The organism is Metabacillus sp. RB-C-LZQ-3-1, from assembly GCF_058315175.1.
On the sequence record NZ_JBZFLI010000005.1, the window covers coordinates 288358 to 344344 of the forward strand.

Below are 55987 nucleotides of genomic sequence, written 5' to 3' on the forward strand. Positions count from 1 at the left end.
GCAGCCCGGCACGAATCGCTACGGGTAATAATACCGCTCCAATTAATGCAACAGCCGGTGAAGGCCAAAAGAAAAATGAAATGATCATCATTAACAACCCAATTGTCCAATAAGCAGTAGCAGGGTTTTTAATAATCTTTGAAAATGGTGCAATCATCACTTCGTTTATACCTGATATCATTAAGATTTTACTCATTGCGACGATAATAGAAATGACTAGTATGGTTGGCAATAATTCTGTAATGGCGAAAATAAAACTATTAAATAGACTTGAAATGGAATCACTAACAGATAAGGTTGAGAAAGCTGCAACGGCAAGAATTCCAACTATACAAACAATCGTTGTATCACGGCGAAATAGCATAAAGCCAATGATACCGATGATGAATAATAAATAAACCCAATGAATGAGTGTAAGTTCTACCCCCATTATCATCACTCCTCAGCAAATGCCTAAATGGTTCTTCTTACACTTTATGAGCAGGATAAAGAAGGTGTGATGGAGTGTTATAGGATAATTTTTCATTTTTGTGCTCATAGTTTGTCAAAATGATAGGATTTTTGTGTTACTTAAGGATTTTGAGGGTAATGTTATGTAGAAAGAAGCTGTCATTTCCAAGGAAATATTGTCAAAAATCCACAATGTGAATGAAGCCAAAAAAAAGAGACAGTGCTGGTAGACTGTCCCTACACCCTTGAGAAATTAATCTTCAATAGAAACCTTCGTATATGTTGTTATATATGAAGGCTTTGGAAAGACGGATTTTTGATCAATTCCTTCTTCAGTACTTTTCTTTTTATGAGCATGTTCATATGCTTTTGAATCCTTCCAGGCTTTGAAGTGTTGTTCGTTTTCCCATAGTGTTAGAATTATATAGGTATTGCCTCTAATTGGACGTAACACACGGAGACATGAGAATCCGGGGGCTTTTTCAATTAATCTAGCTCTTTCGCTAAATCTCTTTTCGAAGAGTGGTCTGCCTTCATCTGTAACAGGGATATTATTTAAAACAGCAAAAGAACCATTCGTAATGTCACCAATTGAATCCAGGACATCGTATTTCTTTGGTGCATTAAAAATAGATGATCCTTCAGATTCATGAAAAAGGGCAGCTGTATCTTGATTTGCCATCAATAATAACGTCTCATTACTATGCTTTTTAACCAATTTTTCTAAATAGTCGACTGTTCCATATGTAATGTAAAGCATCTTATGAATCACCTCAGGGTTTATAGTGTAGATACTTATTCTATTCCATTATATCAATGACTATTGTCATTTTTCTAAATAAGAATGTTTTTAACACATATACATTCCTAATTTTAACAATACTAAGAATAAAAGGGGTGATGATATGAAAAGGAAATTCATCTTATCAGCTATTGCGTTAGTCTCTATTGTCATCTTCGCTCTTCTCGGTTATCTCTTTATTATTTTTATGGGTAATTATGTCATAGATGATGAAAAACTTGTCATGAATACAGCTTCAAAACTTGTCGATGAACAGGGAAATGAAATTACGAAGCTATATATAGAAAATCGAGAATTAGTCGACATTGCGGAAATCCCTGAATATGTTCAACAGGCATTTATTTCTGTCGAGGATCAACGTTTTTATGAGCATCACGGAATTGATGTAAGATCCATTGGACGTGCTCTTTATAAAGACATTCTTGCTGGAGGGAAGGTAGAAGGAGGTAGTACGATTACTCAACAGCTAGCCAAAAATGTCTTTCTGACAAATGATAAAACCTGGCTTAGAAAAACAAAGGAAGCAATTATTGCTGTCAACTTAGAAAAAAGGTATAGCAAATCAAAACTGCTTGAAATGTATTTGAATCAGGTTTACTTTGGACATGGTGCTTACGGAATAAAGGCAGCTGCAGAACTTTATTTTAATAAAGATGTTTCAGAGTTAACGTTAGAGGAAGGAGCATTACTTGCAGGTATACCAAAGGCTCCTTCAACTTATTCGCCAATTTCAAATATAGAAAAGAGTAAGGAACGAAGAAATACGATACTCAGTTTAATGGGGGATCAGCACTATATTTCTTATGATGAAGTTGTTAGAACGCAAGGAAAAACGGTGAAGCTGCAGGTAAATAAGAAACAGGAAAACCCTTGGTTAACAACGTATGTTGATATGGTTTTTGACGAAGCAAAAGAAAAATATGCTTTATCAAATGAAGAACTGCTAAGAGGTGGGTATACAATTAAGGTACCACTGAAAGTAAATCTCCAAAAATCCGCATATGAGTTATTCCAAAAGAGTGATTATTTTCCGGGTACAGATGGAAATGCCCAAGGGGCTTTTGTGTTAATGGATAATAAATCTGGTGGGATTATTGCAGCAATCGGTGGTAGGGAATATGTACCAAAGGGATTAAATCGCCTCAATATAACAAGACAGCCAGGATCTACGTTTAAACCAATTGCTGTTTATGCGCCAACTTTAGAAACAAAGCGTTTTCAGCCATATTCTTTATTAAAGGATGAAAAATTATCATACGGTGAATATTCACCACAAAATGTAGATCATCAATATGCAGGGGAAATTTCGATGTTTGATGCAATTGTTTCGTCAAAAAATGCTGCTGCGGTATGGGCGTTATCAGAATTAGGAATCAAAAAGAGTAAGGACTATTTGCATAAGGTAGGAATTGATATTAAAGATAATGGATTAGCAATTGCGTTAGGAGGATTATCCGAAGGGGTTACACCACTACAAATGGCAAATGCTTATCGAACCTTCACCACGAATGGAAACTATAGTGATCATTTTCTTATCGAAGAGATAAAAGATCGGGAAGGAAAAGTCATTGCTAAGCACCAATCTCAACCAGATCCAGTATATTCTCCGCAAACTGCTTGGGATATGACAAGAATGCTTCAGCATGTTGTAAGTGAAGGAACTGCGCAAAATGGCATGTTTAATGGAGAACTGGCTGGTAAAACCGGTACAACCTCTTTTCCAGGTGTAGAAGGTGCTGCAAAGGATGCATGGTTCGTCGGTTACACGGAGAATGTTGTTGGTGCTATTTGGATGGGCTATGATAAAACAGATAAAGAACATTATTTAAAGCATGGCAGTTCCTACCCAACCAAATTATTTAAGGATATTTTAACAGAGGCGGAATGGGATCAAAATGTAGCTTTTACTGTTCCAAAAGGTGTGGAAGATTTAGAGAGCCCAATTCGTCTTAAAGCGATTGAACAAGTTCATGCGAAATATACGTTTAAACCATTAGGGCTGATTACCTTAACGCTCGAATGGGAACCTTTAGCTGATGAACGTGTAGAATATCGAATCTATGAATCTTCACATCATGATGAGAAAAAACTTGTCGGAACCGTAACGGGTAAAGGATACTATGAAATTCCATTTGCGAATGTCTTTTCAGATGCAACCTACTCTGTAGCTCCATATAATGCTCAAACAAATGAAGAGGGTGCACAAACACCATCCAAAAAACCGACACTGTTTAGTTCAACAAACTAGTGTTTTCGTCTTTTTTTTGACATTTGCCTTTCTAAGCTATACAACCGGAAATGAAACCGTTATAGTTGAAAGTGCAGAGGTAATAATATAGAATAAGTATTACATTATAATTAATATAATTTAATAACGGGGGTTGCCCCTTTTACATGGTTAGAAAAAATTTTTAAATGTGAATAAGCGCTTTGACAACCAGCTCCGAAGCGCAGGATGTGCAAGTGCGGTCTTTGTGACAGGACGTCACGTATTAAGACTGCCAGCGCCCAGCCGCTTGAGGTTATAAGCAAATTAAGAATTGAAGGCAAAGAACCCTTCTATTCTTAATCTTCTTATTTGCCCGAGGCTGATCAAGGCGCTTGCGCTTTTGACATAGAAAGGTGGACTTTTTTGAATGGCTGAAAAGAGAATTAATGATACGTTTCTAAAAGCGTGTCGTGGAGAAAAAACGGATTATGTTCCAGTTTGGTATATGAGACAAGCAGGTAGATCACAACCTGAATATCGTGCGATTAAAGAAAAATACAGCTTATTTGAAATTACACATCAGCCTGAGCTTTGTGCTTATGTGACCAGGTTGCCTGTTGAACAGTATGATGTGGATGCTGCCATTCTTTATAAAGACATTATGACGCCACTACCTGCGATTGGTGTAAATGTTGAAATTAAAACGGGTATTGGCCCGGTTATCGATGATCCGATTCGTTCAATTCGAGATGTGGAAAAATTGGGGGAAATTGATCCAGAGCAGGATATTCCATATGTATTAGATACAATCAAGTTACTAACAAAAGAGCAGCTTGAAGTTCCTCTCATCGGTTTTACTGGAGCTCCTTTTACCCTTGCTAGCTATATGATCGAAGGCGGCCCTTCAAGAAACTATAACAAGACGAAAGCATTTATGTATTCTGAACCACATGCATGGTTTGCTTTAATGGATAAACTAGCTGAAATGAGCATCACCTATGTTAAAGCACAAATTCGTGCTGGTGCAAAAGCTATTCAAGTATTTGATTCATGGGTAGGTGCATTAAATGTTGCGGATTATCGTGTGTATATAAAACCAACGATGGAGCGAATCTTTAGTGAACTAAAAGAGGAAAATGTACCTCTAATTATGTTCGGAGTAGGGGCGAGTCATCTAGCGAATGAATGGCATGACCTACCTCTTGATGTAGTCGGATTGGATTGGAGACTGCCTATCGAAGAGGCTCGTACAATGGGACTAACTAAAACATTACAAGGAAATCTTGATCCGGCTATTTTACTTTCTCCTTGGGAAGTGATTGAAGAGAGAGCAAAGGAAATATTAGATCAAGGCATGAAGCAAGGCGGTTACATTTTTAACCTTGGACATGGTGTTTTCCCGCAAGTAAACCCTGAATCACTGAAAAAATTAACAGCCTTTGTCCATGATTATTCTAAGAAAGCAAAAGTTAGTCTATAAACCAACGGAAGGAATTTGAGGTGAAGATTGTGAGCAAGAAAAAAATGGGGTTACTAGTAATGGCATACGGAACCCCTTATAAAGAGGAAGATATTGAACGTTATTATACTCATATTAGACATGGCCGTAAGCCGGCACCTGAAATGCTTCAGGATCTTAAGGATCGCTATGAAGCAATTGGTGGTATCTCACCACTTGCTAAAATCACGCTCGAACAAGCTGAGAAACTTGAACAGCATTTAAATGAAATTCAAGATGAAATTGAATTTAAGATGTATCTTGGGTTAAAACATATAGAGCCATTTGTTGAGGATGCTGTAAAACAAATGCATGAAGATGGGATTACAGAAGCTGTAAGTATTGTACTAGCTCCGCATTTTTCAACATTCAGTGTTAAATCTTATAATGGACGAGCAAAGGAAGAGGCTGAAAAGCTTGGGGGCTTAACAATCACATCTGTTGAAAGCTGGTACACAGAGCCTAAGTTTATTTCCTATTGGGCAGATCAATTGAAAAAAACATACGGCAGTATGTCTCAAGAAGAAAAAAATTCTTCAGTATTGGTTGTCTCTGCGCATAGCTTGCCTGAAAAAATTACTGCTAACGGAGATCCATATCCGCAGCAATTACAAGAAACAGCTGATTTAATAGCAGAAGCTGCAGGAGTTAAAAAGTATGTTACAGGATGGCAGAGTGCCGGGAATACGCCTGAACCATGGTTAGGACCAGATGTTCAGGATTTAACAAGAGATCTATATGATGAAGGTTATAGAACATTTGTTTATACTCCAGTCGGATTTGTAGCTGACCATTTAGAAGTTCTTTATGACAATGATTATGAATGTAAGGTCATTACAGATGAACTTGGGGCTAGTTATTACCGTCCTGAAATGCCTAATGCGAAACCTGAATTCATTGATTGTTTGGCAACAGTTGTATTAAAACATTTAAATAAAAATTAAGGAAAAGAAGCAGTGAAACAATAGGATTTTACTGCTTTTTTTGTATGCTTAACAAATTCGGCTCTGCTAGTTAACGTCATAGATGACTAAATATTAAATGTTAAGATATGAATGTAAAATTCCGATAAATTCCGTATATAAATTATCAAGTGAATAATGAAAATTACCGATAATATGTACTTGTAAAGGAGGGAAATGAATGTTACAAGAATTCAATCATTTAATGGACTACATTGAAACACATTTGACGGAAGAAATTTCTGGAAAAGATATATCAAAAATCGTAGGACTATCTGATTATCATTTTAAAAGAATGTTTTCGTATATGGCTGGAATGTCATTGAATGAGTATATCAAAAATAGGAGATTATCAGTTGCAAATGTTGAATTAATTAACGGAGCAAAGGTGACAGATATTGCCTATAAATATGGATATCAATCAATAGAAGGATTTTCAAGAGCTTTTCGTGAATGGAGCGGTTTTTTACCTTCAGAAGTCATTAAAAACAAAATTCAAAAATCATTTCCCAAATTTTCATTCTTTATAGATATAAGGGGAGGAATATCAATGGAATTCAAAATTGAAAAGAAAGAGAAATTTAATATAGTAGGTGTTTCGAAAAGAGTGCCGATTCAATTCGAAGGTGAAAATAATGCGATCTTAGAACTAGCCCAGTCAATTACCGAAAAACAAAGAAATGAAATGCATCAATTAGCTGATTTATATCCTCATCAAGTCTTGAACATATCTTATGATTTTGATGATGGTTTCTTGGAAGAAAAAGGATGCTTAACTCATATGATTGGTTTTGCAACTACAAAAGAAAATCAATTTGATGATTTAGAACAACTTTCTATTGAAGAAAGCTTATGGGCAATTTTCCCTGTTCAAGGACCGTTTCCAGCTGCCTTTCAAGAAACTCACGCTAAAATTTATTCTGAATGGTTGCCTTCTTCAAGTTATGAAGTAGCAGATTTACCTGGGATTTCTTTTACAAAGTACAATGATTCATCGGAAAATGTATATAGCGAAATTTGGATGCCAGTAAAAGAAAAAAGTTAGGGATAAACAAATTGGATGATGATAAAATTTACAGAAGTGTTCTTCGTTAAATCTTCATTTACAATACTAAACCAGTTAGAAAAATCTAACTGGTCTTTTTCTAGTTGATAAAAATAAGACACTTATCGCTAATAAGCTAAAAGTTTAAAAAATGTAAAAGATTACATAATCTATGAAACTTATTTTTAACTGGATTCGTATTATATAGAAAGAAGACAAGTTGAAAGAGCAACTATAGATTCACATGTAAGAGGGGGAAGAGATTCGAATGATTGATATTCTATTTATTCTTATTTTTATTATGGGGATTACATATTTAATTCAATATCGATTGAATATAAAAAAAGCCGCCGAAATGGCAAATGAAGCTGTTTATCCAAAAGCTAAAAGGGATTATCAACATATTTTGATCCCGAATGAGTGGAAAGAGATGGAACCGTTATCAAAGCATACAAAAACATACAAGTATGTAAAGTGGGGAACTTTCATAGCTTTACTATTGCTTTTTATTCTTCTGATTATGGTCCTCGCAACAGACTGGTTGAAATCATCCTTCTTTAGTTCTGCATATTTATTTTTTATCCTTATTAGTTCTGTAAAGCATAAGAGTTGTTTTTATATTTTATCTGACGGAATTATTTTGGATGGCAGGTATTATTCCACACAACACATTCATTCCTATCAAACGGAAAAAATTATTCGTTGGCATGAACTTTATGGCTATAGCACAAGAGTTGACAACAGCTACAAACTTTCGATAAAAGTAAAAGGAACACTATTTTGGACAACAAATTTTGTCGTGATTGAGAATCAGGAACAGCTGGAGCAAATCGAGAGTTTATTAGGAGAACTAGCGATCAAAAAAGCTGAATAGCATTCAACTTGTAAAAAAGGCAAGGGCATGATATATTATATGAATAACGGATGACCAAATTGTTCAATTGGTCAGTTTTTTTCGAAGGTAAGAAGGCGTAAAATTTTGTACTTAGTTTTAGTGTCTAGCTACAGCGCCTAGCCTTAGATCGCACAGGGCGTGCAAGTGCAGTTACAGCGGCAGGATGTCGCATAAGTAACTGCCTCTAGGGTTTAGCCAATTTGGAATAAAGAACACCTTCTATTCCAAAACGTTGACTTAGGTTGATCAGGACGCTGGTGCTTTTCTTAAGGAGTGAAGGTTATGAGCATAGACCGTAAGCAACAAATATTGGAAGCTGCAACGAAGTCGTTTTCACAATTTGGATATAAAGGGACAACGATGGATCTAGTGTCAAAACTAGCGAATGTTGGAAAAGGAACAATCTATACGTTTTATAAAAATAAAGAAGAATTATTTTCCGAGATCATTGATCGCCTGTTACTTGATATGAAAGTAGCTGCAGATGAAGCATTTAATTCACAACGTCCGTTTGTTGACAGTGTTCATCAAGCTTTATATAGCATATTAGAATTCCGTAAAACACACCAATTAACCATTAAACTATTTCAGGAAAGTCAAGAACTAGGAACACCAACTGTTAATGAGGGTGTCCGAAAAGTGGAAGAAATGGTGTTACATTATATTAAACAAAAAATCATTGAAGCGATTGACCGAAAAGAACTTAAACAATGTGATCCAGAATTAACTGCTTTTATTATTTTAAAGCTGTATGTATCACTTATTTTTGATTGGGAAAAACATCATCAGCCACTCGGAAAAGAAAAAATTGCCGAGATTTTTGAAGAGTACCTATTAAAAGGATTGTCAATGTGATAATCCTCTTCTTTTCGTAGAAAATGACCAAATGGATAAAATGGTCATTAGGTTTTATTCTGTCGCTATGACATGTCTATCATTAATAAGTTCGAGTTATAAAGGAGGAGGTATACCATGTCATTATTGAAAGAAGAATGGAAGTCACTATTTAAAAATAAGAAAGTGCTTATTGCTGTCATTGGAGTTTTGTTTATACCGTTAATGTATAGTGGAGGATATCTTAGTGCTTTTTGGGATCCGTACGGAAAGCTGGATCAGCTTCCGGTTGCAGTTGTAAATCAAGATACAGGTACAACGTTTGAAGAGGAGGAGCTTGATGTTGGTGGCGAGCTCGTCGACAATTTAAAAGAAAACAAAAGCTTTGATTGGCATTTTGTTAACAAAGAAGTAGCGGAAAAAGGGCTTCAGGACCACAAGTTTTATATGGTGATCGAAATACCTGAAGACTTTTCTGAAAATGCCACGACTTTATTAGATGATGAACCTAAGCAACTTGGACTTACGTTTACAACAAATAAAGGCTATAACTTTATCTCTGGTCAAATTGGAGAAAGTGCAGTAGCAAAAATAAAAGAAGAGGTCGCCAATTCTTTAACGAAAACATACGCGGAAAGCTTGTTTGAAAATATCGAATTGATGGCTGACGGAATAAGTGATGCTAGTGAAGGGGCTGGAAAAATAAATGATGGAGTGTCTGACCTTCAAGAAGGATCTAAGTCTTTAGATGAAAATCTTCATGAGCTTGTTTCGAAGGCGGTTATGTTTAAGGATGGACTTAATGAAGCGTCAAATGGTTCCACCCAACTGTCAAATGGACTATCTGCAGTCAATAGTGGACTATCGGCTATGCAACAAGGACAAAGTGAGCTTTATGATGGAGCTGTGCAAACAGAAAATGGTACAGGAAACTTGGTAAAGGGACTAGAACAGTCTCTAAGAGGAATGGAAGAACTTAAAGAAGCTTTACCCCAACTAACTGTGGGGACAAATCAATTAAATGAGAGTGCGCCACGATTAGTTGCAGGTACAAAACAGCTTGCAGAAGGAAATGTATCAGCAAGTCAAGGAGCTGATTCCCTTTCACAAAACATTTCTGCATTAACTGATACGGTAAATCAATTAGCAACAACCCTTGAACAGGCTCCTTTAAATGACGAACAACAAAAGCAACTACTTGGTCTTGTTGAAGCATTAAATAGTATAGATGCTGGAGGGAAGCAATTAGCGACGAACTTACATCAGTTAGCTGATGGAGCAAATGATCTATATGCAAATGTAGAACAATTACCGGAAAATACAAGTAAGCTTCATGAAGGAACAACATCTGTAGAAAACGCTGTTCAACAGTTAACAGCAGGACAGAAAGAACTTTATGATGGAGCGGTTAAAATAAATGATGCCCAATCTCAAATGAGCCAAGGATTAAAGACTTTTGGAGAAAAAATTGGTGAAGCAAAAGCTGGGGTAGAACAACTAGAAAATGGCGGAAAAGAACTAGATCATGGGATACATGAATTGGCTAGCGGCTCTGCGGCGTTAGAGGATGGAACGGTTAAACTGGCAGATGGTGCAAGTACATTAAATAGTGGTGTAACAGATCTTTCTGATGGGACAAATGAGCTTTCGAGCAAGTTGAGTGACGCAACGAATGATACGAAGGATGTGAAAGGCTCTGATGATCAATATGAAATGATCGCAGATCCCGTTCACCTTGAAACAAAAGAAATCAATAAAGTTTCAAATTATGGAACAGGTCTTGCTCCATACTTTTTATCATTAGCTTTATTTGTAGGTTCATTACTTGTTACTGTTGTATTTCCATTACGCAATACGGCAGGGAAACCGAAATCAGGAATTTCTTTATTTGCTAGTAAATTTAGTGTGTTGAGTATTGTCGCAATCACCCAAGCATTATTAGCAGACCTTGTCCTGTTATATGGATTAGGGTTAGAAGTAAAAAGTGTTGGATATTTTATTCTGTTTAGTATGTTAACAAGCTTAACGTTTATGGCGATCGTACAATTCTTAGTGACAACGATGGATAATCCAGGAAGATTTATTGCGATTATTGTGTTAATTCTTCAATTAACAACAAGTGCTGGTACTTTCCCAGTTGAATTGCTTCCTGAGATTTTTCAAAAAATCAATCATTGGCTACCAATGACTTATTCTGTAGCTGGGTTTAGATCGATTATATCGATTGGAGATTTTGGAGCTTTGTGGGAGCAAGTGTATAAATTAGCTGGAGTCATGATCTTGATGATGATCGGAACGATTCTATATTTTTCTCGAAAGGTCAAAAAAGATCGTGCTCATGATGAATTAACTGAAAGCGTCTAAGGTAAAAGCTGATCCGTAATGGTAAAGGGTTCCGTTTTGAGGTGCTTTTCTGAAATTTAAAGCCGAAATGACAAAAGTTTAGACAGAACAATTGGGATATTAAAATGTAAAAACTCACCGCATATGGTGAGTTTTCTTTATATGGCCTATAAAGGCTAAATCGCTTTTGGAAAACGAAGAAAGTGGTCCTCATTAAATAAACTTTAAAACACATAGGATAATAAACACTTTTTGTAAAAAAGGATTGAATTATAGATGATATTTTCATATAATCATATTTGAAAACGTTTCCAAGGTCAAGCAAGGTGGGCAACATAGAGCCTATGGGGAGGGAGTAATTTGTCTACCATTGAAGATGTCGCGAAGCTAGCGGGATTATCTAGAACAACTGTTTCCAGAGTGTTAAATGATCACCCATATGTTTCAGATGAGAAAAAAGAACTTGTGCAGAAGGCAATGGAGCAATTGGGGTATGTTCCAAATTCTGCTGCACGGAGCTTAAGAAATCAAAAGACGGGAATTATTGCTGTATTAATACCGAAAATATCCACGCCTTTCTTTAGTCAGTTAATTGAGTTACTAGAGATGAAAGCTTCATCAAAAGGGTATCAATTAATTATTTGTCAAACTCAATTCTCAAAACAAAAAGAATGTCGGTACTTAAATCTATTAAAAACCAAACAAGTCGATGGGATCATTATGACAGCTGTTGAAAATGACTGGTCTGTGATTGATTCTTATTTACATTATGGTCCGATTGTTCTTTGTAATGAGAAACTTGAGAATGCTGACATTCCGATGGTGTATGTAAATCAAGCGCAAAGCGGCTATGTTATTGCAAAGCACTTGATTGAAAGGGGACATACCCATATCGCTTATTGTTCAAATGGTACAAAAAGCGAAGGAATGAGGGCGAGGATTAAGGGGTTTCAAGCTGCTTTACGGGAAGCAAATATGCAATCTTATGATAAATATTATTTTGATAGAGTCTCAACGGTTGAAGACGGTAAGCAGGTGTTTCGAAAATTAGCTTGTATGAAGGTATCACCAACAGCTGTTTTCGCTGGAGGAGATGCTGTTGCAGCAGGCATTATATCAGAGGCGAAAAAATTAGGTTGGAGAGTACCGGAGGATTTAGCTGTCGTGGGCTTTGATAATATGGAGATTACAAAACTAGTAGATCCGATGATTACAACGGTAATTCAACCTGTAGAGGATATGGCTGAAAAATCAATTGACGTTATATGTGAAAAAATACATAAAAAGCAATTCCGTTCTTTTGAAAAGCATGAATTTTTTTCTAAGCTGGCATATCGGGGTTCATCTACCGGTAAAGATCATTTAGTCGCGACATCATAAAATAAGGAGGTTGGCCTTTAGGCCAACCTCCTTATTTTATACTTTCAAAAATGATTCACTCTGTATCATATCAATCAGATAATTATTAATCTGTTGTTTAACAGCGTGTGCAAAAAAATAGATTAAAGATCTGTTACATGTAAGCATTCGTTGCATGTATTCCCATAACACTCATGCTGTTCCTCGATTTCACAGCCACACTCTTTACAATGTTTTTTTGGTAAATTTCTAAAAAATTCAGTTAATTTCACTAACATCTGGATCCCCTCCGTTTGATTTGTTACCCATATTGTATTATAACAGTATTGGTTATGTCAACGACTGTTTTGTAACAATAATCGAGGGGATATGTGCTAATCACTGATTTCTTAAGGGGGATTTCTGGAAAAATGGGTATTAGCCCATTTTTTTGCAATAAAATTCCTCAGATCATAGTGAATTCTAAAACAATTTGACTAAGGGTATAATGATCATGGTGAGAAAAGTAGAAGGGGTTGAATGATTCATGAAAGTAACGGTCATAGGGTATTGGGGTGGTTTCCCAAAGGCTGGAGAGGCAACTTCCGGGTATTTGTTCGAATCAAGCGGGTTTCGGTTATTGGTAGATTGCGGTAGTGCCGTTTTGTCGAAGTTACAGGAAATAATCTCAATTGATCAATTAGATGCTGTGATAGTATCACATTATCATCATGATCATGTAGCGGATATAGGTCCTTTACAATATGGCTGCTATGTCACGTCATTGATTCAGAATAAGAAAAAAACATTGCCGGTTTACGGACATGATTTGGATCAAGCAGGATTTCAAAAATTAACGTATAAGGATGCAACAATGGGCATCGCGTATAAGGAAAAAGACACGATATCAATCGGCCCTTTTTCGATTACTTTTTTGCGAACAATACACCCGGCACCCTGTTTTGCTATGAAAATCACGGATCAGGAATCAACTGTTATATATACAGCTGATACTAGTTACCAGGAAAATTTTATTCCATTTTCAGCCGATGCTGATTTGTTAATTGCAGAGTGTAGTTTATATTCTCATCAAGACGGGAAAAGTGCAGGTCATCTGAATAGCAGTGAGGTTGGAAGTATTGCCCAAACGGCTAAGGTAAAGCATCTATTGTTAACACATCTTCCTCATTTTGGAGATCATGAAGAACTAGTAGCACAGGCAAAAGTGCTCTATAAAGGAAGAATTAATCTTGCTAGCACAGGATTTGTATGGAGTTCAGGACAGGATCACTAGTTTGTGGCCGGCTTAGGTTCAGCTCCGATAGTGGAATGAGCCTTGCCGCCATTAATCTAGTAAATATAGAATATGAAATCAATTCCAGTTATTGTGAAAATTCCTTCCTTTCAATATAATGAAAATAGAATGCTTTTCTATAGGTAAGTCCTCTTACCGTTAGAAAAAAGTTTCTATCATAAGAAATGAATGGGTGTTCATTCATTTTGCAAAAGGGGTGGGAGAATGAATTTATCTTTACGGTTTTCAGAAACTGTAAAAGAGCATGGAATAAAGCCGGCTTTTATTTTTGATGGAACTGAAACAACTTATTTGCAACTAGAAGGTGCAATCAATCAATTTGCAAGCAGTTTAAAGGAGTTAGGAATTAATAAAGGGGATCATGTTGCTATAGTTTTAGGGAACTCGCCACACTTTATTATTTCTTTATACGGTGCCTTACGAGCAGGTGCGACCGTTATTCCGGTTAACCCAATCTACACACCTGATGAAATCGCCTATATCATTAATAATGGAGACGTTAAGGCAGCTGTCATATTGGATCTGCTTCTGCCATTTTTTGAGAAGATGGATCAAATGATACCAAATCTTGAACATATTATTACGTGTGAAACACCGCCAAATGCTAACAAAAAAGAAATGGATATTTCAAAGCTTTCAATTTATACAAAGTTGAAAGGGTTTACAAAGATGCTGTCAACGGGAAGTAGTCAATTTAATGGTCCTGAGCTTGATGATGAAGATGTTGCGGTTATTTTATATACATCCGGAACGACTGGTAAACCAAAAGGTGCGATGCTGACACATAAAAACCTATACAGTAATGCAATTGATACAGCTAATTACTTAAAGATGAATAATGAGGATGTGATCGTAACTGTTCTACCGATGTTCCATGTTTTTTGCTTGACCGTTGCGTTAAATGCACCACTAATGAATGGGGCAACATTACTAATTGTGCCTAGATTTAGTCCTGAGGCTGTATTTGATCTTGTAAAAACGTATCAAGCAACAGTTTTCGCTGGTGTACCTACAATGTATAACTTTTTACTTCAATATGATAAAGCCCAACCAGAAGATTTTCAATCATTACGTATGTGCATTTCGGGTGGCGCCTCGATGCCTGTGGCATTATTAAAAGGATTTGAACAGAAGTTCAAAGTTATTATATCAGAAGGGTACGGTCTTTCAGAGGCTTCGCCAGTTACATGCTTTAACCCGCTCGATCGTCCAAGAAAACCGGGTTCAATTGGGACAAACATCGTGAATGTAGAAAATAAAGTTGTGAATGAATTGGGAGATGAATTACCAGCTAATCAAGTAGGAGAGTTAATAGTAAAAGGACCTAACGTTATGAAAGGCTATTATAAAATGCCTGAGGAAACAGCCCATGCCCTCCGAAATGGTTGGTTATATACGGGTGATCTTGCTAGAAAAGATGATGATGGTTATTTTTATATTGTCGATCGAAAGAAAGATATGATTATTGTCGGAGGATATAATGTGTATCCCCGTGAGGTTGAGGAAGTGTTATATAATCACGAAGAAGTTGTTGAGGTTGCGGTATTAGGAGTACCTGACCCTAACTTTGGAGAAGCGGTAAAATGCTTTGTTGTTGTAAAGAATAACACAGTAACAGAAGATGAGCTCATTGAATATTGCCAACAGCATTTAGCTAAGTACAAAGTACCAAGTTCAATAGAGTTTTTAGAAGAGCTTCCGAAAAATACAACCGGAAAAATATTAAGAAGAGCGTTGAAAGAACAAATTTTACAAAAATAGTATTTTAAAAGAATGTTATCTTTACTTACAATTCTCATAGAAAAACACAGATATTGTTGTGATATCTGTGTTTTTTGTTGGTATGAAAGGATTTTCACAATGGAAAATAGAAAAAAGTAAACAAAGTTTTCGAAATATATTGAACTATTTGATTTCTCCTGTATAATTTAATCAATAAAAGCATAAAAGCGTAAAAGAGTATTTAGAGTAATCTAAAGGGGGATATATAGGATGAAAAAAGGTTGGAAAATTGGTACAGGAATGATGTTAGCTAGTTTTTTAGCACTATCTGGTTGTGGGACTAGTGAAAATTCATCTGGCAGTGCAAGTGAAGGAAGCACTGATTCTGGAAGCGGAGAAAAAACATATACAGTTGGTGTGAACCAAATTGTAGAGCATCCGTCATTAGATGCAGCATTAGAAGGCTTTCAAGCTGCATTAGAGGAAAAAGGCTTGGATGTTAAATATGACGTGCAGATCGCACAGGGGGATCAAAATAACAGCCAAACAATCGCGAATAATTTTGTTGGGGACAATGTGGATTTAATTTTTGCTAACTCAACACCTAGTGCACAAAGTGCATTAAATGCAACTCAGGATATTCCTATTGTATTTACATCAGTAACAGATCCTGTTGGTGGAGGTCTTGTGAAAAGCTTTGAAGAACCGGGAGCTAATATTACAGGAACAACGGATACACACCCGGACGCGATTCCGAACACAGTAAAGTTTATTGATGAAAATGTTGAGGGTACAAAAGTTGGAATGATTTATAACTCAGGAGAGCAAAACTCTGTTGCGCAAATCGATTTAGTGAAAAAAGCAATGGAAGGAACAGACTTAGAAGTAGTTGAAGCATCTGTTTCAACATCAGCTGAAGTAAAGCAAGCAACAGAATCACTAGTAGGTAAAGTTGATTCTCTATATGTAATTACAGATAATACTGTTGTTTCTGCTTTAGAAAGTGTCATCGGTGTTGCAAGTGATAATGACCTACCGCTATTTGTTGGTGAATTAGACTCTGTTAAACGTGGAGGATTTGCTGCTTACGGATTTGACTACTATGATATCGGCTTTGAAGCAGGAGAAATGGCTGCCAGCATTTTAACTGGAGAGAAAGAAATAAGTGAAGTTCCTGTACAATATCCGCAAAATCTAAAGCTTCAAATCAATGCGAAAGCCGCAGAAGACATGGGAATTGAAATGAAAGAAGAATGGAAAGAAGAAGCAGAAATTCTTGAATAAAAGGTGAGAAAATATGTTTACAGCCCTATTTGGATCAGTAGAGTCAGGCTTAATTTATGCGATTATGGCTCTTGGTGTATACTTATCATTTCGAATATTAGACTTTCCGGATTTAACAGTTGACGGCAGTTTTGTCACAGGTGCCGCTGTAAGTGCTGTCTTAATTGTGAATGGTGTGAACCCTTTCTTAGCCACGTTAGTCGCATTACTTGTAGGCTTTTTGGCTGGCTGTATCACAGGGGTTTTGCATACGAAAGGAAACATTAACCCGCTTTTATCTGGTATATTAATGATGATTGCCTTGTATTCTATTAATCTTAGAATTATGGGGAAATCAAATGTACCGTTATTACAAGAGGAAACGGTCTTCACACAATTACTTGATTGGTGGGGTAAGCTGGGAATTGATACAGGTCTGGAGCAACTTTTTATTTCAATTGGTTTAGAAGGCTATGTGCCGAAAACTTGGTCCATCGTCATCACAATGCTGGTCATTATTTTAGTGATCAAATATGCCTTAGACTATTTTTTGAAAACAGAGCTTGGTCTTGCGATTAGAGCCGTTGGTGATAATCAAAACATGATCACTAGCTTTTCAGCAAATACAGATATGTTGAAAATTGTTGGATTAGGACTTTCAAATGCACTTGTTGCATTTTCAGGTGCTTTTATTGCTCAATACAATGGATTTAGTGATGTTGGTATGGGGATCGGTATGATCATCATCGGTTTAGCATCAGTTATCATTGGGGAGGCATTAGTTGGAACGAAAACGATCGTCCGTGCAACAATTGCTGTTATTATCGGAGCAATTATTTATCGTCTAATTGTTGCATTAGCCCTTCGTGTTAACTTTTTCGAAACGGGTGATATGAAGCTTATTACAGCATGTATTGTTATAGGTGCTCTTGTCATCCCGCAAATGATTGATAAGCAAAAGGATAAACGGAAAAAAAGCTTACGCAGAAAGCGGGGGAATGACATTGCTTCAACTAGAGCAAATATTTAAAGTATTTAATGAGGGATCTCTAGATGAAAAGATAGCCCTTGACCATCTTTCCTTATCTTTAAAAGAGGGTGATTTCGTAACGGTGATCGGAAGTAATGGAGCAGGGAAATCAACGCTTCTAAATGTGATTGCTGGACGAATAACCCCAGATGATGGAGATGTACGAATAAAAGATCAATCAATGCTTGATGTACGTGAGTATAAGCGGTCGCGATATATCGGACGGGTATTCCAGGATCCAATGGCTGGAACGTCACCGACATTGACCATCGAGGAAAACTTGGCAATCGCCTACTCACGTGTTCATAAGCGAACACTAAAACCGGGTGTAACGGCGAAAAGACGCGTGTATTTCAAAGAGCAGTTAGAGATGTTAGGCTTAGGACTTGAAAATCGCTTATCTGCCAAGGTTGGCTTATTATCAGGCGGAGAACGTCAAGCCTTATCATTATTAATGGCTACTTTTACAAAACCCGATATCCTTTTACTTGACGAACACACAGCTGCACTAGACCCATCACGTGCAGAGCTTATTACCAATTTAACAAAAAAGCTTGTTGAAAAAGGGAATTTAACAACGTTAATGATTACTCATAATATGCAACAAGCTGTAGACCTGGGCAATCGATTAATCATGATGGATAAAGGGAAAATCGTGTTTCAGGCAGAAGGACAACAGAAACAAGGCTTAACTGTGAAGTCTTTACTTGAGGAATTCTCAAAAATAAAATCAGATAGCTCTTTATCAGATAAGGCATTATTAATATAAAAGGTACAGGCTCCAAGAATGGGGCTTGTACCTTTTTGCGTTAAGAGAAAGAAAATGTTAAGTAATATTAGTGAAAAAATCTTCTACCTTCGCAAATAAATCACTCGTCAATCGGCATGTTTTCTTTAGGTATTTAAACTCATTTCTTTTACTGCGAGTAATGCCTCTTCATCAGCAATAACAACTGTGTTCTGATGGTTGTTTAGAATGGAAGCTGGGAAAGATTCTGTCACTTCTCCGCTTAATAACTGGACCATTGCTTGTTGTTTTGCTTTTCCTGAAGCTAAAAGGAGAATTTCCCTGCTTTGGAAAATTGTTTGGATCCCCATTGTAATCGCTTGTGTTGGTACTTCCTCAAGACTGTTAAAAAATCGTGCATTTGCTTTTCGAGTAGAAGGTGCTAAATCAACTACATGTGTTTTTGATTGAAAGGAGGTCCCAGGCTCATTGAAGCCTATATGACCGTTAGCTCCTATTCCTAATATTTGAAGGTCTATTCCTCCAGCATTCATGATCTTTTGCTCATATTCATCACATTCTGCTTGCGTGTTTTCATTTGTGCCTGACGGAATATGAGTATTGTCAAGTGAAATATCAATATGTTTAAATAGATGTTCATTCATATAGTGGAAATAGCTATTTGGATCATCCTTATTTAGGCCGATATATTCGTCTAAGTTAAAACTTTTTATTTGAGTGTATGAGGTATGATGTTGATGATAATCTTCAATTAAATTTTGATATACTCCCTTCGGAGTTCCTCCTGTTGCCAAACCTAGATTTAATTGAGGGGTGCTTTTAACCTTATTAATAATATATTCAGCAGCTTTTTTACTCATTTCATCATAATTTTTTACTTCAATGATTTTCAAGGTTGTCATCTCCTTTTTACAAACCGAATAAGATAGGATCAAGATCTAGCATCAAGTAGGGTTATTATTTCTCTTTTAGTGCTATCATACTGTCATCTCTTGTATAAGCAATTTTTCCTTTGCAAATTGTCATAAATATCTCCGTATTTTCATCCAGGATCACAAGATCTGCGTCTTTTCCAGCGGCTATACTTCCTTTTCGGTCAAAAATATTTAGCTGCTTGGCAGGGTTTTCGCAAGCCATTTTAATCGCGCTCTCAATACTGCATCCAGTAAATTTTTGTATATTCTTAAATGCATCAATCATCTTAAGAACACTGCCAGCCAAAGTGTTTTCATCTAGTAAAGCTTTCCCGTTTTTTACCGTGACCATCTGACCGCCCAGGTCATATCTGCCATCCTCAAGCCATTTAGCTCTCATGGCGTCTGTAATTAACATCATTCTTTCATCTGTAATCTGCTTATATGCAACTTTTACAATTTCAGGAGAAACATGGATTCCATCTGCAATTATCTCTACCATTAACTCATCCTTTAGGAAAGCAGCTCCTACAATTCCCGGATCACGATGGTGAAGTCCTGTCATTTGATTAAATAAATGTGTTACATGTGTAAGCCCATGATCAATCGCTTCTAAAACCTGAGGATAGGATGCTTCGGAATGGGCTATAGAAGAAAGGATGTTTTTATTCTTTAAATAGTCTAAAAGCTGACTTCCTCCTGGTAGCTCTGGAGCCAAAGTTACAAGCTTAATCTGATTATTGGATAATGACTCAAGTCTTTTAAAAGTTTGGACGTTTGGATCAACTATATGGTGAACAGGCTGGGCTCCTGCTTTGCCTTTATGAATAAATGGACCTTCTAAGTGAATCCCTAACACTTCAGCATTTCCTTCAGATTGGAAGGAGGTTATATATTCCCCCGCATTTACTAATGATTTTTCAATCTCGTTTATATCCTCTGTTATCGTAGTTGCCAAGAAACTAGTTGTTCCTTCTTTAGGAAGAGTAGAAGCCATAGTATCAAGAGATTCTCTTGTCGCATCCATCGTATCAGCACCATTCACACCGTGAATATGAAGGTCAATCATACCAGGGATAATACGATAGTTTTCTGGCAGGGTAATGATGTTGTCATCTGTTGAATGAAGATTTTCAGTTGATTTATTTAGCTTTGTTATTTTTTCATTTTCAATTTGAAGATATCCTGCTTTCAGGATTTGATCCTCAGCATAAATGGTTCCATGTTTGATAATCAATTTGTTTGAAATTGAATCCATGTGAATCCCCCCATAAATATTGCAGTTTTAGTGAAAGCTATAAATGATGACTATAGGATAGCATCTCTTTATATAGTTGTCTATACCAGTTAGAAACTATGTAGGATAATCTACCAATAAACATGACAAAAATACTTATTTAGTTTATAAAATTGGTATAGACATCTATACGAAACGATGATACTATGAACTTGTGAAACGCTTTCAACTTTGATTATAGGAAAGCACAAATGACTTATTTTATTCCATTACTATAAATGGATAGGAGGAAATCAACATGATGAAATACTTACAAAAGATTGGTAGGTCTTTGATGTTGCCTGTAGCAGTCCTGCCAGCTGCAGCAATATTAATGGGAATTGGATATTGGATTGATCCGGCCGGATGGGGTGCAGGAAGTCCAGTTGCGGCATTCTTAATTAAAGCAGGTTCTTCTATTATAGACAATATGTCAATTCTTTTTGCAGTAGGTGTCGCATTAGGAATGTCAAAAAACAAGGATGGTTCTGCTGCCATAAGTGGTTTAGTGGCCTATCTTGTTATTACAACATTACTTTCTACAGATTCAGTTGCAATGCTGCAAGGAATTGATGCAGAAACTGTTAATCCAGCTTTTGAAAAAATAGGGAACCAGTTTGTGGGAATTCTTTCAGGTATTGTCGCTTCTGTGATGTACAATCGTTTTAGTGAAGTTCAGTTACCAGCTGCTTTAGCTTTCTTTAGCGGTAAGCGACTAGTTCCAATTATGACGGCCGTATCGATGCTGTTTGCCTCATTTATTCTCTTTTTTGCATGGCCTGTCATTTTCACAGGATTAGTTTCTTTTGGAACAGCCATTAGTAAGTTAGAGTTTATCGGAGCAGGATTATATGGATTTTTCAATCGTTTATTAATCCCAACTGGTTTACATCATGCTTTGAACTCAGTATTTTGGTTTGATGTTGCGGGAATAAATGATATCGGTAATTTCTGGGCAGGAACAGGTACAAAAGGTATTACAGGTATGTATCAGGCTGGTTTCTTCCCAATTATGATGTTTGGTTTACCAGCAGCAGCATTGGCAATGTACCATACAGCAAAGACGAAACGAAAAAAACAAGCAGCCTCTTTAATGCTAGCAGCAGGGTTCGCTTCTTTCTTTACTGGAGTTACAGAACCACTTGAGTTTTCATTTATGTTTTTAGCACCAGCTCTTTATGTTGTTCACGCAGCCTTAACAGGTATCTCATTAGCCATTGCATCATTTTTTCATTGGACAGCAGGCTTTGGCTTTAGTGCAGGCTTAGTAGACTTTGTTTTAAGCTCAAGACTACCATTAGCAAATCACCCTTATATGCTATTGCTTCAAGGGTTAGCATTTGCTGTCATTTACTATGTCTTGTTTAGATTTTTAATTACAAAATTTAATCTTGCAACACCTGGCAGAGAGGCAGATACAGAAGAAACAACTGATGAGGCTGAAATCGCATCTGACACTTCAGAAAATAAATTCGCAAATATGGCGAAAGTGATTTATGAAGGGTTAGGCGGAGATGCGAATGTGACTTCTGTAGACAACTGTGTTACACGACTTCGTATAGAGGTGAAAGACATGAATGCAGTTGATCAAAATAAAATAAAATCAACAGGAATACCTGGTATAAACATTGTTGGTCCACAAAGCATTCAAGTTATTGTAGGAACACAAGTGCAATTTGTAGCAGACGAGATTGAAAAGATTAGAAAGTAAAAAAATTGAAACTACCTGTATATTTCAGGTAGTTTTCTATTTACGATCAGCAAGTTTGATAGAACGAATTGTCAATTCATAGCAGTATTACTATAATGAATTAGAGTGATACCGAAAGGAGATCTTTCAGTGATAGACAAACATTCTCCTCTTCCCTTGTACTATCAGTTAGAAGAGCAAATAAAAAAATCCATAGAGTCTGAAGAGTTGCGGCCTGGTGATGCATTGCCGTCAGAAAGAGAGCTCTCAGAAACCTATCAAATAAGTCGCATGACTGTACGTCAAGCTATTACAAACCTTGTAAACAGGGGATATCTTTATAGGGAAAAAGGAAAAGGAACCTTTGTTACAAGTCAAAAGTTTGAACAAAATCTTCAAGGACTTACGAGTTTTACAGAAGACATGAAAGCTCGTAACTTAATTCCAGGAAGTAAACTATTGCATTTTGAAATTTACCCGGCAGATGAAGACATTAAGGCGATGCTTTCTCTTGAAGATGATGAGCTTATTTATAAAATCAAGCGTCTTCGCTTAGCCAATGATGAACCGATTGCTGTTGAGACTAGCTATCTTCCGGTGAAGTTAGTTCCTGGTTTAACTCCGGATATATTGGCAAGCTCTATATATACGTATATTGAAAATGATTTAGAATTAACGATTGGCCATGCATCACAGACGGTTGAGGCAGCCATTGTTAATGAGGAAGATCAACAGCATTTGAATATAAATAAAGGTGTACCAGTATTGCTTATACAACGGGAAACTTACCTTGAAAATGGCACTCCGCTTGAACTCGTAAGGTCCTCATATCGTGCAGACAGGTATAAATTTAAGATTGATATCGAAAGAAAATAAAAATAGGCCCAACCTTTTTGATTCTAAGGTAGGGCCATTTTTTTACTCAAATTCAAGCAACGGAATTCGATCACTATATTTCTTAATCAATCTTTGATTATGCTCATCTGCCCCATCGATATTGCCACTTAAAAACACTGGCGCTTCAAACCCGTTATTTACCATTATCTTTATCGCTTCAGCAAAAATTGCATTTAACATTGTTGCTCCAATAACCGTTGAAGTAGGGCCGAATGGAGTTGGAGCATTGGGATATGAAAGCGAAGCATCTCCAATTGTTGCATGGTTATTAAGAGCTAAGTCAACAACTTCAGATAAATATTTCCCGCTCTTATGTCTAGAAGCTTTACCTTCTAGATAAGAGAAGGAGCTCATTCCTATTGTATAGGCTCCAAGTTTTTTAGTATGTAACGCAACATCAATTGGAACGGGATTAACACCAGAAGTCGAGATGATAATAACTAGATCTTGGGGCTGGATATCCTGGTTATTCATAAATTTTTCTGCGTAATCATGCTGTCTTTCAAGATAGGACGATCTAACAGCCCCTTTATGAAGCATTAACTCTTCAATTAGAATTGGCTTAACAGGGACTAAGCCGCCAGCTCGATAAAACATTTCTTCTGTAAGGATGTGAGAGTGACCGCATCCAAAAAGGTGAATGATCCCACTTGATTGAATCGTATTTGCGATATTCTCTGCTGCAGCCTCCATCGATTTTTTTTCCTGTTCCAGCACAAGTTGAAGCTTTCCCTGTATCTTTTCGAAATAATTTGTAAGCATTTTCTTCACCTTCAGTCGATTAACATAGTTCCAATTTACTTTATAATGATGAAAAAGAAAAGTGTTGTATGTTATAATATACAAATGTATACTATATTATACGATGGGGATATATGGGGGATGTTATGGAATCAATTCAAACTCAAATCGCAGAGAATCTAAAGCGTATTCGTAAGCTTCGCGGGTATAGTTATGATCAGCTGGCGAGTTTAACTGGTGTCAGTAAAGGAATGCTTTCACAAATTGAAAAAGGTGAATCAAGTCCAACAGTTAATACACTATGGAAAATTGCAAATGGACTCCAAGTTTCATTTTCATCACTTGTTGAGGAAAATGAACCGGCTGTTTCTGTTATAAGATTACATGAAAAAAGTGCAGTCATGGAGGAGGGGGAACAGTTTCAAGTATATCCTTATTTTCCATTTGATTCTTCCAAAAAATTTGAAATTTACTACATTGAAATGAAGCCAGGGTGCATTCACACTTCAGAAAGTCACCATGGAAGTGTTGAAGAATATGTCCTTATTTGTGAAGGTGAAGCAAACGTCTCGATAAAAGAAGAGTCATTTGTTTTGAAAAAAGGTGATTCGATGAAATTTCAAGCAACACACTCACATACGTATGCAAATGAAACAAATCAAACAACAAGCTTTTATCTTTTAATTTATTATTCATAAATCTAGATTTATTCAGCATGGGGAGGTATTTGATGTGTCATCTACAACCACTTTAGTAAAAAAACAGTCTAGTTTTCTACAAGGTTTACAAAGTGGAATCAGCATAGCAATAGGGTATTTACCCGTAGCATTAACCTTTGGCTTACTTTCAAAATCCACTGGCTTGTCTTTATCGGAAACAGTTCTTATGAGTTTAATTGTATATGCTGGTGCATCCCAATATATTTCTTTAAGTCTGCTTTCCGTAGGCACAGGAATAATTGAAATTATTTTGACCACCTTTATTGTGAATATTCGCCATTTTTTAATGTCTGCTTCACTAAGTGAAAAAGTTGAAAAAAATGATTCTTTATGGAAAAAAGCTCTTTACTCATTTGGATTAACAGATGAGACATTTACAGTAGCTTCAACAAAAGAAGGAACGGTAAATGCAGGGTATTTGTTTGGATTAATGCTGATATCATATGCAAGCTGGGTTATAAACTCAGGAATTGGCTATGTTATTGGTGCAAGCCTGCCTACAACTGTTCAGGAAAGCATGAGTATTGCCCTTTATGCAATGTTTATCGGACTATTAATTCCAACCTTAAAAAAGCACCGGAAGGTCATGTTTTTAGCGGTTGCAGCAGCCATTCTAAACTCAATTTTTTATGCTTCGCAAATGTTTTCAACGGGTTGGTCTATTGTCCTATCAACCTTAATTTCAGCTATCATTGTTGAACTATTTTATATGAAGTATACAAGTGGGGTGGAGACAAATGGATAGTATGATCATCATGATGATTATTGGGATGGGGCTTGTTACATATTTACCTCGCATGATCCCGCTTGTCGCTTTAAGTCAATTAAAATTACCACTATTTGTCCAAAATGTATTAAAGAACGTACCGTACGCAACATTGGGAGCATTAATTGTTCCAGGGATCTTTTTCATTAGTGATGATCTTGTTTTTGGTATCATTGGTGCTGTTGCGGCTACTTTAATTGCATTTACTGGAGCAAATGTAATTGTTGTTGTGATGGGATCTATTGGCACTTTAGTTTTATATAGTATGTTTTTTACATAGGTGCAGGGAAAACTGTTTAAAAAGTTGTCATACGGGTCATCCCTTTTCATGTTCTAACTCAATGTACCTGATACTACACTAATAGTAATAGCTTGTTCAAGGGGGAAGGCCAGATGAGGAAATGGTTAACAGGATCAATTTTACTTTATTTTATATATGGTTTAGCTGTTTACTGGTATTTGTTTATTTTTTCCGGATCAGGTGTACCAGCGCCTTATGAAGGCACATCGGCAGATCCTTCAACATTTATGTCCGGTAGAGAATTGATATTATCTCAGGAATACTCCACAATAAGGAATTTTCTCTACTTTGTTACGATTCCTTTTGAGTGGTTTCTCTTATTTGTCTTTTTGATCACAGGGCTTTCTAGGAAAATGCAGGATTGGTCAAGTGCATCGTCAAAAATATTTAGTCTCCAGTCAGCCATATATTTCTTTTGGTTATCACTATTTGTCAGCATACTTTCTTTTCCAGTTGATTGGATAGGATATAAGATGTCTAAGACATACCAAATTACAACGCAATCCTTTTCGGCCTGGATGAAGGATCAATTGATTGATTTTTGGGTCAATTATTTGTTGATGACGGTTATTATTATTGTTCTTTATGCGTTAATAAAACGCTTTGAGAAAAGATGGTGGCTATATGCTTGGTTACTTTCGATCCCTTTTTCCATGTTTTTAATGTTTATTCAACCAGTTGTGATTGACCCGCTTTATAATGATTTTTATCCATTGAAGAATAAAGTGCTTGAAGAAAAAATATTAGAAATTGCTGAAAAAGCAGAGATCCCTGCTGAGCATGTTTACGAGGTGAATATGTCTGAAAAGACGAATGCACTTAATGCATATGTAACAGGGATAGGATCCAATTCTCGAATTGTCCTTTGGGACACAACCTTAAATCGATTGAACGAAGATGAAATTCTCTTTATTATGGCTCATGAAATGGGTCATTACGTGATGAAACATATCTATATTGGAATAGCAGGTTATTTATTATTAAGTTTAGTCGGCTTATACTTCATTCATTTGCTGATGAGGTTTTTTATTCAGCGATATGGAGAATTGCTGAAAATTAAATCAATGAAAGAGCTTGCTGCGTTTCCATTATTTCTTCTTCTCTTGGGGATATTAACTTTTGCTTCAAGTCCTCTATCAAATGCTGTTTCACGTTACCAGGAGAAGTCAGCTGATATGTATGCGATTGAATTGACAAACAATCATGAAGCAGCGATCAGTTCATTCCAGGAACTCTCAAGAGCAGGGTTAAGTGAGGTAAATCCTCCCGCTTTGGTTAAGATCTTTCGCTATTCACATCCGACTATGCTAGAAAGAATTCTCTATTTAGAAGAGCATGGTAACTCAACGAAATAAACTGTTTTATAACAATATGGGCCTAGTGTATGTTAATGCACAGGTCCTTTTTTATATTGGAGATAGAAAGAATAGATCTTTTGGACTATTTTTCCGCTTGGTGAAATTTTTTAGAAGAAAATTGTTCCATTTCTTGAAAATCTGTTATATATTAGTTTCAGTAACAGAAAACTGTATTATAACAATTTTTAGAGAGGTGTTGTTTCACAAATGGCTACACAGATGACAGGTTGCAAAATTGTTGGAGAGATGAAGGAAGAATATCAACAAGTATTAACACCTGAGGCGCTGCGATTTATTGAGAAGCTTGAAAGAACATTTGGAAGCCGCCGGCGTGAACTGTTACAGCAAAGAGTGAAAAGACAGCGAGAAATTGATGCGGGTAAGCTACCGGGCTTTTTAGCGGAAACGGAACATATTCGAAACGGAAGTTGGACAGTTGCTCCCATACCAGATGACCTTCAAGACAGGCGGGTTGAAATAACAGGTCCGGTTGATAGAAAAATGGTCATCAATGCATTAAATTCTGGAGCAAAAGTGTTTATGGCTGATTTTGAGGATGCAACATCTCCTAGCTGGGAAAATATTATAAGTGGTCAAAATAACCTTAGAGATGCAGTCCGAAGAACAATTAGTTATAAAAATGAAAACGGTAAAATCTATCAATTGAACGATCAAGTTGCAACATTAAAGGTTAGACCAAGGGGGTGGCATCTTGATGAAAAGCATATTGAGATCGATGGGAATCGGGTGTCAGCGAGTTTAGTAGACTTTGGATTATTCTTTTTTCATAACGCGAGGGAGCTGGTAGATAGAGGAAGTGGCCCTTATTTCTATTTACCGAAAATAGAGAGTCATCTTGAAGCAAGACTTTGGAATGATGTCTTTTGTTTTGCCCAATCTGAACTAAATATACCAAGAGGAACGATTAAAGCAACAGTCCTCATTGAGACTATTATGGCAGCCTTTGAAATGGATGAAATTCTCTATGAGCTAAAAGAACACTCAGCTGGCTTAAATTGTGGCCGTTGGGATTATATATTTAGTTATTTAAAGAAACTTAGAAACTGTGAATCTGTTATTCTTCCAGATCGAGTACAAGTAACAATGACGGTTCATTTTATGAGGTCCTATTCATTATTAGCGATTCAAACGTGTCATAAACGAAACGCTCATGCGATCGGTGGCATGGCAGCTCAAATTCCAGTGAAAAATAACCCTACAGCAAATGAACGTGCATTTGAGAAGGTGAGAATGGATAAAGAAAGAGAAGCAACTGATGGTCATGACGGAACTTGGGTTGCTCATCCAGCTTTAGTGGAAGTTGCGATGGATGTTTTTAACAAGCATATGAAAACACCTAATCAAATTCATCGGAAAAGAGAAGATGTACAGGTGACAGCACATGATCTATTAGAAGTACCAGACGGAACAATTACAGAAGAAGGGGTTAGAATGAATATCGAAGTAGGAATTCGCTATATCGCATCATGGCTTAGTGGAAGAGGTGCAGCACCAATACATCATTTAATGGAAGATGCCGCAACTGCTGAAATATCAAGAGCTCAGGTCTGGCAATGGATTCGCCATCCAAGAGGAATTTTAGAAGATGGACGAAAACTAACATTTGAGTTATACGAGGAATTAAGAGATGAAGAGATTCAAAACATAAAAGGAAAAATTGGAGAAATTGCCTACCAAAAGGGGAAGTTTGAAGAGGCAATATCCATTTTTGACCATTTAGTAAAAGAAGATGAGTTTATTGATTTCTTAACAACACCAAGCTATGAAAATCTTTAAACAGGGACAAAGGGGAAATAAAAAATTGAATGGGGGATTAGAAAATGAACGATCAAACAAGGGTAGACGCATTACAAGAAAGCTGGGAGTTAGATAAAAGATGGGAAGGGATTACTCGTCCATATAGTGCAAACGAAGTTATTCGTTTGAGGGGATCAATTGATATTGAACATACATTAGCAAGACGTGGAGCAGAAAAGCTATGGAAGTATCTTCTTGAAGAGGATTATATTCATGCGTTAGGAGCATTAACTGGAAATCAGGCAGTACAACAAGTAAAAGCAGGGCTAAAAGCAATCTATTTAAGCGGATGGCAGGTTGCAGCTGATGCAAACCTTTCTGGAAATATGTATCCTGACCAAAGCTTATATCCTGCAAACAGTGTACCACATGTTGTGAAACGAATTAATCAGGCACTTCAACGTGCAGATCAAATTCAGCATCTTGAAGGTGAAGGTGATATTGATTGGTTTGCTCCTATTGTTGCGGATGCTGAAGCAGGTTTTGGTGGGCAGTTAAATGTATTTGAACTAATGAAAGCAATGATTGAGTCAGGTGCTGCAGGAGTTCACTTTGAGGACCAGTTATCTTCAGAAAAGAAATGTGGTCATTTAGGCGGAAAAGTCCTACTTCCAACTCAGACAGCTGTGAAAAATTTGATTTCAGCTCGGTTAGCTGCAGATGTTATGGGAGTTCCTACGATTATTATTGCTCGAACCGATGCCGATGCTGCAGACCTTATTACGAGTGATGTAGATCCTGTTGATCATGAATTTATTACGGGTGAGCGAACTGTTGAAGGATTCTATCGCACCCGTTCTGGTATTGACCAAGCGATTAGCAGAGGTTTATCATATGCACCATATGCTGACTTAATTTGGTGTGAAACGTCTGAACCTAATCTGGAACAAGCACAACGTTTTGCTGATGCAATCCATGAAAAATATCCTGGTAAAATGTTAGCATATAATTGTTCACCATCTTTTAATTGGAAGAAAAAACTAGATGAACATACAATTGCAAACTTTCAAAGAGAAATTGCAAAAATGGGATACAAGTTCCAATTTGTTACACTTGCTGGTTTCCACTCTTTAAACCACAGTATGTTTGAGCTTGCGCGTGGGTATAAAGATCGTGGGATGGCTGCTTATTCAGAGCTGCAGCAGAATGAATTTGCTAGTGAAATCTACGGCTATACAGCAACAAGACATCAACGTGAGGTTGGAACAGGTTATTTTGATGAGGTAGCACAAACCATTACTGGGGGTACGTCTTCAACGACTGCTTTAAAGGGCTCAACCGAGGCAGAGCAGTTTGCAAAATAATAGAAGAGAAGGGCTCAGCATTTTGCTGAGCTTTTTTTTTGTAAGGTAAGAAAGTATAAAATTTTGTACTTAGTGTAGGTGTCTAGCTCCAGCGCCTAGCTCCTCTAGGGTCTAGCCGATATGGAATTGAAGGTAAAGAACATCTTCTATTCCAAATCGTCTTATTTGCCTTAGGCTGATCAAGGCGCTTGCGCTTTCTAATATTCCAAAGCGCAAAAAATTAAAGATCACCTTTCGGCGATCTTCATCCTAACTTACGCAATCCTCTGTATTCTTTTGAAAGTTTCATAAATACTGATTTGTTCTTTGTGTCAAGTGCATCATTGATACGTTCTTCTAGCAATGCTTTCTTCCTGTTAAACAACGCTTCATCCAAAATCATTTGAATATACATGTCTAATACAGGTTGCTCGGATGGAACGTTTTTCGTGTTACGGGACTTCATGATTTCAGTGTACGATGACTTTTTATTTTTCATGAAAGATCACCCCTGATGCCTTTTTTATATTGTATGGAATTTAGAGTAGAAAATCAACCGAATTGTTAAAATTTTTAAAAAATTTTACAGGAATATTTTGATTTCTGTATGAAATTCTTACAAAAGGAAAAGATGATTGTAAGGATGTGATGTAATGGATAGAGAGAAAGAAATTGAATTGTCTCCAACACCATTAAACCCGGTAGTTGGAATAGATATCAATATTAATGAAAATCAAAAAGAAACGATTGAAGCAAACGATACGAATGAAAACGAATGACTTCTTTACAATTATGTAAAAGAAGTCATTTTTTTGTGTAGTTTTTGTAAATTTATAGAAAAATAAAAATGGACATGCTAGATTTGGTTTATGGGAGATATTACCTAATAATTGTCTGGAGAGGTGCTAAAAATGGTAAATGATTTAACAAAAGTAAGAGTAAATGACTATCTTATTAATCGTTTTACGATGGCGATTCTTCCTGTGGAAAATAAGTTTTGTTCACAAGTATTAGAGTATGAGCAAGGAATCTTCGTTGAAAAAAGGCCAATGGAAGTAATTGATCAAAGTTGTAAATATTTCGGAAGCAGTTATAGCGGAAGAAAAACCGGTACTAAAGACCTGATGAAAGTAACGCATAAGCCACCAATTGTCATAGATCCAACGAACTCCATATATTTTTTTCCTACAACTTCCTCAACAAGGGCTCATTGCGCATGGATTTCACATAGCTTTGTAAAAGAGTATTCAGCAACTAAAGAAGACAATACGGAGATTGTTTTTACGAATGGGAAGCAAATAACTGTTCCTGTATCTGTTGGTTCTTTTGAGAATCAATTGTTTCGAACTGCTCAATTAAGAACGATTATTTCCTCACGAATTGAACAGGAGCAACGGAAAATGAATATGCTGCTACTTCCGAAAAATGAAAAAGAAGTAAATGCTTTTTACGAACAAATGATAACAAAAATGAATCAGTTCTGATAAAACAACCATACATTGAATAGGATATTAAAATAAACGGATTATCCAAATACTGGATCAGTTTTAACTTTCGATATTTTCTAATTGCTAATTGATGATGGCTCAAATTAGACAGGGTGAATAATAACATGATGTTAGATTTGAGCTATCTTCATTAGTTATCAGATCTAATAATGGTACTTGAGTCAAGTAAAGGAGAATAGCGTGCTTAAACACCGAAGAAAATACAACAAGAAAAGGAAAATAGGAAAGAAGCATGAGCGGTACACATTTTTTGATTTCCTTTCGGATGCTGCATTATATGCTCCAGAAATTATTTTATGGCCGTTTCGACTTCTCTGGTATGTCATTAGAGCGATTATTCGATTTTTTGATTGGACATAAGTAAAGCATTTATTTTTTAGGCTTGAATAAGTATTCCTCCATTATTTCTGATACTTTGTTTCTGATTCTGGGGTTAAAGTAATTGTGTTTCTCCTCATAGCCGTTATAAATAAAAGAATAGAGAGTAAAGGCCTCATCACGTTCAACTTGATGAACTTTAATGTTCCGTTTGTAAAGTTCGCGTTTTACTTCTGATAAATCCTTTTGAGCGAGCTTTAATGATTCTTCAACAATTGTTAAGTATGGACGATGTAATTTAAATGGACTTTGTTGAATGACAGATAAATCTCTGTTGAAAATAGAAACAGCCATCGGTAAGTAAATAGACTGTTCAATCATATCTCTGATGTCATTTGGAATTCTTGTCATAAAAAAGACCTCCCACTTAAATGGAACACTTGTTCTGTTTTTATTATAAATGATGATTCATAAGTTCGCAAGTATGTCACACTTAGATTATGTTCTTTCTTTTAAGATTTTATATAAGTGTGTACAATAGATACAAAGGATCTTATGAGGAGTTTTGGATGATATTGGAGACGTTACAGGATATTTTCACTTTAGAACAGTTAATGGAAGTTTTTGAAACATATCGTTCATTTGGTCCATTTTTTGCGATATTACTCCCATTATTAGAGGCGTTTTTTCCGTTTTTGCCACTTGTAGTTTTCATTGTTGCAAATGTTAATTCATTTGGGCTTTGGTTTGGATTTTTATTATCATGGATCGGAGCTTGTACAGGTGCTATTATCGTATTTATGATTATGAGAAAGCTTGGCGAGTGGAGATGGATCCGCAAAATAAAGGAAAAAAAGGGAATAAGAAAGCTTTTAACTTGGATTGAACGTAGAGGATTTAGCCCGCTATTTCTAATCCTGTGTTTTCCTTTTACTCCCTCTGCAGCGATTAATGTTGTTGCCGGTCTTTCGAGAGTCAGTTTTTGGCAATTTGTATTGGCTGTTTTATCGGGGAAGTTTGTGATGGTTTTTCTTGTTAGTTTTATCGGTCAGGATTTACATGCTCTTATTACTCAACCGACAAGGGCTGTCATTGCGGGAGTAGTCATTTTTTTATTATGGTTTGTTGGGAAGCGCGTAGAAAAACGTTTAAACACAACTATGACAACGAGAAAAAGGAGTCGTTAATCTCTAGGAGGTTGTATGAAAAAACGAGGAATTGCTTTTACTGCAGTAGGGATTTGTTTGACGGCTATTTTTATAAAAAATCTTATCTTTGTTGAATACAAGGTAGAAGGCGTATCAATGCAGCCTACGTATGAAGAAGGCAGGTTGCTATCTATAAATAAATTAGGTTTATTTTTTTCATCGTTAAAAAGGTTTGATGTTGTTGTCTTCCATCCGCCGAATAGTGAAGAAATCTATGTAAAAAGAGTTATTGGATTACCAGGTGATGAAATTCACTATAAGGATGATCAGTTATATGTGAATGGAAAAGCGGTTAGTGAACCATTCTTAAGTTCTTCAGATCAAAAAATGGATATAAGCAAAAAAACAGGAAGCTTCACCCTTGAGGAGATTACAGATAAAACACGAATTCCGAAGGGGTATATATTTGTTATTGGAGATAATCGCATTCAAAGTCGAGACAGTCGTCACTTCGGCCTCGTTAAAATGGATGATGTTATTGGGACAGTAGAGGATAATAAATAATGCTAACTTATTGGGATCGCCCCAAGTAAGTTAGCATTTTTTGTTGGAAAACTTTCGCGATAATGGCCGGTAAATCACAAAATATGGATGGAAAAATCTAATACCGCCAACTTCCGATCCAAAAATCCTTCTTAGAAAAACATCTCTTTCCATATTCCTAGCAACCTATCATATAATAACACTATGAGCACTTGCTCAGTTATGATTTGCTATGAATAAGGGGGATGGAAGAATGCGTGAGGTCGTTATTACGGCAGCAGTAAGAACACCTATCGGTTCATTTGGAGGCGTTTTCAAAGACTTGTTGCCCACTCAGTTAGCTGTTCCGGTATTAAATGAGGTTGTGAAAAGAAGCAAGCTCGAAAAACATGAGGTAGATGAAGTCATTTTAGGGCACTGTATACAACGGACAGATGAACCTAATACAGCAAGAACGTCTGCGCTTTTAGCAGAATTTCCAGATGCAACGACAGGCTATACGATTCAAAGGCAATGTGCTTCAGGTCTTCAAGCGATTATATCCGGTGTGATGCAAATCCAAACAGGTCAATCCAATATTGTCATCGCAGGCGGAGTAGAAGCGATGAGTTCAAGTCCGTACTTATTGAAGCAGCACCGCTTTGGTTCCCGGCTTCAGCATAGTCAGGTCATAGATAGTGTATGGGAGATATTAGAGGATCCGATTCATCATATTATGATGGGAGAGACGGCCGAAAATGTGGCTGAAAAATATAAAATTACACGAGAAGAACAAGATGAGCTTGCGTTATCAAGTCATAACCGTGCATTGGCAGCGATAGAGAGCGGGAAATTTGCAGATGAGATTGTTCCTATAAAGGTACAATCAAGAAAAGGTGAAGTAACAGTTTCCCAAGATGAAGGTCCGAGACAGGTTTTAAGGGAGAAACTTGCAACATTGCCTGCTATCTTTAGGGAAAATGGCTCAGTTACAGCAGGAAATGCTTCCACTTTAAATGATGGGGCTGCGGCACTCGTGTTAATGCCGCGAGAAGAAGCTGAGCAAAGAGGATTTCCGATCTTAGGAAAGATCTCTCACTATACAGTAGCAGGGGTTGACCCGAAATTGATGGGGATTGGTCCCGTTCCTGCGATCCAAAAAGGACTAAATGCCTTGGATTGGTCTATTGATGAACTTGATGTGATCGAAATTAATGAGGCATTTGCCGCTCAATATCTTGCAGTTGAACAGCAATTAAAGTTAAATAGAGAAAAAGTAAATGTGAATGGAAGCGGAATTAGCTTAGGACATCCGATAGGCTGTACGGGCTCAAGAATTGTTGTTAGTCTTTTACATGAAATGCAGCGCCGTGATGCCAAAAAAGGCCTTGCATCCCTATGTGTAGGCGGAGGGATTGGTGTTGCCCTTTTTATAGAAAGATAAAGTGTGCGGGGCTAAAGATTTTTAGCCCTTTTTTGGTGATGATTAGGATTTGCCTGAAAATAAATAAGTGCTAAAAAGCTTACAGTAAACAAAGTGATAAATAAAATCAAGGTGCATTGAAAAGAGAGGGAGTTTGACACAATAGGACCAAGGCTTGCTCCTATTAATAATGTAAATGAATAAAGAGAAATAGCAGTTGCACGTTTATCAGCAGCAGCTTCTCCAATAAATGTGATCAAAGCCGGAATAAAAACAGCTATTGCAGAGACGAATAAGACGGATAAGGCAGTCATGATGACTAATTGTTTAACGAGAAGCATAATTAAAAAAGAAAAAATCATAAGCGATAAACAAATTTGCATGATCTTTTGAGGGGGAGATTTTTTTATCCAGTGTCCGCTAAATAATGAAAGTGGTGTACCAACTAATGCAATACTTCTGCTAAAAAATAGCTCTCTTTCCTGCCCTGCATAATACTGTGCAAGCTCTTCATAAAATGAGACGAACGACATAAGAGTAATAAAGGTCATGCTTAATCCTATCATTACGGGTGCTTGAAAAAGCTTAGTTGTTGATAAGGAAGAGGGAACAGGAAGCGCTGATTTGCTCGCTTTTATTTTTGAAAGTAGAAAAAAACCGCATAAGGAAAGGAATAAATAAGTAAAGCCAAAGAAGTAGAAAACAGCTTGCCAATTAAAGGTGTGAACAAGTGCCGAGCTAATAAGCTGTCCGATGATACCAGCCATTAAAAAACCAGTATTGATCATCGCAATCACAAATGTTCTTCTTTTTAAAGGGAATGCATCAAAGCAATAAGCGTAGGCTACAGGGGCAAAGCTTCCTAAAACAATCCCTTGAATGCCTCTAAGGACATAAAAGCTTTGGATTGATAAAACAGTTGCCAGCGACAAGGTTAAAAGAAAGGCAGCCAACATTCCTACACATATAACATATCTCTTAGGAAAACTTCTAGAAATAGGTCCAAAACTTAAGAGACCAATCGCGTAACAAAAGGTGAAGATGGTACTCGAGAAAACAGCTTCTTCATATGTAGAGGACAGGCCATCTGCTAAGAATGAATAAATAGGAATAAGAAAATAAATATTACTTGCTACACAAACTGCTGCAAGCCAGAAGTAGAGATTCATAAGCTGATCCTTCATTTAAATCACCCCCTCCGCTATTTTATGCCCCCTAAAATAAATTGGAACCCTAAGACAAAAGTTGGTAGGCTGGAAAAATGGAATTTGCTTGAAAAGTAAAGTAAAATAGTAATAGATCATAATAAAAGAACTTAAATCTTTACCAAATAAACCTGCGCTTTTTTCTATAAGATTGTTGATTTTTTGAATCTGATTTGGTTGTTTGAAGTGATCCTGGAGATGCAATCAACCATGCGCAATAAGTATTAATAAGCAACAAAGCTTGCGAAAACAGCTTAACCTATGACTACCACGCTATTTTAGTTGTGGTATTTATTTTTTACTATACAGAAAGTATAAAAAATTAATGGATGATAGTATAAGAAAAACTAAGGCTTTCGCCATAAGACTTGGCGATTAGCGAAGTTTTTCTAATCATATAGAAAGTAAGATTCTAAAACGTTAGCGGGGTATGAACGTGACGATTCAATTTATTCTTGGTCGCTCTGGGAGCGGGAAAACAGAGACGATATTAAATGAAATAAGAGACAGACTATTTGATGAGCCAATTGGCCGGCCGATTATTTACCTTGTTCCAGATCAGATGACATTTGGCGCTGAGTACGAATTAATTCGCACACCGAATTTAGATGGAATGATAAGAGCGCAAACCTTTAGTTTCAGTCGTTTGGCTTGGAGGGTGTTGCAGGAAACAGGCGGAATGACGCGTCAGCATCTTTCAAGTACTGGAATTCAAATGTTATTAAGAAAGCTTGTAGAACAATATAAACATGAATTTAGAGTTTTTTCTAAGGCTAGTGATAAAAATGGATTTATTGAACAATTAGAGACAATGCTGACAGAGTTTAAACGTTATTGTTTATCACCAGAAGAGTTAGAGCAATATGTAGAAAGCGCTCAAACAGAGCTTAATCAAAAGTCATTAACAGATAAGCTTCATGACATGGCGATCTTATACAAGCAAATGGAAATCCAATTAAGCAGGCAGTATGTTGACTCTGAGGATTACTTGAGACTGCTTGCAGAAAAAGTACAGGACTCAAGCTATTTACAATCAGCAGATGTTTATATTGATGGGTTTCATAGCTTTACACCACAGGAGTATGAAGTTATTGGTTCTTTAATCAAGCATGCAAAAAATGTGAAAATTGCGCTTACTGCGGACAAGCCATATGAGGAATTTCTTCCACATGAGCTGCATTTATTCCAAATGACTGGAAGAACCTATCATAAAATTCTTCAGCTTGCTACTGAGGCTGGAAAACAAGTAGTCAAACCTTTGCTTTTTAAGGAACAGCATCGCTTTAGCAGAAATCCATCGCTGCAGCATTTAGAAACATATTATGATATCAGACCAACACAAGTTTTTGAAGGGAAGACAAGTCTCACAATCTATCAGGCTGCAAACCGCCGCTCTGAAATTGAAGGGATTGCAAGAAAAATTCAATCACTTGTGAGACAAGGAGAATACCGCTATCGTGATATCGCATTGCTTGTTCGAAATTCAAACGATTATCGAGATGTGATTGAGCAAGTATTTCGTGATTATGAGGTACCATTTTTTATTGATCAGAAACGTTCTATGTTGAATCATCCATTAGTTGAGCTTATTCGTTCTACATTAGAGGTGATCAACGGTCATTGGCGATATGAGGCCGTATTCCGCGGGGTTAAAACGGAATTGTTGTTTCCTTTAGAAGCGGATATCCAGTCCCTTCGCGAAGATATGGACCTGCTCGAAAACTATGTTTTATCCTATGGCATTCAAGGGTCAAAATGGACAAAGGATGAGCGTTGGCGCTACCGTCGTTTTTATTCACTTGACGATGAGTTTGTCGTGACAGATGAAGAAAAACAAATGGAAGACAAATTAAATGAACTTCGGGAGCTGATTGTTCAACCGATTCAATCTTTGCATAAACGATTAAAAAGAAGTAAAAGTGGACGTTCTCTTGCTGAGGCTTTGTATATGTATTTAGAAGAATTACAGATTCCTCAAAAGCTAGAAACACTTAGGCTGAAAGCAGAGGAAAAAGGACAGTTATTAGAAGCGAGAGAGCATGATCAAGTATGGCAGGCCGTTGTAAATATATTAGATGAGTTTGTTGAAATGATGGAAGATGAACAAGTTTCATTAAAGCTATTTTCTGAAATGCTTGAAACAGGATTAGAATCCTTGAAATTCTCGCTAGTTCCTCCAGCGATTGATCAGGTATTAATTGCGGATTTAGAGAAATCAAGGTTCTTCCATGTGAAATGCTCATTTATTATCGGTGCAAATGATGGAGTGATCCCAGCCAGACCGAAGGAAGAGGGCATTTTAACAGAAGATGACAGGGAGTTTCTTCACTATCAAGGTGTTGAATTAGCCCCTAATGCGAGACAGCAGCTCCTTGATGAAAACTTTGCAATTTATATGGGATTATCAAGTCCGTCTGATAGGCTTTTTCTATCCTATCCAATGGCAGATGAAGAAGGTAAGGCATTACTACCATCGGTGATCATTAAGCGAATCCAGGAAATGTTTCCTGAGATTGAACAGCAAAGGCTGCTGAATGACCCTGAGCAGCTATCAACAGAAGAGCAGTTATCATTTATTGTGAACCAAAATGTAACACTTTCTTATGTGACTTCACAGTTACAATCATGGAAAAGGGGATATCCTGTTCATCCTTTATGGTGGGATGCTTATAATTATTTTGTGACATCAGAAAGTCAGCAAATGACAAAAAGAGTGTTAAGCAGTTTGTCATATGAAAACAAACCAAAACAACTTGAAGCAAACATAAGTCGAGAACTGTACGGCGAGCATATTCAAGGCAGCGTGTCGCGAATGGAGAAGTTTAATAGCTGTCCATTTTCACACTTTGCATCACATGGCTTAAAGCTTAGAGAAAGGCAATTCTTTAAGCTTGAGGCACCTGATATTGGACAAATGTTCCACTCTGCTTTAAAGCTTATTTCCGATCGTTTGCAGCAGTTAAAGCTTGATTGGAAAGAGCTTACGAAGGATCAATGTGAGCGGCTTTCGAATGATGCTGTTGAAAAATTAGCACCACGTTTGCAAAAAGAGATTTTATTGAGCTCAAATCGTCATCACTATATTAAACGTAAGCTTCAAAAAATCCTTGCTCGTGCTTCATCGATTTTAAGTGAGCATGCCAAAGCCAGCGGATTTGCACCAGTCGGGTTAGAGCTTGGCTTTGGAAAAGGGGGAGAACTTCCGCCTATCCGCTTTACATTACCGAATGGCTGCACAATGGAGGTAGCAGGGAGAATTGACCGGGTGGATAAAGCGACAGGGTCAAATGGTGTGTTATTAAGAATTGTTGACTATAAATCTAGCGAAAAAAACGTCCAGCTTTCTGAAGTGTATTACGGCTTGGCATTGCAAATGCTCACGTACTTAGATGTGATTATTTCAAACTCCAGCCATTGGTTAGGTGTGAAGGCGACTCCTGCTGGTGTGTTGTATTTCCATGTGCATGATCCGATGATCCAAGCATCTTCGTTATTACCTGAAGATAAGCTGGATGATGAAATTTTTAAAAAGTTTAAAATGAAGGGTCTATTACTAGGTGACGAGGAAGCAGTACGATTAATGGATAACACTCTAACTGAAGGAAGCACATCAAATATTATCTCCGCAGGCTTGAAAAAAGATGGAGGGTTCCGTTCAACATCTTCCATTGCAAGTGAAGAGGAATTTGAGCTGTTGCGAAGTCATGTTCGTTCTACATTCAAAAAAATTGGAACGAATATTACCGATGGTGTAATTGATATTAGTCCATACAAACTAAAGGATAAAATGCCGTGTACGTATTGTGAATATAAATCTGTTTGTCAATTTGATGAATCACTAGAGGAAAATAATTTCCGAATCTTAAAAAGTGAAAAAAATGATGAAGTACTAAGAAAACTAAGAGAGGAGGCAGGGCGTCATGAGTGAACTTATTCCAAAGCCGGAAAATAGTCAATGGACAGATGATCAATGGAAAGCAATTGTGGCGAGCGGACAGGACATTTTAGTTGCGGCTGCAGCTGGTTCAGGAAAAACAGCTGTCTTAGTTGAGCGAATCATCCGAAAGATTTTAAATAGAGAAAATCCTGTAGATGTGGATTCACTTCTAGTTGTTACGTTCACGAATGCCTCCGCTGCTGAAATGAGGAGCCGGATTGGTGAAGCACTAGAAAAAGCGTTGAGAGAGAATCCATCATCTCTTCACTTGCGCAGGCAGCTTACTTTGCTCAATAAGGCATCTATTTCAACATTACATTCATTTTGTTTACAAGTTGTTCGAAAATATTACTATTTGATTAATATTGATCCAAGCTTTCGAATTGCTGATCAAACTGAAGGTCAGCTGCTGATTGATGAGGTTCTTGATGAGATGTTTGAAGAGGAATATAGCCGAGAAGATAATGAGGAGTTCTTTGACTTAGTTGATCGATATACGTCAGATCGAAGTGATCTTGAACTGCAGTCATTAATTCGCGAGCTTTATTTTTTCTCAAGATCACACCCAACACCGAATATATGGCTTGATCAGCTTACAGAAATGTACGATATAGATGAAAAAGAAATAGACTCTTTGCCATTTATCACGTATCTTTTACAAGATATTGAGATGCAGCTTACAGGGGTCAAAGACCAGCTGCTGCAAGCGATGGAGCTGACAAAGCAGCCTGCTGGCCCCGCTCCGCGAGCAGAGAACTTGGAGGATGATTTAAAACAGGTTTCTGAGATGATTTCCCATAAGGATTCATGGGAAAAGCTTGGTGAACTCATTAAAAAATTCAAAATGTCCCGTGCAAAAATTGTGAAAGGCGATCAATATGATAAACGTCTAACAGATCAAGTTACTTCACTGCGAAATGCAGCGAAAAAACAAATTGAGCAGCTTCGAGACGAACTTTTTTCACGTTCACTAAACAATTATATTCAAGACTTTGAACATTTACGACCAGTTATAAAAAAACTAGTTTCCCTTGTTCAACAGTTTGCAGATCGCTATGAAGGAATGAAAAAGGAAAAAGGGATCGTTGATTTTGCTGATCTGGAGCATTATTGCTTGCAGATCCTGCAAACAGAAGAGGGAGAACCAAGTGAAGCGGCTCTTTATTATAAACAGCAGTTTGCAGAAGTGTTAGTAGATGAATACCAAGATACGAATCTTGTACAAGAATCTATTTTGAAATTAGTCACAAAGAATGAAGAAGCAACCGGAAATCTTTTCATGGTAGGAGATGTGAAGCAATCGATCTACCGATTCCGATTAGCAGAGCCTTTTCTCTTTTTAAGCAAATACAAACGATTTACTCAAATTCCTGAAAATACAGGAATGCGAATTGATTTATCAAAGAACTTCCGCAGCCGTTCAGAGGTACTGGATGGAACAAACTATTTATTTAAGCAAATTATGGGTGAGACCGTTGGGGAGATCGTGTATGATCATGATGCTGAATTAAAGCTTGGTGCTGACTACCCGGAGAACCATCAGATGAGTACTGAGCTTTTACTCGTTGAACGTGGCGGTGATGAGGGAGGTTCTGAGAAGGAAGAGTCAGAAGCTGAAGGTGTTTTTGACGAGCAAGAACTGGAAACAGTTCAACTTGAAGCAAGATTAATGGCCAAAAAGATTAAAACATTAATAGATGAACAGTTTCAGATATATGATCGCGGAATAGGAGGAACACGAAACATCACATATCGAGATGTGGTCATTCTTCTACGTTCCATGCCATGGGCGCCGCAAATAATGGAAGAGTTCAAACAAGCTGGAATTCCAGTTTATGCGAATCTTTCAAATGGATATTTTGAAGCAACAGAAGTAGCAATAATGCTATCCGTCTTAAAAATTATTGATAATCCATTTCAAGATATCCCATTAGCTGCTGCGTTACGTTCACCTGTTGTTGGACTAAGTGAAAATGAGTTAGCATTGATTCGAACCTATGATCGAAAGGGAACATTCTATGATGCTGTTAAAGCATTCATTCGATCTGGAGAACAGGATCATTCAGAACTATTTGAAAAACTAAACCCATTTATTGAGCTATTACAAGGATGGCGTGACATAGCTAGACAAGGCTCAGTCTCAGATTTAATTTGGCAGCTTTATCGTGATACAAAGTTCTTTGATTTCGTTGGCGGGATGCCTGGCGGTAAACAGCGTCAAGCAAACCTCCGGGCATTATATGATCGTGCCAGACAATATGAAGCAACATCGTTTAGAGGATTATTCCGCTTCTTACGTTTTATTGAAAGAATGCAAGACCGTGGAGATGACCTGGGCGCAGCTCGTGCTCTCGGGGAGCAAGAGGATGTTGTCAGATTGATGACAATTCATAGCAGTAAGGGATTAGAGTTCCCGGTTGTATTTGTTGCAGGTCTTTCCAAACAATTTAATATGATGGATTTAAATAAAAAATATTTACTAGATAAAGAATTAGGGTTTGGCACAAAGTTGATCAATCCTAAACTGCGTGTTAGCTATCCAACTCTACCTTATATTGCATTAAAGAAAAAAATGAGAATGGAGCTTTTAGCAGAGGAAATGCGTGTCCTCTACGTAGCGCTAACTCGTGCAAAAGAAAAACTTTATTTGTTAGGGACGTTAAAGGATCCTGATAAAACGATCACAAATTGGAGAAATCACCTTTCTCACACAGAATGGCTATTACCTGACTTTGAACGTGCAAAAGCTAAAAGCTATTTGGATTGGATTGGGCCAGCGTTAATTCGTCATAAAGATTGCGATGTACTCAGTGATGGACAAGCATGCTTTAATGACGAAATTACAGGACATCCATCCCGTTGGACAATAGAAAACGTAAAAGGGGAAGAGCTGAAAGAAACATTTAAAGCAGAGCAGGAGTTTAATCATGAGCTGCTAACTTCTATTCAAGAAGGTGAAGCTATATCGATAGAAAGCGAGCTAAAGCACGTTGTTTATGATCAGCTTTCATGGTCTTACCCTTATAAGCAAGCAACGAGAAGCCGTTCAAAGCAATCGGTCACAGAGTTAAAAAGACAGCGGGAAGTTCAGGATGAATATAGTGATCAACAGATGATAAAGAAGCCTGCTGCACAATCACTTCTTTATCATCGACCTGGTTTTATGCAAAACAAGTCCATCACTCCAGCAGAAAAAGGAACAGCTATGCATGCTGTGATGCAGCATATCAATCTTCAAGATGAAATAACAGAAAAAACAATTATACGTAAGGTAGATGAGCTTGTTCAAAGAGAAATTCTTTCTCCAGAGCTGACAAAAGTGATCGATGTTCATCAAATTTCTGCTTTTTTCTCATCGGATCTTGGTCAAAGAATGATAGCTGCAAAACAAGTTTATCGAGAAGTCCCATTTAGTTACGCATTAGATGCTGATCAACTTTATGAAGGGATGAAGGATGAACCAATCCTCATCCAAGGTGTGATTGACTGTTTATTTGAGGACGAACAGGGAACTGTTTTGCTAGATTATAAGACTGATACGATTAAAGGTCGCTTCACGAATGAAACGGTAGCTGTTGAAGAAATATTGAAGAATCGCTATCGTGTTCAAATTGATTTATATACAAAGGCTGTAGAAGACATTCTGCATCGCCCTCTTCAGGAAAAGTATCTATTTTTCTTTGACGGCGGTTATTTGATCAACATGTAAGAAAACTTTCGTGCAATCGGTCTAATGCCGATTGCTCTTGCTATTTTAGAAGAAAACAAGCCAGGAAGGAATGATTAGTGAATGCGCATATTGCATACAGCCGATTGGCATCTTGGTCGAACTCTTGAGGGACGGAGTCGGCTACCAGAGCAAGCTCAGTTTATTGACGAGCTTGTGAGAATAGTAGAGGAAGAAAAGGTTGATGCCATTTTAATGGCTGGAGATGCCTTTGATACAGTGAACCCGCCTGCTGCGGCAGAGCAATTATTTTATGATGGACTTTCAAGATTATCTGATCATGGAAAACGCCCGATTGTTGTCATTGCAGGAAACCATGATAACCCAGATCGATTATCTGCTGCATCTCCTTTGGCTGGCAATCATTCCATTCATTTAATCGGCTATCCAAAGACTGAGGTTCTAAAAGTGGATATACCTGCAGCAGGTCAGCAAATGATGGTTGCTGCACTGGCCTATCCTTCAGAAGCTAGACTTGAGCAGGTGCTATCACAAGAACATGATGAAGTTCTGCTTCGTAATAAATATGATGAACGAATTCGGGATTTATTTTCGATTATGAGCAACCAGTTTCAGCATGACACAGTCAATATCGCGATGAGTCATATACATGTAGCTGGTGGAAGCTCTTCTGATTCTGAACGGCCAATTGAGGTTGGAGGGGCTTATACTGTTGCTGCCACAAGCATGCCAGAGGCTGCCCAGTATGTTGCTTTAGGTCACTTGCATCGCCCCCAAAATATGAAGCGTGCTAGTACACTAACAAGATACTCTGGTTCGCCGTTAGCCTATAGCTTTTCTGAAATTGGCTATGCTAAATCAGTTACAATCCTTGATGCAGAGCCGAATAAGCCGGTTGAAATGAGAGAAATTCCTTTATCATCTGGAAGACCATTAGTGAAATGGAAAGCAACAGAAGGAATAACTCAGGTACATCAATGGCTGGATGAAGGAAGAGATTCAACAGCTTGGATTGATTTAGAAATTCATTTAACAAGTACATTATCCATTGAAGAAATCCATCGCTTACGTAAATGGCATTCTGGCTTTATTCATATACGGCCTGTGTTTCAAGCGGAACAGGAAGTAGCTGCGACAAGACAAGCGAATTTGCCGATCGACCAGTTGTTCACTCAGTTTTATGAAAAACAAACAGGTGGTGCTAAGCCTGAAGACGAGCTTATTAAGCTATTTTTGGAACTGGTCCAACAGGAAGAGGTACAAGAGGAAGGTGAAGAGGCATGAAGCCAATTACATTAAGTGTGGCTGGATTGCATAGTTTTCGGGAAAAGCAGACCATTCAGTTTGATTCCCTTTGCGATGGAGGGATATTTGGAATCTTTGGGCCAACGGGAAGTGGGAAATCATCGATTCTTGATGCAATGACACTTGCTTTGTATGGAAAAGTAGAACGTGCTATGAACAACACCCACGGGATACTCAATCATGCCGAAGATCAACTAACAGTTTCTTTCACCTTTGAACTTGAAAATGCTTCGGCAAAGAAAAGATATATCGTCGAACGTGTCTTTAAACGAACAGATGATATTAGAGTAAAAACAGCAATATGCCGATTAATTGAAGCAGGTGAAGAACATGTCGTTCTTGCCGATAAGGCAGTTGATGTGAATGAAAAAATATATGGATTGCTTGGCCTGACAATTGATGATTTTACTCGTGCAGTTGTGTTGCCACAAGGGAAATTTGCTGAATTTTTATCCTTAAAAGGTGCAGAAAGAAGACAAATGCTTCAGCGCTTATTTCACTTAGAGCAATATGGAGATCAATTACTGAAAAAGTTAAAAAAGCGTTTAGCGACAACTCGCATTGAGCGAAATGAACTGGAAGCAGAGAAAACGGGTTTAGGTGATGCGTCAGCTGAGGCGGTTGAAGAAGCAAAAAATAATGTGAATGAAGCAATGCTTTTGTTAGAAAAGCGCCAAAAAGAATTGGATAGTGTGATAAAAGACTTTGAACAAAAACAAGCGATATGGGATCTTCAAAAGCAAAAGGAAGAGCTGGAAAAAGAAAAATTGACTGTAAAAGAAGAAGAAGGACAAATAGCTTCTTTGGAGAAACGCTTGAAGACTGCGGAGGAAGCAGAGGCTCTAAGGCCTTATGCAGAAGCCTTACAAGCTAGAAGGAAAGAAAAAAATGAAGCGGAAATCAACCTGGCCGCAGCAAAGAAGAATTACGAAATCATCAAGGAGCAATACGAGAAAACCAGTCGTGAGTATGAGAGCATTCGCAAGGAAAAAGCAGAGCAGGAACCTTTGTTAGTTACAAAACGTGAAAAGCTATTGCAATTGCAAAAGGTTGAAGAGGAACTAAGAAATGAACAAAAGATTCATCATGAATTGGAAAAAGAGTATGAAGATCTTCAAAAAAAGCGTAAGCATCATCTTGAATTATTATCAAAAGCACAACAGTTAGTTGAAAAAGCTGTTGATAAGCAGCAAGCCTTAAAAAAAGAGCAGGAAACAAAACAAGTATCTGCTAAGGAGAGAGAGCAGATACGCGGTGCTGCAGAGGCAAAGCAACAAGTACTAAGAAACAAGCAGCAATATATTGAAGCAAACGAGTCATTAAATAAGAAAACAAATGCTTTCAATACCGAAAAAGACAAGGTAGCGATCACAACAGATAAATTACAAAAAAGTAATCAACAACTCGTTATGCAATTTATTAAGTTAAATCAGCTATATGATCATGTATCCAAGCGAGAGAATGAATATAAGCAAGTCCTGTCTTTCGCTAAAAATAAAGTAGAAAATGTGATACAGGAAGAGGAAAAGGCAAAAAGCAAGCAGCTTGCATATGAGCTGGTAAAGGAACTAAGAGAAGGGGAACCTTGTCCAGTATGCGGATCTTGTAGCCATCCAAGCCCGGTGCATGATGAACCTAAAAGCGAACACTTGGAAAAGCTTTCAGAAACAATGAAACAACAAGTTGAACAAATGCAAATGCTAAGTCAAGAACCCCATTCTCTAAAGATTAAGGCTGAAGGACTTTCTGAACAGCTAGTCTCTGAATTTGGACGTTTACAAGAAGTGAAACGAATTGAAGAGGTCCAACTAAACGAGCTGGTGCAAATCTCTCAGAATTTATCTTTTCAACAAGCATTTGACCTTTTCCAATCTGAATTCAAAAATTTGGCCCAGGACTTTTTACAAATAAGAGATGCTCTTGAAAAAACAGTCAAGCAGTATCGTGAGTGGCAAAAGGAAGAGATGAGAGGAAAGGATATGATATCTTCACTTCTTGAAGATGTGAAGGAATGGACTGATAAATCCTCAAAGTACAAGGAAATCTATGAGCAAAGCTATGAGCAATACTTAAAGAAATACACGATGATTCCTTTTGAAGAGGTTGAAAAGCTGCAAGGTGAAATATCTGAAAAAGATGCTGCTTATGAGCAATTAACAGATAGAATTCAAAAAAGTGTTACCTTTATTGAGGAACAACAAGGTCAAGTAAAAGAGCAAGAGAACCATAAACAGCAAATCTCAGAAAAGCTAATTGCCTTGCAAGCAACAATACAGAATCGCCTTTCTTCAATCAAGGAAAAGGAAGAAAAACTAAGTGGCATCTCAGCAGAGAAAGGGATTAGTACGCTGATTCAAGAAACCGAAATGCAATTGAAAGCATTAGTTGAGAAAGAAAATAAACAATATCAGTTATGGCAAACTGAGTCAAACCAGCTGCATAGGCTTCAAAGTGAGCTGACAGCTCATGAAAAGGGATTGGACCATGCCGTAAGACAGGTTGAAGAGTCTGAGAAAACCTGGGAACAAGTAAAGAGTCAAACCTCTTTTATAACTATTGAAGAAACATTAGCTTCCCTTTTAACACCAAATGAAAGACAGCAGATGAAAGATAAAATTGAATCCTTTCAAGATAAAATAAAGCAGCTTAATACAGATTTAAAGCGAATCGAAGAGAAATTAGCCGGAAAAAGGGTAACACAAGAACAATGGGATAACATCCAAATGATAATAGTCGAGATGAAGCAGCAAACAGAAGAAGCGGTTGCGAATAAGGGTGCAGCAACTAAAGCTTTAGAAGTACTTCTGGAAAAGCATGAACGATTTACAGAAATTGAGCAAAAACAGAAAGACCTTGACGAGATGCTGCAAAAACTCGAAAAGCTTCAATCAGTTTTTAAGGGAAATAGCTTTGTAGAATATGTGGCAGAAGAGCAGCTGCAGCAAGTCAGTCGGGATGCGTCTGAACGTCTATCTATGTTAACTCGTGGCCGCTATGCAATCGAAGTAGATTCTCAAGGAGGCTTCATCATGAGAGATGATGCGAATGGAGGAGTTAGAAGACCAGTTTCTACACTATCTGGTGGTGAAACATTCCTAACATCCTTAGCTTTAGCGTTGTCCTTATCGACTCAAATTCAACTACGAGGGGAATATCCACTTCAATTTTTCTTCTTGGATGAAGGGTTTGGAACATTAGATGTCGAGTTACTTGATACAGTTATTACGGCACTAGAGAAGCTGCAGGCACAAAACCTTTCTGTTGGAGTCATAAGTCATGTTCAGGAATTGAGGGCAAGACTGCCAAGGAAACTAATTGTCGAACCAGCTGAACCTTCAGGAAAAGGAACTTCAGTTTATTTAGAATCTCTATAAAGTTGGTACAAGCAATCAAATGTATGAAAGAAAAAATGGTCAAGCACTAGCTGGACCATTTTTTTCTAGAGTTGATAACAAATCAAATCCAGATTTTGTAAATATAAAAGGGGTTGATGCTTATCATACATCTCCCCCCTTAATTGTGCTAATTGTTCGCAACCATGTTTTGATCTGACACATCAGGATCAATTAAATTTGTTGCACTTATTCCATTATTAATAATCTGGAAATCACCTGTGCTTCCACCGCCAGACCCTGAGGCGGATTTTGATTGGCTTTTTGGAGCTAGATAGAAAGTGTCTCCGAAATTAACGACACCTCCACCTACACTATTAATCTTAATCGGACCGACAATAGCTGGCATATAAAACATCCTTTATTAGTTTACTACTACAATACTGTATGCTAGTTTCTATAAGTGTGTTCTTCAGAAAGGAGATCCAAAATCCAAAGGTTAAGTGTCAGTATTATTTCCATTGTCAAGGTTTTGTAACTGACGAATATGCTTTACTCTTGCTTCAGCTATGATGTCTTTTGTGGAGCCAATATGGAAAACTGCTGAACTTGAAAGAGCTGTAATGTTAACAGAATGAACATTAATTCTTGGATTTTCGTGAAAAAAATTTGTTGTTACTGTTTCATAAATTATGGGTGAGGGGATTTCTTCTTGGAAAGCTTGATACATAGATAAATCCCCTTCAAAGCCGTAAAACCTCTCCTCCTCCCGCTGTACAGCTAGGGCATTTACTTTTGGCTTAATCAGTAGAGAATCACCTACTTGAACAACTGAACTGATCCCGACTGAGTTGACATAAGCCGATTCAACATTAGATTGACGATTAATCATTGTGGTGCTAAAGGTACAAGCGGGCCAATAATTAGAGATTCAGGAGGAGTATCAAAGATGGAAGATAGTGAGATCGTTTGTGTATCCCCAATCAGAAAAACCGATGAACTTGCTACACCGACTACACGAATGTTTCCAATCTGTATATCCCGATTCACAACAGTAAAATTCATATCAAAAAGCCACTCCTTTTAAATAGAATCCTTAGGCAAGTGCTGTAAAAAATGATTTATTGAGTTTTCAACATCTTTTTTAACTAAAGCAAAAATTTCTTGTTTCTTATTTTCGAGAGTATCCTGATCTGACAGAGGCTGAGCATTTAAATAATATTGAATTCGGCTATCAATTTGTTTTCGAATATCTGCAATAATATGCTGACGGTGAGGTTCATCGAGCTTTAAATCGTATTGTTTTTCTGCATGTTGAATATATTGGATACAATCATGGTTTAAAAACTGATGAATATCATGTGTACATTGTTTTAATAACTGATCCCGAAGCTGTTGTTGAACACCGCCTACATTCGTTCCGTTTTGTTGAACCTCAAAGTTTTCAATTTGGTCAGGATCTGTTGGATTTAGACCGATATTTAAAACACCGTCAAGATGTTCTACTTTCAATTGATCGAATTTATATTCAATTCTTTCGATATTTGTGACAGGTTGCTTTTTTATTTTTTCTACATCAGATCGTAGATTAGTTATTTGTTTGTTAAGCTGTTGAATTATTTTGTCTTGCTGCTGAACATACTGATGCAGTTGCTGTAAATATTTCATCATATCGTGATAATTCATAGTCATTCACCCACCCTTTTGTTTCTCGCTCAACAGTTGATACAAATATTGTATGCACACGGTGAAAATGGGTGAATGCCTAGAAATTTATCCCACTCTTAACGGGCAGTAAGCCCCCCGCAGAAATGGAAGTTTCACTTTATGATACCGATCCCGGCGATGATAAAGGAACAACAAGACCTTCAGAAGTGGGTGTCTGAACACCTGTTGGCGTTGCTGTTGTAATTTGAGGTGCAGGTTGATAAAAGCCGCCCGTGTTATACAAATTTGATAAAGGCTTTATCATTCCTGCGCTTCCAATTTGGAACACGGAAGAGTTATTAACTGATCCTACTTTGAGGTAATTAATACAGATTGATTGATTAATATAGAAATTCATAATCACACTTCCTTTAGACAAAATAAGCCTATGTTAAAAGGTAATGACAAGGTTAGAGATTTCCAGTGATTGGCTGGTCAACAACATCATTATCATACGTATTTGTAACTGAGTTTTGATTGTATATGTTTAATCCATCACCTGTATTAAAAGAACCTGCACCGGCAAATGTTTTTACCTCACTATGAGGAGAAATGGTAATAACATCACCAACATGCACAACGCTGCTTGTTCCTACACTATTTACCTTAAAAGCTCCTACGATTGCTGGCATTTTTACCATCCTTTTAGCTTGATATTAAAACAAGTAATGACATTTACCTATTTATAGATTATGAAGCAGAAGGAAAGGGTGTGACCAATGGGATTTAAATTCAATTTTTGAAGAGAATAAATGGATGGATCCTGATCATGGCGGTTAGGGGAAGCTCTATGATTTCATTTGAAAGTTTCGGGTGGATTTTCTTTTATCCACTGCTTGTTAAGTTCTTTTATTTCTTGTAAAAGAACCAAGTCTAATTCTTGGCTGCACTGAATTGTAATGTTTGAATTAATACCATATTGAAGGGCTGTTTTGATTAAACTCTGTCTTTTGAATTCAATTTCATTATCCAACATGATTTTCTCCATTTCATTTTAATTTGCGCTAAACATTGTAGGACAAGAATATTATACATTGTTTAAAGGCTAAATAAAGAAAATCGATAAAACATCTTAAAAATATACAAAATATTACAAAAATATATCTGCTTTCTTTTTGGCTCTTTCCTAAAAAACAGATTTTATAGGAAACCAACGATGAACATTATTTCATAGCAACAAAGTTTTTGAAAACAGCCTTTATAAAAAGGAAATGTCCTCTTTTATATCGAATATATTATCAATTACTGATTGAGAGCATAATAGTAAAATAGCAGGAAACACTAGAAAGCTTAGTTCCATCACTGAACACTTGAAGGAGGAAAAGATATTGAAGTTTGTGACAGCGACTATACATAATGAGCCGTTTATTGGCTTAATACATGAAGAAAAAGTGATTGACATACATAAAGCAGAACAGGAAATCTTTGAAATAACCTCTTTTCCGAAGACACTTGTTGAATGTGTTGCTTTAGGTGATAAATTTATTCAAGATGTTAAGCAAATAGTTGATAAATTAAAACATGCAGAAAGGGTGGAAAGATTTGTTTATACTCTATCTGACGTAACCATATTAGCTCCAATACCAAGACCAGCCAAAAACATTTTTTGCGTAGGAAAAAATTATCGTGAACATGCAATTGAAATGGGAAGTGAAGAAGATATACCCAAGCATGTGATGCTGTTTTCAAAAGCTCCGACAACCGTTATTGGTCATGAACAAGGTATTGATCCACATCCTCATATCACACAAGAATTAGATTATGAAGGTGAACTAGCGGTTGTAATCGGTAAAAAAGGAAAGCGGATTTCTGAGAAAGAAGCGCTGGATTTTGTATTTGGCTATACAATCGTTAATGATGTTACAGCAAGAAATCTGCAATCGCAGCATAAGCAGTTTTTATTAGGGAAAAGCTTAGATACGTCTTGTCCGACCGGACCTTATTTGGTCCATAAATCAGCTATCTCAAATCCTTATGATCTAACCATTAAAACAAGAGTAAATAATGAATTAAGACAGGATGGTCATACGAAGGATATGATTTTTTCCATTGAGCATATCATTTCGACGATTTCACAAGGAACAACATTAGAACCAGGCGATATTATCGCAACGGGGACTCCATCGGGGGTGGGGAAAGGTTATCATCCGCCGAAGTTTTTACAACCTGGTGATGTAATTGAAATTGAGGTTGAAGGGATTGGAATATTACGAAATACAGTATTAGGGTAAGGTAGAAGTTATTCTATAGATAAGAAATCTTGAATCCTTCGTACATAGTGTTTGTGTCTAGCTCCAGCGCCCAGCGACTAGTGAACTTCACCCTCCTCCTTATGATAAGTCAACATCGAATCGCTATCGCTCTTCGTGTTTCCTTTATCTCATACGGAGTGCTCCAGTTCATACGTCGCTCAACGTGCGCTTCCGCTTTAAATATGTCACAGGATATTCATTCTTTTCCTCTTTATTTTTTAATATTTGAAGGAAATCATGCTAAAATAGGGTTGTCTTTGATCAGTTTAAGGAGGGAAAGATATGACACATGCACACATAACAACTTGGGTTGTTGCGATTATTTTATTTTTTGTTGCACACTCGCTTTTTAAGTCAGGAAAAGAAAAGCCGTCTAAAATTGTACATATGGTTTTAAGGTTATTCTATATTTTAATCTTAGTGACAGGATTTATCCTTGTAACATCCATTTACCAAATAGATGGTGAATACATTGCGAAAATCATCCTTGGTGTATGGACAATCGGTGCAATGGAAATGGTGTTAGTACGCCTAAAGAAAGGGAAGCCAACAAGAGTATTTTGGATTCAATTTGTCATTGTCTTGATTCTAACTATTCTATTAGGAATGCGTTTACCATTAGGAATTTGGAGCTTTTCATAAAAAACTTAAAAAATGCCTACTCGAAGTAGGCATTTTTTATGTTTCGTCTAATATTTACTGCAAATTAATCTTCTATCTCCAAGGCTAGTTGTGATCTCCAGCCGGTCTGAGGAGTGAACTCCCCTTTCGAAGTGATGTTGAATTCCAAGTATGCATTCCTCGTTGTCCAATTGATAAAAAGATACTCCTTTTTTATGAACACGATTATCAAGAAATAATAACTGATTATATGAATAAATACAGTCATAAGGCGAAAAGCCAAGTGAGTTGATTTGTTTAATAAACCGAACAAAGGTCTCATCCGGGAGTTCTTTCAGCATTTCATCCAGGGCTACCGGCAATTTTTTTCGGACTCTTACAGTATCACCATTGTTGACTGAATAAGTCCCTGAATTTGTTTTAATCTTACCTAATCCTATCCACACTCCAGCTTCCCATCCAGACGTATGTAAAATTTCTATGTGAGAATTTTGAATCTCATCTAATAAAAGAAGCTCATCATTCATATCATCATAAATGACGTACTGATCATTGGCTTTTTCAATCAGCCCAGTTAAATAAGAACGTTTTTGATTGAATAGCAGGTCTGCTCGTTTTATTGGAAACATTTATATTTACCTCCAAATTCATTCTGACACACTTGTGATGTAGTGGAATTTGCATTCTTACCTTCGTTTTAGACAAAAGTAAAAAAGTTTATGCATGGATTATTTGATTAGGACAATTCAACATTGTTAAGACCTGGGCATACACTAGGTACACCTGTTGGGGTTATAGGCGTGAGAATATATAACATGGATGAAAATAGATGAGGGAGATGATACGTAAATGTGTGGAATCACAGGGTGGGTAAATTTAAAAGGAAATATTCGTGCTGAACAAGAGACAATTAAGAAGATGGCGGAAACATTATCAAAAAGGGGACCTGATGATACGAATATTTGGGGAGAAGACCATGTACTGTTCGGTCATAAGCGATTAGTCGTTGTTGACCCTGCCGGTGGTGTTCAGCCAATGACAAGAACGAAGAACGGTCAGTCTTTTACAATTTGTTATAATGGTGAGCTTTATAATACAGAAGATATTCGAAAGGAACTTCTTTCAAAGGGGTATACATTTAAAGGACATTCCGATACAGAGGTGCTTCTCCAATCATATATTGAGTGGGAAGAAGAATGTGTAGATCGATTAAATGGAATTTTTGCTTTTGCGGTTTGGGATTCAGCAAAACAAAAACTATTTATCGGAAGAGATCGATTAGGGGTAAAACCGTTATTTTATAAAGAGGAAAACGGCTCAATTCTTTTTGGTTCAGAGCTAAAAGCTATCCTGGCACATCCATCTGTTACAGCGAAATTAGATAAAACCGGGTTATCAGAAATTTTTGGTGTTGGCCCGGCCCGTACACCTGGTGTTGGTGTATTTAAAGGGATCGACGAGCTTCGTCCTGCACATGCATTAGTATATTCAAAAGACGGCTTGAAAAAATGGCGCTATTGGGATGTTGAAAGCAAACCGCATGAAGATTCTGTTGAAGAAACAGCAGAAAAAGTTCGCTCTTTATTTTCTGACGCGGTCACTCGACAATTAGTTTCAGATGTACCACTATGTACTTTCCTTTCAGGCGGAGTAGACTCCAGTGCAATTACAGCAATTGCTGCAGAACATTACAAAAAAGAGGGGAAAGGACAGCTTCATACGTATTCAATCGATTATGAAGATAATGAAAAGTTTTTTAAGGCAAATGAGTTTCAACCAAACTCGGATGGCCCTTGGATTCAGAAAATGAGCGACCAATTTCAAACAGTTCACCATCGTTGCGTCATTACACAGCAAGAGTTGGTAGATCATCTCATTGAAGCTACATCTGTCCGTGATCTTCCAGGGATGGCTGATGTCGATTCATCATTATTGTGGTTTTGTCGTGAAATAAAAAAAGGTTTTGTTGTTGGCTTATCAGGTGAATGTGCAGATGAGATTTTTGGAGGATATCCATGGTTTCACCGGCCGGAGGACCTAGCTAGCTCTGCCTTTCCATGGATGCGCTCCACTGATGAAAGAATGTCGCTCTTGAAACCAGAATGGCAAAATAAATTAAATTTACATGAATATGTTCAAGCGCGTCATCAAGATACAGTAAATGAGACACCTTTACTTGAAGGGGAATCAGAGATTGAAGCGAAAAGACGACAACTCTTTTACTTAAATATGCATTGGTTTATGACGAATTTATTAGATCGAAAAGATCGAATGAGTATGGGGGCTAGCTTAGAGGTTCGTGTCCCATTTGCCGATCACCGTCTCGTTGAGTATGTGTGGAATATTCCATGGGATGTAAAAATGTACGGGAATCGTGAGAAAGGTATTCTTCGAAAAGCGTTAGAAGGGATTCTGCCTAATGAGGTTCTCTATCGTAAGAAAAGTCCATATCCGAAAACACATAATCCAGAGTATACGAGATTAGTAAAAAACTGGCTTCAATCACTTGTTAGTGGGAAGGATTCCATATTGCATGAACTGTTAAACAAGCAAAAGCTCAATGATATTATTGAAACAGAAGGAAAGGCATTCCAGGTTCCATGGTTTGGGCAATTGATGTCAGGTCCACAACTTCTTGCCCACCTGGCGCAAATCCATGTATGGTTTGATACCTATTCAATTGATATTGATGAGAGATAAAAGAATTAGAAAAGCCTTTTCATTTCTGATAGTTTAAAAGAAAAAGCTTGTACTCCATAAGCTAAAGGAAGGACTACAAATACAAAAAAACCACAAGGTAGAAA

General features: G+C 37.1%; 51 protein-coding genes (1 of these 51 cut by a window edge). 34 read left to right on the forward strand and 17 right to left on the reverse strand.

The window, feature by feature from the left end:
- Both AC4GZ8_RS10800 and AC4GZ8_RS10805 read right to left on the reverse strand, forming a co-directional pair.
- A protein-coding gene (locus AC4GZ8_RS10800; RefSeq protein ID WP_491081856.1) for a hypothetical protein crosses the window boundary here: on the reverse strand, window positions 1–430 show its 5' end (the start). 959 nt of this gene lie to the left of the window's left edge; the window shows 430 of its 1389 coding nt (coding positions 1–430); the start codon lies at window positions 428–430; its stop codon lies beyond the left edge, outside the window.
- 273 nt (window positions 431–703) lie between these two features.
- Window positions 704–1210, reverse strand: a complete 507-nt coding sequence (locus AC4GZ8_RS10805; RefSeq protein ID WP_491081857.1) for an antibiotic biosynthesis monooxygenase family protein — start codon at window positions 1208–1210, stop codon at window positions 704–706.
- 145 nt (window positions 1211–1355) lie between these two features.
- Here AC4GZ8_RS10805 and AC4GZ8_RS10810 point away from each other — a divergent pair, with 145 nt between their 5' ends.
- From AC4GZ8_RS10810 to AC4GZ8_RS10845, 8 genes are all read left to right on the forward strand, one after another.
- Window positions 1356–3500, forward strand: coding sequence for a transglycosylase domain-containing protein (locus AC4GZ8_RS10810; protein ID WP_491081858.1), 2145 nt, complete (start codon window positions 1356–1358; stop codon window positions 3498–3500).
- A 388-nt stretch (window positions 3501–3888) separates the two neighbouring features.
- A complete protein-coding gene (gene hemE, locus AC4GZ8_RS10815; protein ID WP_491081859.1) occupies window positions 3889–4941 on the forward strand; it encodes a uroporphyrinogen decarboxylase in 1053 nt (350 codons plus the stop codon).
- A gap of 29 nt (window positions 4942–4970) precedes the next feature.
- The gene (gene hemH, locus AC4GZ8_RS10820; RefSeq protein ID WP_491081860.1) at window positions 4971–5903 is read left to right on the forward strand and encodes a ferrochelatase; all 933 of its coding nucleotides are present in this window, start codon (window positions 4971–4973) and stop codon (window positions 5901–5903) included.
- Between the two features lie 199 nt (window positions 5904–6102).
- A complete protein-coding gene (locus tag AC4GZ8_RS10825) occupies window positions 6103–6966 on the forward strand; it encodes an AraC family transcriptional regulator (protein WP_491081861.1) in 864 nt (287 codons plus the stop codon).
- Window positions 6967–7234: 268 nt separating this feature from the next.
- A complete protein-coding gene (locus tag AC4GZ8_RS10830; RefSeq protein WP_491081862.1) occupies window positions 7235–7840 on the forward strand; it encodes a hypothetical protein in 606 nt (201 codons plus the stop codon).
- 303 nt (window positions 7841–8143) lie between these two features.
- Complete coding sequence (locus tag AC4GZ8_RS10835) at window positions 8144–8716, forward strand: TetR/AcrR family transcriptional regulator (RefSeq protein ID WP_491081863.1); 573 nt, start codon at window positions 8144–8146, stop codon at window positions 8714–8716.
- 117 nt (window positions 8717–8833) lie between these two features.
- On the forward strand, window positions 8834–11059 hold the full coding sequence (locus tag AC4GZ8_RS10840) for a YhgE/Pip family protein (RefSeq protein WP_491081864.1): 2226 nt from the start codon (window positions 8834–8836) through the stop codon (window positions 11057–11059).
- A 339-nt stretch (window positions 11060–11398) separates the two neighbouring features.
- Window positions 11399–12418, forward strand: coding sequence for a LacI family DNA-binding transcriptional regulator (locus tag AC4GZ8_RS10845; protein ID WP_491081865.1), 1020 nt, complete (start codon window positions 11399–11401; stop codon window positions 12416–12418).
- A 122-nt stretch (window positions 12419–12540) separates the two neighbouring features.
- On the opposite strand, the gene yhfH is transcribed toward AC4GZ8_RS10845, so the two are convergent.
- The gene (yhfH, locus tag AC4GZ8_RS10850) at window positions 12541–12675 is read right to left on the reverse strand and encodes a protein YhfH (protein ID WP_491081866.1); all 135 of its coding nucleotides are present in this window, start codon (window positions 12673–12675) and stop codon (window positions 12541–12543) included.
- Window positions 12676–12923: 248 nt separating this feature from the next.
- Between yhfH and AC4GZ8_RS10855 the strand changes: the two genes are divergently transcribed.
- From AC4GZ8_RS10855 to AC4GZ8_RS10875, 5 genes are all read left to right on the forward strand, one after another.
- Window positions 12924–13670: an MBL fold metallo-hydrolase gene (locus AC4GZ8_RS10855; protein WP_491081867.1), complete on the forward strand. Its 747-nt coding sequence runs from the start codon at window positions 12924–12926 to the stop codon at window positions 13668–13670.
- A gap of 225 nt (window positions 13671–13895) precedes the next feature.
- Window positions 13896–15452, forward strand: a complete 1557-nt coding sequence (locus tag AC4GZ8_RS10860) for a fatty acid--CoA ligase family protein (protein ID WP_491081868.1) — start codon at window positions 13896–13898, stop codon at window positions 15450–15452.
- Window positions 15453–15683: 231 nt separating this feature from the next.
- Window positions 15684–16697 (forward strand): ABC transporter substrate-binding protein, encoded by a 1014-nt coding sequence (locus tag AC4GZ8_RS10865; protein WP_491081869.1) that lies wholly within the window; start codon window positions 15684–15686, stop codon window positions 16695–16697.
- Window positions 16698–16710: 13 nt separating this feature from the next.
- Complete coding sequence (locus tag AC4GZ8_RS10870) at window positions 16711–17706, forward strand: ABC transporter permease (protein ID WP_491081870.1); 996 nt, start codon at window positions 16711–16713, stop codon at window positions 17704–17706.
- The gene (locus tag AC4GZ8_RS10875; RefSeq protein WP_491081871.1) at window positions 17681–18475 is read left to right on the forward strand and encodes an ABC transporter ATP-binding protein; all 795 of its coding nucleotides are present in this window, start codon (window positions 17681–17683) and stop codon (window positions 18473–18475) included. The genes AC4GZ8_RS10870 and AC4GZ8_RS10875 overlap by 26 nt, the downstream gene beginning before the upstream one ends.
- Window positions 18476–18600: 125 nt before the next feature.
- Here AC4GZ8_RS10875 and nagB read toward each other — a convergent pair whose 3' ends face one another.
- Both nagB and nagA read right to left on the reverse strand, forming a co-directional pair.
- Window positions 18601–19347: a glucosamine-6-phosphate deaminase gene (gene nagB / locus AC4GZ8_RS10880; RefSeq protein ID WP_491081872.1), complete on the reverse strand. Its 747-nt coding sequence runs from the start codon at window positions 19345–19347 to the stop codon at window positions 18601–18603.
- Between the two features lie 64 nt (window positions 19348–19411).
- Window positions 19412–20626 (reverse strand): N-acetylglucosamine-6-phosphate deacetylase, encoded by a 1215-nt coding sequence (gene nagA / locus AC4GZ8_RS10885; protein WP_491081873.1) that lies wholly within the window; start codon window positions 20624–20626, stop codon window positions 19412–19414.
- Between the two features lie 277 nt (window positions 20627–20903).
- On the opposite strand from nagA, the gene nagE reads away from it, so the two are divergent.
- Window positions 20904–22355: an N-acetylglucosamine-specific PTS transporter subunit IIBC gene (nagE, locus tag AC4GZ8_RS10890; protein ID WP_491081874.1), complete on the forward strand. Its 1452-nt coding sequence runs from the start codon at window positions 20904–20906 to the stop codon at window positions 22353–22355.
- A gap of 129 nt (window positions 22356–22484) precedes the next feature.
- The gene (locus AC4GZ8_RS10895; RefSeq protein ID WP_491081875.1) at window positions 22485–23210 is read left to right on the forward strand and encodes a GntR family transcriptional regulator; all 726 of its coding nucleotides are present in this window, start codon (window positions 22485–22487) and stop codon (window positions 23208–23210) included.
- Window positions 23211–23252: 42 nt separating this feature from the next.
- Here the strand turns inward: AC4GZ8_RS10895 and AC4GZ8_RS10900 are convergent, their stop codons facing one another.
- On the reverse strand, window positions 23253–23993 hold the full coding sequence (locus tag AC4GZ8_RS10900; protein ID WP_491081876.1) for an SIS domain-containing protein: 741 nt from the start codon (window positions 23991–23993) through the stop codon (window positions 23253–23255).
- A 125-nt stretch (window positions 23994–24118) separates the two neighbouring features.
- Between AC4GZ8_RS10900 and AC4GZ8_RS10905 the strand changes: the two genes are divergently transcribed.
- From AC4GZ8_RS10905 to aceA, 6 genes are all read left to right on the forward strand, one after another.
- On the forward strand, window positions 24119–24670 hold the full coding sequence (locus AC4GZ8_RS10905) for a helix-turn-helix domain-containing protein (RefSeq protein ID WP_491081877.1): 552 nt from the start codon (window positions 24119–24121) through the stop codon (window positions 24668–24670).
- A gap of 34 nt (window positions 24671–24704) precedes the next feature.
- On the forward strand, window positions 24705–25436 hold the full coding sequence (locus AC4GZ8_RS10910) for an AzlC family ABC transporter permease (RefSeq protein WP_491081878.1): 732 nt from the start codon (window positions 24705–24707) through the stop codon (window positions 25434–25436).
- A complete protein-coding gene (locus AC4GZ8_RS10915) occupies window positions 25429–25737 on the forward strand; it encodes an AzlD domain-containing protein (protein WP_491081879.1) in 309 nt (102 codons plus the stop codon). The genes AC4GZ8_RS10910 and AC4GZ8_RS10915 overlap by 8 nt, the downstream gene beginning before the upstream one ends.
- A gap of 113 nt (window positions 25738–25850) precedes the next feature.
- Window positions 25851–27113: a M48 family metallopeptidase gene (locus AC4GZ8_RS10920; RefSeq protein WP_491081880.1), complete on the forward strand. Its 1263-nt coding sequence runs from the start codon at window positions 25851–25853 to the stop codon at window positions 27111–27113.
- A 210-nt stretch (window positions 27114–27323) separates the two neighbouring features.
- Window positions 27324–28913, forward strand: coding sequence for a malate synthase A (aceB, locus tag AC4GZ8_RS10925; protein WP_491081881.1), 1590 nt, complete (start codon window positions 27324–27326; stop codon window positions 28911–28913).
- Window positions 28914–28957: 44 nt separating this feature from the next.
- Window positions 28958–30238 (forward strand): isocitrate lyase, encoded by a 1281-nt coding sequence (gene aceA, locus AC4GZ8_RS10930; protein ID WP_491081882.1) that lies wholly within the window; start codon window positions 28958–28960, stop codon window positions 30236–30238.
- 244 nt (window positions 30239–30482) lie between these two features.
- On the opposite strand, the gene AC4GZ8_RS10935 is transcribed toward aceA, so the two are convergent.
- Window positions 30483–30716, reverse strand: coding sequence for an IDEAL domain-containing protein (locus tag AC4GZ8_RS10935; RefSeq protein WP_491081883.1), 234 nt, complete (start codon window positions 30714–30716; stop codon window positions 30483–30485).
- A 154-nt stretch (window positions 30717–30870) separates the two neighbouring features.
- Between AC4GZ8_RS10935 and AC4GZ8_RS10940 the strand changes: the two genes are divergently transcribed.
- The 3 genes from AC4GZ8_RS10940 to AC4GZ8_RS10950 all read left to right on the forward strand — a co-directional run bounded on the left by AC4GZ8_RS10940 (window position 30871) and on the right by AC4GZ8_RS10950 (window position 32085).
- Complete coding sequence (locus AC4GZ8_RS10940) at window positions 30871–30996, forward strand: hypothetical protein (RefSeq protein ID WP_491081884.1); 126 nt, start codon at window positions 30871–30873, stop codon at window positions 30994–30996.
- 132 nt (window positions 30997–31128) lie between these two features.
- On the forward strand, window positions 31129–31701 hold the full coding sequence (locus tag AC4GZ8_RS10945) for a competence protein ComK (protein WP_491081885.1): 573 nt from the start codon (window positions 31129–31131) through the stop codon (window positions 31699–31701).
- Window positions 31702–31905: 204 nt separating this feature from the next.
- Window positions 31906–32085, forward strand: coding sequence for a hypothetical protein (locus AC4GZ8_RS10950; RefSeq protein ID WP_491081886.1), 180 nt, complete (start codon window positions 31906–31908; stop codon window positions 32083–32085).
- Between the two features lie 9 nt (window positions 32086–32094).
- Here the strand turns inward: AC4GZ8_RS10950 and AC4GZ8_RS10955 are convergent, their stop codons facing one another.
- A complete protein-coding gene (locus AC4GZ8_RS10955; protein WP_491081887.1) occupies window positions 32095–32454 on the reverse strand; it encodes a YhjD family protein in 360 nt (119 codons plus the stop codon).
- 164 nt (window positions 32455–32618) lie between these two features.
- Here AC4GZ8_RS10955 and AC4GZ8_RS10960 point away from each other — a divergent pair, with 164 nt between their 5' ends.
- The 3 genes from AC4GZ8_RS10960 to AC4GZ8_RS10970 all read left to right on the forward strand — a co-directional run bounded on the left by AC4GZ8_RS10960 (window position 32619) and on the right by AC4GZ8_RS10970 (window position 35157).
- On the forward strand, window positions 32619–33230 hold the full coding sequence (locus AC4GZ8_RS10960) for a TVP38/TMEM64 family protein (protein WP_491081916.1): 612 nt from the start codon (window positions 32619–32621) through the stop codon (window positions 33228–33230).
- 15 nt (window positions 33231–33245) lie between these two features.
- Window positions 33246–33755, forward strand: a complete 510-nt coding sequence (gene lepB, locus AC4GZ8_RS10965; protein WP_491081888.1) for a signal peptidase I — start codon at window positions 33246–33248, stop codon at window positions 33753–33755.
- A gap of 232 nt (window positions 33756–33987) precedes the next feature.
- Complete coding sequence (locus tag AC4GZ8_RS10970; protein WP_491081889.1) at window positions 33988–35157, forward strand: thiolase family protein; 1170 nt, start codon at window positions 33988–33990, stop codon at window positions 35155–35157.
- Between the two features lie 11 nt (window positions 35158–35168).
- Here the strand turns inward: AC4GZ8_RS10970 and AC4GZ8_RS10975 are convergent, their stop codons facing one another.
- The gene (locus AC4GZ8_RS10975) at window positions 35169–36320 is read right to left on the reverse strand and encodes an MFS transporter (RefSeq protein ID WP_491081890.1); all 1152 of its coding nucleotides are present in this window, start codon (window positions 36318–36320) and stop codon (window positions 35169–35171) included.
- Window positions 36321–36777: 457 nt separating this feature from the next.
- Here AC4GZ8_RS10975 and addB point away from each other — a divergent pair, with 457 nt between their 5' ends.
- The 4 genes from addB (at window position 36778) to AC4GZ8_RS10995 (ending at window position 48645) form a co-directional block, all read left to right on the forward strand.
- Complete coding sequence (gene addB / locus AC4GZ8_RS10980; protein ID WP_491081891.1) at window positions 36778–40269, forward strand: helicase-exonuclease AddAB subunit AddB; 3492 nt, start codon at window positions 36778–36780, stop codon at window positions 40267–40269.
- Window positions 40262–43987 (forward strand): helicase-exonuclease AddAB subunit AddA, encoded by a 3726-nt coding sequence (gene addA / locus AC4GZ8_RS10985; protein ID WP_491081892.1) that lies wholly within the window; start codon window positions 40262–40264, stop codon window positions 43985–43987. Before addB ends, addA begins: the two co-directional genes overlap by 8 nt.
- Before the next feature lie 81 nt (window positions 43988–44068).
- A complete protein-coding gene (locus tag AC4GZ8_RS10990; protein WP_491081893.1) occupies window positions 44069–45250 on the forward strand; it encodes an exonuclease SbcCD subunit D in 1182 nt (393 codons plus the stop codon).
- On the forward strand, window positions 45247–48645 hold the full coding sequence (locus tag AC4GZ8_RS10995; RefSeq protein WP_491081894.1) for an AAA family ATPase: 3399 nt from the start codon (window positions 45247–45249) through the stop codon (window positions 48643–48645). The genes AC4GZ8_RS10990 and AC4GZ8_RS10995 overlap by 4 nt, the downstream gene beginning before the upstream one ends.
- A gap of 148 nt (window positions 48646–48793) precedes the next feature.
- On the opposite strand, the gene AC4GZ8_RS11000 is transcribed toward AC4GZ8_RS10995, so the two are convergent.
- The 7 genes from AC4GZ8_RS11000 to AC4GZ8_RS11030 form a co-directional block, all read right to left on the reverse strand.
- A complete protein-coding gene (locus AC4GZ8_RS11000) occupies window positions 48794–49012 on the reverse strand; it encodes a spore germination protein (RefSeq protein WP_491081895.1) in 219 nt (72 codons plus the stop codon).
- A 90-nt stretch (window positions 49013–49102) separates the two neighbouring features.
- Window positions 49103–49495, reverse strand: a complete 393-nt coding sequence (locus AC4GZ8_RS11005) for a spore germination protein GerPE (protein WP_491081896.1) — start codon at window positions 49493–49495, stop codon at window positions 49103–49105.
- Entirely contained in the window at window positions 49492–49668 is a 177-nt protein-coding gene (locus AC4GZ8_RS11010) for a spore gernimation protein GerPD (RefSeq protein ID WP_491081897.1), read from the reverse strand. Before AC4GZ8_RS11010 ends, AC4GZ8_RS11005 begins: the two co-directional genes overlap by 4 nt.
- A gap of 18 nt (window positions 49669–49686) precedes the next feature.
- Entirely contained in the window at window positions 49687–50289 is a 603-nt protein-coding gene (gene gerPC / locus AC4GZ8_RS11015) for a spore germination protein GerPC (RefSeq protein WP_491081898.1), read from the reverse strand.
- 139 nt (window positions 50290–50428) lie between these two features.
- Window positions 50429–50668, reverse strand: coding sequence for a spore germination protein GerPB (locus tag AC4GZ8_RS11020; RefSeq protein ID WP_491081899.1), 240 nt, complete (start codon window positions 50666–50668; stop codon window positions 50429–50431).
- Between the two features lie 52 nt (window positions 50669–50720).
- Complete coding sequence (locus AC4GZ8_RS11025; protein ID WP_491081900.1) at window positions 50721–50942, reverse strand: spore germination protein; 222 nt, start codon at window positions 50940–50942, stop codon at window positions 50721–50723.
- Window positions 50943–51106: 164 nt separating this feature from the next.
- Entirely contained in the window at window positions 51107–51283 is a 177-nt protein-coding gene (locus AC4GZ8_RS11030; protein ID WP_491081901.1) for an aspartyl-phosphate phosphatase Spo0E family protein, read from the reverse strand.
- A gap of 355 nt (window positions 51284–51638) precedes the next feature.
- Here AC4GZ8_RS11030 and AC4GZ8_RS11035 point away from each other — a divergent pair, with 355 nt between their 5' ends.
- Together AC4GZ8_RS11035 and AC4GZ8_RS11040 are read left to right on the forward strand one after the other, a co-directional pair.
- Entirely contained in the window at window positions 51639–52541 is a 903-nt protein-coding gene (locus tag AC4GZ8_RS11035; protein ID WP_491081902.1) for a fumarylacetoacetate hydrolase family protein, read from the forward strand.
- Between the two features lie 303 nt (window positions 52542–52844).
- Complete coding sequence (locus AC4GZ8_RS11040) at window positions 52845–53204, forward strand: YisL family protein (RefSeq protein ID WP_491081903.1); 360 nt, start codon at window positions 52845–52847, stop codon at window positions 53202–53204.
- Window positions 53205–53251: 47 nt separating this feature from the next.
- Here the strand turns inward: AC4GZ8_RS11040 and AC4GZ8_RS11045 are convergent, their stop codons facing one another.
- The gene (locus tag AC4GZ8_RS11045) at window positions 53252–53812 is read right to left on the reverse strand and encodes a DUF2777 family protein (protein WP_491081904.1); all 561 of its coding nucleotides are present in this window, start codon (window positions 53810–53812) and stop codon (window positions 53252–53254) included.
- Window positions 53813–54032: 220 nt separating this feature from the next.
- On the opposite strand from AC4GZ8_RS11045, the gene asnB reads away from it, so the two are divergent.
- On the forward strand, window positions 54033–55883 hold the full coding sequence (gene asnB / locus AC4GZ8_RS11050; protein WP_491081905.1) for an asparagine synthase (glutamine-hydrolyzing): 1851 nt from the start codon (window positions 54033–54035) through the stop codon (window positions 55881–55883).
- Window positions 55884–55987: the final 104 nt, after the last annotated feature.

Bases quoted from the DNA above. Each gene is read 5' to 3' on its own strand.
- AC4GZ8_RS10920 (WP_491081880.1), top strand. From the start codon at position 25,851: ATGAGGAAATGGTTAACAGGATCAATTTTACTTTATTTTATATATGGT.
- AC4GZ8_RS11020 (WP_491081899.1), bottom strand. From the start codon at position 50,668: ATGAATTTCTATATTAATCAATCAATCTGTATTAATTACCTCAAAGTA.
- AC4GZ8_RS10810 (WP_491081858.1), top strand. From the start codon at position 1,356: ATGAAAAGGAAATTCATCTTATCAGCTATTGCGTTAGTCTCTATTGTC.
- AC4GZ8_RS10940 (WP_491081884.1), top strand. From the start codon at position 30,871: ATGGATAGAGAGAAAGAAATTGAATTGTCTCCAACACCATTAAACCCG.
- AC4GZ8_RS11000 (WP_491081895.1), bottom strand. From the start codon at position 49,012: ATGCCAGCTATTGTCGGTCCGATTAAGATTAATAGTGTAGGTGGAGGT.
- AC4GZ8_RS10915 (WP_491081879.1), top strand. From the start codon at position 25,429: ATGGATAGTATGATCATCATGATGATTATTGGGATGGGGCTTGTTACA.
- AC4GZ8_RS11005 (WP_491081896.1), bottom strand. From the start codon at position 49,495: ATGATTAATCGTCAATCTAATGTTGAATCGGCTTATGTCAACTCAGTC.
- AC4GZ8_RS10945 (WP_491081885.1), top strand. From the start codon at position 31,129: ATGGTAAATGATTTAACAAAAGTAAGAGTAAATGACTATCTTATTAAT.
- AC4GZ8_RS11025 (WP_491081900.1), bottom strand. From the start codon at position 50,942: ATGCCAGCAATCGTAGGAGCTTTTAAGGTAAATAGTGTAGGAACAAGC.
- hemE (WP_491081859.1), top strand. From the start codon at position 3,889: ATGGCTGAAAAGAGAATTAATGATACGTTTCTAAAAGCGTGTCGTGGA.
- asnB (WP_491081905.1), top strand. From the start codon at position 54,033: ATGTGTGGAATCACAGGGTGGGTAAATTTAAAAGGAAATATTCGTGCT.
- AC4GZ8_RS10955 (WP_491081887.1), bottom strand. From the start codon at position 32,454: ATGACAAGAATTCCAAATGACATCAGAGATATGATTGAACAGTCTATT.
- AC4GZ8_RS11040 (WP_491081903.1), top strand. From the start codon at position 52,845: ATGACACATGCACACATAACAACTTGGGTTGTTGCGATTATTTTATTT.
- AC4GZ8_RS10865 (WP_491081869.1), top strand. From the start codon at position 15,684: ATGAAAAAAGGTTGGAAAATTGGTACAGGAATGATGTTAGCTAGTTTT.
- addA (WP_491081892.1), top strand. From the start codon at position 40,262: ATGAGTGAACTTATTCCAAAGCCGGAAAATAGTCAATGGACAGATGAT.
- AC4GZ8_RS11010 (WP_491081897.1), bottom strand. From the start codon at position 49,668: ATGAATTTTACTGTTGTGAATCGGGATATACAGATTGGAAACATTCGT.
- gerPC (WP_491081898.1), bottom strand. From the start codon at position 50,289: ATGAATTATCACGATATGATGAAATATTTACAGCAACTGCATCAGTAT.
- AC4GZ8_RS10935 (WP_491081883.1), bottom strand. From the start codon at position 30,716: ATGAAAAATAAAAAGTCATCGTACACTGAAATCATGAAGTCCCGTAAC.
- AC4GZ8_RS10805 (WP_491081857.1), bottom strand. From the start codon at position 1,210: ATGCTTTACATTACATATGGAACAGTCGACTATTTAGAAAAATTGGTT.
- aceB (WP_491081881.1), top strand. From the start codon at position 27,324: ATGGCTACACAGATGACAGGTTGCAAAATTGTTGGAGAGATGAAGGAA.
- nagE (WP_491081874.1), top strand. From the start codon at position 20,904: ATGATGAAATACTTACAAAAGATTGGTAGGTCTTTGATGTTGCCTGTA.
- AC4GZ8_RS10840 (WP_491081864.1), top strand. From the start codon at position 8,834: ATGTCATTATTGAAAGAAGAATGGAAGTCACTATTTAAAAATAAGAAA.
- AC4GZ8_RS10860 (WP_491081868.1), top strand. From the start codon at position 13,896: ATGAATTTATCTTTACGGTTTTCAGAAACTGTAAAAGAGCATGGAATA.
- AC4GZ8_RS10990 (WP_491081893.1), top strand. From the start codon at position 44,069: ATGCGCATATTGCATACAGCCGATTGGCATCTTGGTCGAACTCTTGAG.
- yhfH (WP_491081866.1), bottom strand. From the start codon at position 12,675: ATGTTAGTGAAATTAACTGAATTTTTTAGAAATTTACCAAAAAAACAT.
- nagA (WP_491081873.1), bottom strand. From the start codon at position 20,626: ATGGATTCAATTTCAAACAAATTGATTATCAAACATGGAACCATTTAT.
- AC4GZ8_RS10835 (WP_491081863.1), top strand. From the start codon at position 8,144: ATGAGCATAGACCGTAAGCAACAAATATTGGAAGCTGCAACGAAGTCG.
- AC4GZ8_RS11045 (WP_491081904.1), bottom strand. From the start codon at position 53,812: ATGTTTCCAATAAAACGAGCAGACCTGCTATTCAATCAAAAACGTTCT.
- AC4GZ8_RS10855 (WP_491081867.1), top strand. From the start codon at position 12,924: ATGAAAGTAACGGTCATAGGGTATTGGGGTGGTTTCCCAAAGGCTGGA.
- AC4GZ8_RS10975 (WP_491081890.1), bottom strand. From the start codon at position 36,320: ATGAAGGATCAGCTTATGAATCTCTACTTCTGGCTTGCAGCAGTTTGT.
- AC4GZ8_RS10900 (WP_491081876.1), bottom strand. From the start codon at position 23,993: ATGCTTACAAATTATTTCGAAAAGATACAGGGAAAGCTTCAACTTGTG.
- AC4GZ8_RS10905 (WP_491081877.1), top strand. From the start codon at position 24,119: ATGGAATCAATTCAAACTCAAATCGCAGAGAATCTAAAGCGTATTCGT.
- AC4GZ8_RS10970 (WP_491081889.1), top strand. From the start codon at position 33,988: ATGCGTGAGGTCGTTATTACGGCAGCAGTAAGAACACCTATCGGTTCA.
- AC4GZ8_RS10825 (WP_491081861.1), top strand. From the start codon at position 6,103: ATGTTACAAGAATTCAATCATTTAATGGACTACATTGAAACACATTTG.
- AC4GZ8_RS10870 (WP_491081870.1), top strand. From the start codon at position 16,711: ATGTTTACAGCCCTATTTGGATCAGTAGAGTCAGGCTTAATTTATGCG.
- AC4GZ8_RS10995 (WP_491081894.1), top strand. From the start codon at position 45,247: ATGAAGCCAATTACATTAAGTGTGGCTGGATTGCATAGTTTTCGGGAA.
- aceA (WP_491081882.1), top strand. From the start codon at position 28,958: ATGAACGATCAAACAAGGGTAGACGCATTACAAGAAAGCTGGGAGTTA.
- lepB (WP_491081888.1), top strand. From the start codon at position 33,246: ATGAAAAAACGAGGAATTGCTTTTACTGCAGTAGGGATTTGTTTGACG.
- AC4GZ8_RS10830 (WP_491081862.1), top strand. From the start codon at position 7,235: ATGATTGATATTCTATTTATTCTTATTTTTATTATGGGGATTACATAT.